27 protein-coding genes and 4 pseudogenes are annotated in these 45,839 nt (G+C 70.5%); 16 read left to right on the top strand and 15 right to left on the bottom strand.

The window, feature by feature from the left end; genetic code table 11:
- The 3 genes and pseudogenes from NQU54_RS40900 to truD all read left to right on the top strand — a co-directional run.
- A partial coding sequence (locus NQU54_RS40900; protein WP_257635413.1) for a 2OG-Fe(II) oxygenase occupies positions 1-421 on the top strand: 421 nt, incomplete at its 5' end.
- Between the two features lie 23 nt (positions 422-444).
- Positions 445-1,428, top strand: coding sequence for an MFS transporter (locus NQU54_RS40905; protein WP_257635414.1), 984 nt, complete (start codon positions 445-447; stop codon positions 1,426-1,428).
- 137 nt (positions 1,429-1,565) lie between these two features.
- Positions 1,566-2,288: pseudogene (gene truD / locus NQU54_RS40910) on the top strand (tRNA pseudouridine(13) synthase TruD); the annotation flags it as partial.
- A gap of 209 nt (positions 2,289-2,497) precedes the next feature.
- On the opposite strand, the pseudogene NQU54_RS50335 reads toward truD, so the two are convergent.
- A pseudogene (locus NQU54_RS50335) lies at positions 2,498-2,879 on the bottom strand (DDE-type integrase/transposase/recombinase).
- Positions 2,880-3,484: 605 nt separating this feature from the next.
- Between NQU54_RS50335 and NQU54_RS40920 the strand changes: the two are divergent.
- The 5 genes from NQU54_RS40920 (at position 3,485) to NQU54_RS40940 (ending at position 7,617) form a co-directional block, all read left to right on the top strand.
- Positions 3,485-4,300, top strand: coding sequence for a 3-hydroxyacyl-CoA dehydrogenase family protein (locus tag NQU54_RS40920; RefSeq protein WP_372506321.1), 816 nt, complete (start codon positions 3,485-3,487; stop codon positions 4,298-4,300).
- 2 nt (positions 4,301-4,302) lie between these two features.
- Positions 4,303-4,575 carry an acyl carrier protein gene (locus NQU54_RS40925; RefSeq protein WP_257635416.1) on the top strand — a complete coding sequence of 91 codons (273 nt, stop codon included), beginning with the start codon at positions 4,303-4,305 and terminating at the stop codon, positions 4,573-4,575.
- On the top strand, positions 4,568-5,683 hold the full coding sequence (locus tag NQU54_RS40930) for an acyl-CoA dehydrogenase family protein (RefSeq protein ID WP_257635417.1): 1,116 nt from the start codon (positions 4,568-4,570) through the stop codon (positions 5,681-5,683). Before NQU54_RS40925 ends, NQU54_RS40930 begins: the two co-directional genes overlap by 8 nt.
- A 68-nt stretch (positions 5,684-5,751) precedes the next feature.
- The gene (locus NQU54_RS40935; RefSeq protein WP_306279594.1) at positions 5,752-6,843 is read left to right on the top strand and encodes an HAD-IIIC family phosphatase; all 1,092 of its coding nucleotides are present in this window, start codon (positions 5,752-5,754) and stop codon (positions 6,841-6,843) included.
- Positions 6,844-6,936: 93 nt separating this feature from the next.
- Positions 6,937-7,617 carry an O-methyltransferase gene (locus NQU54_RS40940; protein ID WP_257635419.1) on the top strand — a complete coding sequence of 227 codons (681 nt, stop codon included), beginning with the start codon at positions 6,937-6,939 and terminating at the stop codon, positions 7,615-7,617.
- A gap of 108 nt (positions 7,618-7,725) precedes the next feature.
- Here NQU54_RS40940 and NQU54_RS40945 read toward each other — a convergent pair whose 3' ends face one another.
- A complete protein-coding gene (locus NQU54_RS40945; protein ID WP_257635420.1) occupies positions 7,726-9,018 on the bottom strand; it encodes a carboxymuconolactone decarboxylase family protein in 1,293 nt (430 codons plus the stop codon).
- 444 nt (positions 9,019-9,462) lie between these two features.
- Here NQU54_RS40945 and NQU54_RS40950 point away from each other — a divergent pair, with 444 nt between their 5' ends.
- Entirely contained in the window at positions 9,463-23,322 is a 13,860-nt protein-coding gene (locus NQU54_RS40950; protein WP_306279595.1) for a type I polyketide synthase, read from the top strand.
- Between the two features lie 263 nt (positions 23,323-23,585).
- On the opposite strand, the gene NQU54_RS40955 is transcribed toward NQU54_RS40950, so the two are convergent.
- The 3 genes from NQU54_RS40955 to NQU54_RS40965 all read right to left on the bottom strand — a co-directional run bounded on the left by NQU54_RS40955 (position 23,586) and on the right by NQU54_RS40965 (position 27,943).
- Positions 23,586-23,831, bottom strand: a complete 246-nt coding sequence (locus NQU54_RS40955) for a protein kinase family protein (RefSeq protein WP_257635422.1) — start codon at positions 23,829-23,831, stop codon at positions 23,586-23,588.
- 114 nt (positions 23,832-23,945) lie between these two features.
- The gene (locus NQU54_RS40960; RefSeq protein ID WP_257635423.1) at positions 23,946-24,416 is read right to left on the bottom strand and encodes an FHA domain-containing protein; all 471 of its coding nucleotides are present in this window, start codon (positions 24,414-24,416) and stop codon (positions 23,946-23,948) included.
- Between the two features lie 101 nt (positions 24,417-24,517).
- Positions 24,518-27,943: a protein kinase domain-containing protein gene (locus tag NQU54_RS40965; protein WP_257635424.1), complete on the bottom strand. Its 3,426-nt coding sequence runs from the start codon at positions 27,941-27,943 to the stop codon at positions 24,518-24,520.
- Between the two features lie 634 nt (positions 27,944-28,577).
- On the opposite strand from NQU54_RS40965, the gene NQU54_RS40970 reads away from it, so the two are divergent.
- From NQU54_RS40970 to NQU54_RS40985, 4 genes and pseudogenes are all read left to right on the top strand, one after another.
- The gene (locus NQU54_RS40970) at positions 28,578-28,817 is read left to right on the top strand and encodes a transposase (RefSeq protein ID WP_257635425.1); all 240 of its coding nucleotides are present in this window, start codon (positions 28,578-28,580) and stop codon (positions 28,815-28,817) included.
- 21 nt (positions 28,818-28,838) lie between these two features.
- Entirely contained in the window at positions 28,839-29,246 is a 408-nt protein-coding gene (locus tag NQU54_RS50680) for a hypothetical protein (RefSeq protein WP_502362214.1), read from the top strand.
- A 21-nt stretch (positions 29,247-29,267) separates the two neighbouring features.
- Positions 29,268-29,636, top strand: a pseudogene (locus NQU54_RS40980) (IS110 family transposase); the annotation flags it as partial.
- Positions 29,637-29,958: 322 nt separating this feature from the next.
- Complete coding sequence (locus NQU54_RS40985; RefSeq protein ID WP_257635426.1) at positions 29,959-32,133, top strand: SpoIIE family protein phosphatase; 2,175 nt, start codon at positions 29,959-29,961, stop codon at positions 32,131-32,133.
- Between the two features lie 121 nt (positions 32,134-32,254).
- Here NQU54_RS40985 and NQU54_RS40990 read toward each other — a convergent pair whose 3' ends face one another.
- From NQU54_RS40990 to NQU54_RS41005, 4 genes are all read right to left on the bottom strand, one after another.
- Complete coding sequence (locus NQU54_RS40990; protein ID WP_257635427.1) at positions 32,255-33,439, bottom strand: type III polyketide synthase; 1,185 nt, start codon at positions 33,437-33,439, stop codon at positions 32,255-32,257.
- A gap of 410 nt (positions 33,440-33,849) precedes the next feature.
- Positions 33,850-34,101 (bottom strand): hypothetical protein, encoded by a 252-nt coding sequence (locus NQU54_RS40995; RefSeq protein ID WP_257635428.1) that lies wholly within the window; start codon positions 34,099-34,101, stop codon positions 33,850-33,852.
- A 313-nt stretch (positions 34,102-34,414) separates the two neighbouring features.
- Complete coding sequence (locus tag NQU54_RS41000; RefSeq protein ID WP_257635429.1) at positions 34,415-35,113, bottom strand: GntR family transcriptional regulator; 699 nt, start codon at positions 35,111-35,113, stop codon at positions 34,415-34,417.
- Positions 35,114-35,186: 73 nt separating this feature from the next.
- Positions 35,187-36,074 carry a dihydrodipicolinate synthase family protein gene (locus tag NQU54_RS41005; RefSeq protein ID WP_257635430.1) on the bottom strand — a complete coding sequence of 296 codons (888 nt, stop codon included), beginning with the start codon at positions 36,072-36,074 and terminating at the stop codon, positions 35,187-35,189.
- Positions 36,075-36,251: 177 nt separating this feature from the next.
- Between NQU54_RS41005 and NQU54_RS41010 the strand changes: the two genes are divergently transcribed.
- Genes NQU54_RS41010 through NQU54_RS41020 form a run of 3 tightly spaced genes read left to right on the top strand, consistent with a single transcriptional unit; the run spans position 36,252 to position 39,255 of the window.
- A complete protein-coding gene (locus NQU54_RS41010; RefSeq protein WP_257635431.1) occupies positions 36,252-37,586 on the top strand; it encodes an MFS transporter in 1,335 nt (444 codons plus the stop codon).
- Between the two features lie 5 nt (positions 37,587-37,591).
- Positions 37,592-38,599, top strand: coding sequence for a dihydroxyacetone kinase subunit DhaK (locus NQU54_RS41015; RefSeq protein WP_257635432.1), 1,008 nt, complete (start codon positions 37,592-37,594; stop codon positions 38,597-38,599).
- A complete protein-coding gene (locus NQU54_RS41020) occupies positions 38,596-39,255 on the top strand; it encodes a DAK2 domain-containing protein (RefSeq protein WP_257635433.1) in 660 nt (219 codons plus the stop codon). The genes NQU54_RS41015 and NQU54_RS41020 overlap by 4 nt, the downstream gene beginning before the upstream one ends.
- A gap of 180 nt (positions 39,256-39,435) precedes the next feature.
- Here the strand turns inward: NQU54_RS41020 and NQU54_RS41025 are convergent, their stop codons facing one another.
- The 6 genes and pseudogenes from NQU54_RS41025 to NQU54_RS41050 form a co-directional block, all read right to left on the bottom strand.
- The gene (locus NQU54_RS41025) at positions 39,436-42,432 is read right to left on the bottom strand and encodes a hypothetical protein (protein WP_257635434.1); all 2,997 of its coding nucleotides are present in this window, start codon (positions 42,430-42,432) and stop codon (positions 39,436-39,438) included.
- Positions 42,433-42,488: 56 nt separating this feature from the next.
- A complete protein-coding gene (locus tag NQU54_RS41030; protein ID WP_173963381.1) occupies positions 42,489-42,851 on the bottom strand; it encodes a hypothetical protein in 363 nt (120 codons plus the stop codon).
- Between the two features lie 414 nt (positions 42,852-43,265).
- A complete protein-coding gene (locus NQU54_RS41035) occupies positions 43,266-43,733 on the bottom strand; it encodes a YkgB family protein (RefSeq protein WP_257635435.1) in 468 nt (155 codons plus the stop codon).
- Positions 43,734-43,914: 181 nt separating this feature from the next.
- Positions 43,915-44,031 (bottom strand): annotated as a pseudogene (locus tag NQU54_RS41040) (IS5/IS1182 family transposase); the annotation flags it as partial.
- A gap of 18 nt (positions 44,032-44,049) precedes the next feature.
- Positions 44,050-45,024, bottom strand: coding sequence for an NADP-dependent oxidoreductase (locus tag NQU54_RS41045; protein WP_257635436.1), 975 nt, complete (start codon positions 45,022-45,024; stop codon positions 44,050-44,052).
- Positions 45,025-45,140: 116 nt separating this feature from the next.
- Positions 45,141-45,704 (bottom strand): hypothetical protein, encoded by a 564-nt coding sequence (locus NQU54_RS41050; protein WP_257635437.1) that lies wholly within the window; start codon positions 45,702-45,704, stop codon positions 45,141-45,143.
- Positions 45,705-45,839 lie beyond the last annotated feature (135 nt).

The following is a 45,839-nucleotide window of genomic DNA, read 5'->3' on the forward strand; positions in this document are numbered from 1 at the left end:
AGCACGATGTCGGCGATCTCAGCGAGGCCGCGCGGCGGTGGCCGAGGCGACCGGCTGCCGGCTGGAGGACTGCCTCATCGAGGCTCGAGCCGTCCGTTACGGCCCCGGCTACTGGATCTCGCCGCACATCGACCGGCCCGACAAGGTGGTCACCCAGCTCTGGTACTTCAACTCCCAGTGGCCGGCGAACTGGCAGGGGACACTGCGTATCCTCGGGTCACCCGCGCCCGACGACGTAAGGGCCGAGGTCATGCCGCATCAGGGCTCCTCGGTCCTGCTGGTCCGCTCCGGCGAGTCCTGGCACTGCGTCACCCCGGTCGCAGCCGACGCCTCACAGGACCGGCGCACCCTCCTGCTGCACTTCGTCGACCCCGCGGCCGACACCACTGCGGGCCGTCTGGCGCCGGGCGCGCACAAGTGACCGCCGGGCAGCCAAGCGCAACAATGCGGCGCGGATGCGGGAAAGCGCGGGGCGGCCTCCCTGGAAGAACCCCGCGCAGGGCGCGGCTGGCGGACGCAGCCAGCGTCTGTTGCGCCCTCGCCCCGGATACCCGGTTCCTGATTCTCGGCCGGATACTTCAGGGAGTGGGGGCGTCGGCCATCGTCGCCAACACCACGGCACTGCTCGCGGACTCCTTCCCGCCCGAGCGACTGCCCAGGGCCCTCGGTGTCAACGCGACGCTCATCTCAGCCACCCAAGCGGCCGGACCCCTGCTGGGCGGGGCCGTGACGAACCTCTGGGGCTGGTCAGGAATCTTCTGGGTCAGCGGAGCGACCGGGCTGGTCGCCCTCGGCTTGGCGGCCCACATTCTCCGTCCGGACCGTAACTCCGGCCTCTCGGAGAGGTTCGACCTAGCGGGCGCCCTGCTGTCGGTCCTGTTCCTGGGAGGCGGAGCACTGGCCCTGACCGAGAGCGGCCCGCGAGGCTGGACCAGTGGCACCGTCGTCCTGAGCGCGACGGTGTCCCTGGCCGCCCTCCTCGTCTTCCCCCTCGTCCAGAGCCGTCGCCGGTACCCCCTGTTGGACTCCTGGCTCTTCCGTGACCGGTGCCGCACGATGGCGCTGCTGGCAGCCTTCATGACGGCGACGTTGTACTTCTCGGTCGTGCTGGTGATGTCCCTGTACCTGCAGACGCTTGAGCATCTGGACGCCCTGTCCGCGGGTTTCCAGGTGATGCTCATGGCCGTCGGTTCCATGCTCACCTCTCCGCCGGCGGGGCACTTATCCACCCGCTCCGGTGCGGATGCCGGCCAGCGCGGGCACAGCGACATCCGCACTGGGCATCGCTCTGCTGGCACTGGCGCTCGGCCCGCCCGCACCAGCCGGACTTACCGGGCCGCACTCCCACCGGAACCCCCGCCGACCCGCACCGCACCCCCGGACGGCCCTGGACCGGGGAAATCCGCCCGAACGGAAGGAACGGAGTGAACGTGGAGTACCCCGTCCTCAAGGCCCACGACACCGACTTCGTGGTCCAGGAAAGTATGGTTCTGCCCGTTCAGGACGATCCAGATGCCCCTTACCAGTACGTGCGGCTACGAAAGCGCTGATACACCACCTTCGAGGCGCTCGAGCGCATAGCCGCCTTCTGCGGCGTTTCCGCCTCCGACCTGTCAACGGCGGGACTGAAGGACGAGGACGCCGTCACCGAGCAGCACATAGCGTGCCGGGGGAGACTGCCCCGTGATGCCATCACCGAGTTCAACGTCCGTCACGCCTCCGGTGAGCGCACGATGACACTCACCACTCACGGATACGGCCATCTGAACCTGCACGCCGGGCAGTTGGAGGGGAACCCTTCAGAATCACCGTGCGGTCTGAGCAGCGGGTTCGCCACCACCCTCGGCGCACTTGGCGAGCGTGCCGAGAACCTGTTCTTCGTCAACTATTACGATGTCCAGCGGTTCGGCGTGGCCGGCGGCCCCCGGACCACCCATCAGATCGGCGGCGCCCTGCTCGAAGAGGACTACGGAACGGCTCTCGCCCTGGTCCGGGAGTTCCAGTCCCCGGAAGCAGACCACGCCCGGCGCTTCACCGGACCGGCCGCGCAGTTCTTCGATCGGATCGACCCCCGGGTCCGGGTCTTGTACGAGGCTCGCGCTACCGCTGGTCGCCCCGTTGACGTTCTTGTCGACCGGACCGCCGAAACCTTCGCCACCTGGCCGCGCGGCCATCCCGAGGTGCGGGTCATCTGCCGCGACTGGGCGGGGCCCTTCCAATCGACCTCGGGGTACGCGACGACGCCGACGGAATCGGCCGCCTCGCCGGTGAGGCCGACCACTACATGACCAACGGTTTCCACGCGGCGGCCTGGTGCCTCATCGAGGCTGTAGCGAGGATCTTGTCAAGTTACTGACGTGGCTGGTGAGTTGGGGCGTGTTGAGGGTGCTTGAGTGCTGTGCCGGGTACTGCGGTCAGGCGTGTGCGAGTGTCCCGGCAATAGTCTTCCAGATGCGGAACCGGTGGTTCATTTTGGTGCGATGGTCACTCTCTGTGATCAGGTTCTGTCGGGGTGGAAGTGGCGGAAGATCCGACCGAAGGCGGCGAGGAGCCTCTGGGCCCCTCCGCTGGAGCGGAAGCCCCTCATGGCGTGCTCGCGCTGTCTCGTGGGCTGATGACTGTCCTCGGCCCTGTTGTTCAGGTATCGAACTGCGGTGCTCGACCGACGGCATGACCTCGCGATGGGCGGCACCGCGAGAGCGGAACTTGTCCGTCAGGATGATCCGCGGCGCGTACTCCGGTCCCTTGAGGAGCTTGCGGAAGAAGCGCCTGGCTGCGGCCGTGTCGCGGCGGTCCTGGACGAGAATGTCGAGGACGTTGCCATCCCGATCGACCGCTCGCCGCAGGTACCGCGTCTTCCCGTTGACCTTGACGAACACTTCGTTTTAGACGCCATTTGTCACCGGGAAGCGGCTGCCGGCGGCGCAACTGTGTGGCGTAGGCGCGGCCGAACGTGGCGCACCAGGCCCGGACCGTCTCGTAGGAGACGCTGATGCCACGTTCACAGGAGGAGCTCCTCAACGCCACCGCCAGCCGGCTTCGGGGCAGCGGGGGTTCGCCGCGATGTGCCGCCGGCGGCGGCCCGTGTCTCACCGCCTGACGGCTGTCCTCAGTGGCGGCCGTGCTGCTGGCGCGCTGCCCGACGCGCCGGGGCGGTCAGGTGGCCCGGGGCGGGGTGCGAAGATCGTTGATCAAGCTCTGACCTGCAAGGGCGATGGAAAGACAGCCGTGGACGTTCCTCGCGAGCTCCACCTTGCGAAGAACACTAGGGATCCCCCTAGGAAGCCCTCGTCGATTTCCACATCGGCCCAGCTCTGGCCTACCGTTTCCCGCGAAATGAGCCATTGCGACGAGGGCCTGTCATCCACATATGGCATTCGCCTGTTGCGCGCCTCACGGAGGGCACGCTCATCTGAATGACGATTGGAGGCGGGTGATGGGGCATACCCCATCGGACACGATCGCGGTTGTCGGTGCGGGAGTCATGGGGCGGAGTATCACCGCACTGGCACTGGGCCGTGGGGTGCACGTCGTGCTGGTCGACGTCTCGGAAGAGGTACTCGGGAACGCCCGGGCGGAAATCGCCCAGCAGCTGCGGCACGGGCAGTTCATGGGCGCCTTCCCCGGCTCCCCGGCCCCCGGAACGCTGACCACGACACAGTCCACCAGCGAAGTCGCGGATGCCGCCGTGGTGATCGAGGCGATCACCGAGGACGCCTCGCTCAAGGCGCGGGTCATGGCGGACATCTCGAGCACGGTCCCCGCCGGGGTCCCGCTCATCACCAACACTTCGGGTATTCCCATCGCCGAACTGGCGAAGTCGGTGCAGCGGCCCGCGGAACTGGCCGGGGTGCACTTCATGAATCCGGCCTATCTCATCGAGATGGTGGAGGTGATTCGCGGCCCGCAGACCGGCGACGATGCCATGGCCGCGATCCTGTCCGTCCTGGAGAGGCTGGGGAAGAAGACGGTCGTCGTGCGCGACGCGCCGGGATTCGTCACCAGCAGGCTGCTGCATCCCATGATCAATGAAGCGGCGAGGGTCGTGGCCGAGGGCACGGCGAGCGTCGAGGCCGTGGACCGGCTGATGCACGGCTGCCTCGGCCATCCGACCGGTCCGCTGCGCACCGCCGATCTGATCGGACTCGACAATCTCGCGGACGCTCTTCGGCTGCTGGCCGAGCGGACCGGGAATCTCACCTTCGAGCCCTGTGAACTGCTCATGGAGAAGGTGCGCCGCGGTGATCTGGGGCGTAAAACGGGGCGCGGGTTCTACGACTATGGAAAGGTGCTTTCGTGAGTATGGACCAGGCGGTCACCGCCGAGGGGATCGAGCAGGCGATCACGGAGTTCGTATCGGGCCGAGTGAAGGCGGAAGTGCCTGCCGATGAGGATCTCTTCGCATCCGGACTGGTGTCGTCGATGTTCGCGATGGAGCTCGTCGTCCATCTGGAACAGGCATTCTCCGTGCAGATCCTGGGAGACGACCTCAAGCGGGACAACTTCCGTACCGTCCAGGCCATGACCGCTTTGGTGGCACGGTTGCGTGGGGTCGAGCAGCCCGCCGATGCCTGAGACCGAGACGCTCACCGGGGCCCGGAAGCTCATCGACGACCTTGTCGGGGACCGGGCCGCGGAATGGGACCGTGCGGGGCTGATCCCCGATGATGTGCTGCGTACGCTGGCCACCCGTGGCCTGCTGTGCGTGGGGGTGCCGGAGACCTTCGGCGGGCCGGGGGCGAGCAGCGCGGCCAACGGCGAGTTCACCGCGTACGTCGGCAGCCGGTGCAGCTCGCTGCGGAGCGTGATGACCTCGCAGGGCATGGCCGCCTGGACCATCCAGCGCCTGGGCAGCCCGCAGCAGCACGCCGAATACCTGCCGAAACTGGCCGGTGGCAAGCTCGCCGCCGTCGCGTTCAGCGAGCCGGAGGCGGGCAGCGATCTGTCGGCGATGACCACGACCATCGAACCGGACGGTGACACCGTCACGGTCCGTGGGCAGAAGGTGTGGACCACCGCGGCTCACTACGCCGACATGATCGTCGTCGTGGGACGATACGGTTCCGGGGCGGCTGCCGTCGTGGTGCCCGCGTCGGCTCCGGGTGTCACCGTCAGCAGGGTCCCGCAGCCGTCCGGCTGCCGGGCGGCGGGCCACGCGGATGTACGACTCGACGATGTGCGGCTGCCCGCCAGTGCGGTACTCGGCGGCGGACAGCCCTTGATGCTCCTGGTGACCACCGCGCTGGCATACGGGCGGATCTCGGTCGCCTGGGGCTGCGTGGGCATCCTCCGGGCCTGTCTGGACGCCGCTCGCGGACACGCCCGCAGCCGACAGCAGTTCGGCAAACCGCTCGCCGGCCACCAGCTCGTGGGCCGCCACCTGGCGAACCTGCTGACCGCCGAGCAGATCGCCACCCGGGTGTGTGAACACGCCAGCCGGTGCTGGGACGACGGCTCACCCGAGATGGTCGTCGCCACCGTTCTCGCCAAGCAGGTGAGCGCTGTCCACGCCGCGCAGGGTGCCGCGGCGGCGGTGCAGGTCCTGGGCTCGGCGGCCGCGCACGAGGGCCATGTGGTCGAGCGTGCCTACCGCGACGCGAAGCTCATGGAACTCATCGAGGGCAGTACGGAGATCTGCCAGCTGATCCTCGCCGACCACGCGGTGTCGATGCCGGGGCGTTGAGACGGCGCTCTGAGACAGCGCCACGAGATCGCGCAATGAAGTATGAAGTGCCGCCACAAGACGGCGACATGAGACAAGGAAGAGCCGTGGCTGAACAGACCTCGATCAAGTGTCTGGTGTGGGACCTCGACAACACCCTGTGGCAGGGCACGTTGCTGGAGGACGGCGTGGTGACGCTCCCCGCCCCGATCCGCGACTTGATCGCCGAACTGGACAGCCGCGGCATCCTACAGTCGGTTGCCAGCAAGAACGACCACGACCAGGCGTGGAAGCAATTGGAGGAGCTGGGCGTCGCCGAGTACTTCATTCTTCCGCGCATCGGCTGGGGACCGAAGTCCGATTCGGTGCGGGAGATCGCGGCCGAGCTCAACTTCGCGCTCTCCACGATTGCCTTCGTCGATGACACGCCGGCGGAGCGGGCGGAAGTCCAGTTCCATCTCCCGGAGGTCCGCTGCTACGCCGCCGAGCGGTTGCCCGAGCTCGCCGCCCTGCCGGAGTTCAGTCCGGCGAGGGTGACAGTGGACGCGCGCCGCCGCCGGGAGATGTACCAGGCCGGATTCCAGCGGAAGGCGGCCGAGGCGGATTTCCAGGGGCCGAGTGATGACTTCCTGCGTTCCCTGGAACTCGTGATGCGCATCGAGCGCGCCACCGAGGAGGACTTGTCCCGGGTGGAGGAACTGACGCTGCGCACCAGCCAGATGAACGCCACGGGGGTGCACTACTCCCTCCCCGATTTGCGTGGACTGCTGGCCGATCCACGCCATGAGGTACTGGTCACCACGCTCAACGACCGGTTCGGGCCCCACGGTGCGATCGGCCTGGAGCTGCTGGAGAAGCACCCGCGCGCCTGGCATCTGAAGCTGCTGGCCACGTCGTGCCGGGTGGTGTCGTTCGGCGCCGGTTCGGCGATCCTGCGCTGGCTCACCGATCAGGCAGCCCACGCGGGCGTCCATCTGGTCGCCGACTTCCGCCGGACCGAGCGCAACCGGATGATGGACATCGCCTACCGTTTCGCCGGTTTCACCGACGAGCCGTGCGACTGCCGGGCCGAACTGCCCGCGCCCGAGCAGGAGGAAATCCACCGGCTGCATCTGACTCCGGAGCCCTCCGCCCCGCCACCCACGATGGAGCTGCACGCCGTGAGCCTGCGAGGGGTTTGAGCGAGGACCGGAGAGAAAGACCGGCCAAGACCAGCCGAGGTCAGAGAAGACCAGAGGCGACGACGAGAGAACACCAGAGAAAATGGATGACGCATGGCGAACCAGGTAGGTCTCCCGGCCGCGCTCTCGGAGTACATCCGGGAGTCTTCCCTGCGCGAGGACGGGATCCTGCGGCAGCTACGGGAGACGACGGCGGAGCTTCCCGCGGGCAGCGCGATGCAGGTCATGCCCGAGGAGGGCCAGCTGCTGACGCTGCTGGCCGGTCTCACCCCGGCTCGCAGGATCCTGGAGGTCGGCACGTTCACCGGGTACAGCACCCTGTGCCTGGCCCGTGCGCTCGCGCCCGGCGGACGGCTGGTCACCTGCGACATCACCCACCGGTGGCCGGGGATCGGCGCGGACTACTGGGCCAGGGCGGGCGTCGAAGACAAGATCGACCTTCGGATCGGTGACGCGACCCAAACCCTCAAGACCCTCCTCGCGGAAGAGGGCCCGGGAGCCTTCGACTTCGTGTTCATCGACGCCGACAAGCAGGGCTACCCGGACTACTACGAGACAGCGCTGGCTCTCCTCGGTGAGCGCGGGCTGATCGTGGTCGACAACACGCTGTTCTTCGGCAAGGTCGTGGACCCCGACGCGCAGGACGCCGACACTGCCGCGATCCGCGCGTTCAACACGCTGGTCCGGGACGATCCGCGGGTGGAGATGTCCCTGGTCCCCATGGCGGACGGCATCACCCTGATCCGTAAGAAGCCGCAGCCGGTGGGGGAGTGAGCGGTTCACCGGGACGGCGGCACCCGCATCACGGCGGCCCCGAGTCGCCACCATGGTCCCCGTGGCCCCCGCCGCACGCGGGGGGCACGGGGACCATGGTGGCGACGCTCAGGTGACCACCCTCGGTATGAACGCCGCGTGGGCCCCGTCGGAGTAGCGGCGCAGTTCGACGCCGTACACCTCGGCGGAGCGGAGTTGTTGGCCGAGAAATCTGAGGACCAGGTTGAATTCGGGCGGGAAATGGCTGGCCACAATGACCATCCGGAGCCTGCCCAGGGCCAGATTCGATTCGAGGGTGCGCAGGAACGAGCCCTCGTCGACCGTATAGCCCATCTCCGCCAGCAAACTCTCCCCGGTGCTGTTCTGCAATTGCGCGGTGTACTCCAGTGATCGCTGGAGGATATGGAGCGGCCAGTGCCGTGCCCCGCTGCCCGCGTAGTCGAGTATTTTCGCCAGGGCGCTGTGCGCGTTCCAGGTGTCGTGTGGTTCCACCACTTCGACGATAATCGGAATGCCCCTGGGATCGGCGAACAGATGGGTGGCGCTGAAGGAGTAGCCGTCCGTGTCCGGCATGATGTCCGTGGAGTTCCTGCGGATGAGCAGGAGCGGCGAGTTGGCCTCGTGGCCGTTTGCCGCCGTGGACAGCAGGTCCGGATAGCGCACGAGGATCTCGTGAAGCGGCGGGTCCTGGTGGGCCGCCGTCGGTGTGAGCTGGGAGAGCCCGGTGTCGGTCTGCAACACGATGCGTCGGTTCCATGTCTCGGCGCCCGGCCCCGCGAGTGCATCGCGTCGGCGCGCATGCCGGCCTGAGGTCGTCCGCCCCGGATCCGCCGGCAGCAGTGCGGGGCGCTCCATCCAGCTGTCGACCGAAACAAGGCAGGAATTCAGTATGAACGCCAGCGTCTTGTAGGTTCCGGTGAGGGCCAGCAGTTCGAGGATCTGCTTCTCGCTGTAGCGATCGGCGAGTTGCTTCCATGTGTCGTCCGAGACGGCCGACTGGGTGTGGAGCTCGTCGACCGCCTGGAGGAGGGCGGCTTCGAAGAGCGACCAGTCGGTGACGTCTTCCGAGGCGACCCGGGCGATCTCCGTCTCGCTCAGCCCGACGAACAGTCCCGCGGCGTGGTGGTGCGCCCAGATGTACGGGGCCTGCGAGCGCCATGCCGTCCGCAGGATCACCATTTCGCGTTCGCGCGGCGGGAGGATGTCACCGGCGACATGCGTCAGCAGCGGCTGCATCGCGGGCAGCAGTGTCGGATGGTTCGCGATGGTCCGGTGGACGTTTGGTGGAGGCCGGTCCGCGAGGATCCCGTTCAGTGACTCCTTGATCTCCTGTGCGTAGACCTGGCCGGCCGGTGTGACGGCGAAGTCGTCCGCGTCCTGCGGATCGATCCTGGGCCGCATTTCCTTCACCCTCAAGCTATGTGTTGTCACGACAGTGTCTCGTCGACGCGCCGTAGGATTCCCCCCGGGCGGCTCTTTTCGGCCGACCGGGCTCTACCATAAGCGATCGTCGGAGTTCTCGAACACCGGGGGTCTAGGGGAGTTCCTAGCAACCGTTTTGGTGGCCTTCCTTCGTGTTTGGCGACGGCACTGGCATGTCATGCGCCGATGACGGTGGAAATGTGCGGCGAACGGCCCCGAATGGAGAGCGGCGACACGCACCTTGATATATGAGGAATGTCAGTTGACCTCCCATGTATCATCTGCGCATTGTTGATCGCGACTCGAACGACAGTCCGGTGTCGACGGATTAATTGGAGATCGGGCGTGCGTCAGCACCTGCTCTCCTGCCAAGCCTGCGAAGACGATGAGTTGGGGAGCGGTGCCGTGAGCGGAGCCGAGTCCATGTCCGTCCAGGGACTCCACGAGACGGACACCGCGATCGCGGTGGTGGGAGTGTCCTGCCGGTTGCCGTCCGCGGCGGACCCCGCGCGGTTCTGGCGGCTGCTGACCGGCGCGGTGAGCGCGGTGTCATCGGTACCACCGAGCCGGTGGAGCGACGAGGACGTGGCAGCGGGCTCCGATGGGGTCGGCTGGGGCGCCTTCGTGGACGAAGTCGACCGTTTCGACGCGGAGTTCTTCGGGATCTCGCCGCGCGAGGCGCGGGCGATGGACCCACAGCAGCGTCTCGCGCTGGAGCTTGGCTGGGAGGTCCTGGAGGACGCGGGCATACTCCCGGACGCGGTACGCGGCGGTGGCACCGGCGTGTTCATCGGTGTGACCGCGGACGACTACGGCGTACTGGACCGGCGCAGGGGACCGGCCGCGATCGGACATCACACGCTGACCGGTCTGAACCGGAGCGTCATCGCGAACCGGGTCTCCTACTTCCTCGGGCTCCGGGGACCGAGTCTGGTGGTGGACACCGGGCAGTCGTCCGCGCTGGTGGCGGTGCACCTGGCGTGCGAGAGCCTGCGGCGCGGGGAGTCGGCCATGGCGCTGGCCGGCGGTGTGCAGCTCAACCTGGCGCCGGACAGCGCGGTGGCGGCCTCCCGGCTCGGCGCCCTGTCACCGGACGGCCGCTGCTTCACCTTCGACGAGCGCGCAGGCGGCTATGTGCGTGGCGAGGGCGCGGGAATGGTGCTGCTCAAGCCCCTGGCGAAGGCGTTGGCCGACGGGGATGAGATCTACTGCGTCATCGAGGGCAGCGCGGTGGGCAACGACGGCCCCAGCGAGGGCCTGACCACCCCCGATCCGGCGGGGCAGGAAACGGTTCTGCGGGCGGCGTGCCGACGCGCCGGGGTCGATCCAACCGCGGTCCAGTACGTGGAACTGCACGGCACCGGTACCCGGGTGGGCGATCCGGTGGAGGCGGCGGCGCTCGGCGCGGTGTACGGGGCGGGTCGTGCCACCGACCACCCGCTGCTGGTCGGTTCGGCGAAGACGAACGTGGGGCATCTGGAGGGTGCCGCGGGCATCGTCGGCCTTCTCAAGGTCGTGCTGTCGCTGCGGAACGGCGAGTTGCCGGCGAGCCTGAACCATGAACTCCCCAACCCCGCCATCCGCTTCGACGAGTGGCGCCTGGAAGTGGCCACCTCGACCCGCCCCTGGCCCTACCGCGACGGCCGGGCCCTGGCCGGAGTGTCGTCCTTCGGCATGGGCGGCACCAACTGCCACGTGATCGTGTCCGCCGCCGAACCGGCCCCCACAGGCGTACCCGCGGGCACGGACGCACCCGCAGGCGCGGACACGGACGGGCGCGCCGGCATGGCGGACAGCGCCCTCATGGCGGGTGGCGCCGTGCCGTGGCCGCTGTCGGGCCGCACTCGGGACGCGCTGCGCACGCAGGCCGTCCGCCTCGCCTCCCAACTGGCGGAGAACCACCGGCTCGACCCGGTGGACGTGGGCTTCTCCCTGGCCACCACCCGGACCGCGTTCCGCCACCGCGCCGTCGTCCTCGCGCCGGACCGGCCGGGTGCCCCGGACGCGCTGGCGGCGCTGGCCGACGGTGAGTCCGCGCCGGGCGTGGTGCGAGGAGTCGCCGATGTCGAGGGCAGGACGGTGTTCGTCTTCCCCGGGCAGGGTTCGCAGTGGGCGGGCATGGGTGTCCGGCTGATGGCGGAGTCCCCGGTGTTCGCCGAGCGGCTGGCCGAGTGCGCCGCCGCGCTCGCGCCCCATGTGGACTGGTCGCTGCCGGAGGTGTTGCGACAGGCCCCGGGCGCGCCCTCGCTGGAACGGGTGGATGTGGTCCAGCCCGCCTCCTGGGCGGTGATGGTCTCCCTCGCGGCGGTATGGCAGGCGCACGGGGTGGTCCCGGACGCGGTGCTGGGGCATTCCCAGGGGGAGATCGCGGCGGCGTGCGTGTCCGGTGCGCTGTCCCTGGAGGACGCGGCCCGCGTGGTGGCGCTGCGCGGCCAGACCATCGCACGCCGTCTGGCGGGGTCGGGCGGCATGCTGTCGGTGTCGCTGCCCTTGGCCGAGGTCGAGGCGTGGCTGCGTCGCTGGGACGGCCGGGTGTCGGTCGCGGCGCTGAACGGGCCCGGCTCGGTGGTGGTCTCCGGTGAACTGGACGCGCTGGACGAGCTGCTCGAGGAGCTGACCGGCACGGATGTGCGGGTGCGGCGGGTCGCGATCGACTACGCCTCGCACTCGGCGCAGGTGGAGCAGGTGCGCGAGGAGATGTCGGCCGCGCTGGAGGGCATCAGCCCGCGCCGGGCCGAGGTGCCGTTCTTCTCCACGGTCACCGGCGAGTGGCTGGACACCACCGGTATGGATGCCGGGTATTGGTACCGCAATCTGCGGCAGACCGTCCGCTTCGAACCGGCCGTCCGGGCGCTGCTCGGGCAGGACCACCGGGTCTTCGTCGAGGTCAGCACCCATCCGGTGCTGACCGCCGGGGTGCAGGATGTCATCGACGAGGCCGATGTCCGGGCGGTCGCCGTCGGCACGCTGCGCCGGGACCTGGGCGGGGCGGACCGGTTCCTGAGCTGTCTGGCGGAGGTGTACGTCCGCGGGGTGCCGGTCGACTGGTCGCAGGCGTTCGCCGGGACCGGCGCCCGGCGGGTGGCCCTGCCGACGTATGGGTTCCAGCGGGAGCGGTACTGGCTCCCGGAGCCCGTCGGTGATGCCACGGCGGGGGACGCCGTCGCGGCCGCTCCGATGGCCGTACGCGGACCCGCCGCCGGCCTGGAGCCGACGTCGGAGGCGGTTTCGGAACGGGCCGTGGAGCGTGCGGGGTCCGACGCGTCGTGGACCCGCGCCGACCTGGGACGGCTGGTCCGGGCGGAGGCGGCGGTGGTGCTGGGCTTCACCTCCGCGGAGCAGGTGAACCCGGCGGTGTCCTTCCGGGAGTTGGGCTTCGACTCGGCGATGACCGTGGAGCTGGTGACCCGGCTGAAGGCGGCCACCGGCCTGCGGATACCCAACACCGTGCTGTTCGACCATCCCACCCCCGACCGGTGCGCCGACCATCTGGCCGCCGAGCTCACCGGCCCGGTCACCGCCGGCACCCCGGCGGCGGCGCCCGCCGCCCCGGCGGACGACCCGGTGGTCATCGTGGGCATGGCCTGCCGCTACCCGGGCGGGGTGAACTCGCCCGCGGAACTGTGGGACTTGGTGTCAGGTGAAGTCGATGCGGTCTCCGACATGCCCACCGGCCGGGGGTGGGCGCCCGAGATCACGGCGACCGGCAGACCGGGCGGGTTTCTGTACGACGCGGACCGGTTCGACGCGGCGCTGTTCGGGATCTCGCCGCGCGAGGCCGAGGCCATGGACCCGCAGCAGCGGCTGGCGCTGGAGGTCAGTTGGGAGGCGGTGGAACGGGCCGAGATCGCCCCGTCGTCCCTGCAGGGCAGCCGGACCGGGGTGTTCATGGGGGCGATGGCCCAGGACTACGGCCCCAGGCTGCAGGACAGCGCCGGCGCCGCGGAGGGATATCTGCTCACCGGCACCTCGCCGAGCGTCCTCTCCGGCCGGATCGCCTACGCCCTGGGGCTGCACGGGCCCACGCTGACCGTGGACACGGCGTGCTCGTCGTCGCTGGTGGCGCTCCACCTGGCGGCGCAGGCGCTGCGCGGTGGCGAGTGCTCCCTGGCGCTGGCCGGCGGGGTCACCGTCATGTCGGAACCGGGCATCTTCGTGGAGTTCGCCCGGCAGGGCGGTCTGTCGCCCGACGGCCGCTGCAAGGCGTACGCGGAGGGAGCGGACGGCACCGGCTGGTCCGAGGGCGTGGGCGTACTGGTCCTGGAACGGCTCTCGGACGCGCTCCGCGGCGGCCACCGGGTGCTGGCGGTACTGCGCGGTTCCGCGGTCAACTCGGACGGGGCGTCGAACGGCCTGACCGCGCCCAGCGGAATCGCGCAACGGCAGGTGATCGGCCAGGCCCTGGCCGGTGCGGGCCTGCTCTCCTCGGACGTGGACGCCGTGGAGGGACACGGCACCGGCACCCGGCTGGGCGACCCCATCGAGGCCCAGGCGCTGCTGGCCACCTACGGGCAGGGCCGCGACTCGGACCGTCCGCTGCTGCTGGGGTCGCTCAAGTCCAACATCGGGCATGCGCAGGCCGCCGCCGGTGTCGCGGGCGTCATCAAGATGGTCCTGGCCATGCACCACGGTGTGCTGCCGCGCACCTTGCACGTGGACGCGCCGTCGTCACAGGTGGACTGGTCGGCCGGGGCGGTGGAACTGCTCACCGGGTCCTTGCCGTGGCCACCGGCCGAACGGCCCCGCCGTGCGGGTGTGTCGTCGTTCGGGATCAGCGGCACCAACGCGCATGTGATCGTCGAACAGCCACCGGCGAACGGGCCCGATGAGTCCGCCGGGCGGGCACCGGCCGCGCCGCAAGCGCAGACCGGGCCCGAGGTGGCGCCGTGGCCGGTGTCGGCCCGTACCGAGGCGGCGCTGGACGCCCAACTGGACCGGCTGGCCGCGTTCGTGGCCGACACCGGCGCGACGGCGCCGGACATCGGCTACTCGCTGGCGACGACACGCTCCGAGCTGGAGCACCGAGCGGTCCTCCTGGCCGCGCCGGACACCATGGCGGACGGCGACCGGCGTCCCGTGACGGTGGCGCGGGGCACGGCGGTGGGCGACCCCGGCCCGGTGGCGCTGCTGTTCGCCGGACAGGGCGCGCAGCGACTGGGCATGGGCCGTGCACTGCACGCCCGTTTCCCGGTGTTCGCAGCGGCATGGAACGAGGTCTGCGCCCTGCTGGACGCCGAGCTGGAGCGGCCGTTGCGCGAAGCGGTATTCGGCGACGAGACGGGATTGCTGGACCGCACCGAGTACGCCCAACCCGCGCTGTTCGCCCTGGAAGTGGCCCTTTACCGGCTGGTGGAGTCGTGGGGCGTGACGCCCGGTCTGCTGGTCGGCCATTCCGTCGGGGAGATCGCCGCGGCACATGTGGCCGGGGTGCTGTCGCTGCCCGACGCGTGCCGGCTCGTCGCGGCACGCGGACGGCTGATGCAGGCGCTGCCGGAGGGCGGCGCCATGGTCGCCCTGCGGGCCACCGAGGACGAGGTGGCGCCACTGCTCGCCGACGCCGGGGACCGGTGGGGACTCGCCGCGGTCAACGGCCCTCAGTCGGTGGTGGTGTCCGGGGAGGCCGACGCGGTCGAGGCGATAGCGGACCGGTTCGCGGCGGACGGCCGCAAGACCACCCGGCTGCGTGTCGGCCACGCGTTCCACTCCCCGTTGATGGCGCCGATGCTGGACGACTTTCGCGCGGTCGTCGAGGGCCTGTCCTTCGGCGAGCCGCGCATTCCGATCGTCTCGACCGTCACCGGTGAACGGATCGAGGCGGAACACATCCGCAGTCACGACTACTGGGTGGAGCACGTCAGCCGGACCGTGCGGTTCGCCGACGCGGTCGGCGCCGCGGCCGCGGCCGGCGCCCGCACCTTCCTCGAACTGGGCCCCGACGCGACGCTGTCCGTGCTCGCCGAGGACGCCCTCACCGACATGGCGCAGGTGGCGGCGGTGCCACTGCTGGACAGGGAGCGTGGCGAGGAGTCCACGGCGCTGACGGCGGCGGCCCGGCTGTATGTGCGGGGCGTACCGGTCCGGTGGGCCGAACTGTTCGCCGGGACCGGCGCCCGCCGTATCGCGCTGCCGACCTACGCGTTCCAGCGGGACCGGTACTGGACCGCGTCCGCCGTGTCCTCTGCGGTTGGCGCGGTCTCGGCCGGGCTCGACCGTATGGCGCACCCGCTGCTCGGCGCGGCCGTGGAACTGCCCGAGAACGGTGGTCAGCTCTGCACCGGAGTGCTGTCGGTGACGGCGCAGCCATGGCTGGCCGACCATGTGGTGGCCGGACATACGACCTTCCCCGGGGCCGGCTTCGTGGAACTGGCCGTACGGGCGGGTGACGAGGTCGGCTGCGGTCTGGTCGAGGAACTCACCCTGGCCGCACCGCTGGTGCTGTCCGGGCCGGGCGACGGCGGTGTGCACGTCCAGGTCGCGCTCGGCGCCCCCGACGACGGCGGCCGACGCACCCTGGGCATCCACGCACGGCCGGCCGCCGGCCCGCCGGACGCGCCGTGGACACGGCACGCCACCGGCGTCCTCGCGCCGGACACGTCCACGGCCGACACCGACACCGGGCGGGTGTGGCCGCCCGCGGACGCCGTACCGGTCGACCTGGACGGCTTCTACGAGCAATGGCGCGATGCCGGACTCGCCCACGGGCCGGCGTTCCGAGGTGTCCGGGCGGTCTGGACGGCCGGTGACGAGGTGCTGGCCGAGGTCGTCCTTCCCGAGCACGCGGCCGACGACGCCGACGCGTACCGTCTGCATCCCGCGCTGCTGGACGCGGCGCTGCACATCGTGCCGCTGGCCGGTCCCGATGGCCCGGACGGCGGATGGCCGGACCCGATCTGGGCCGAGGCGTTTTCCCGGTCCGAGGCGTCGTCCTGGTCGGGGGTGCTGCTGCGCGCCGTGGGCGCGTCGGTGCTGCGAGTGCGGCTGCGCAGGACGGGAGGTGACACGGTCACACTGACCGCGACGGACGTGGCGGGCGATCCGGTGGTGTCGGTGCGCACGCTGACGCTGCGCCCGCGGGCCGTGCCCACCACGGCGGCCACGGCCGATCGGCCGCTGCTGCGCCTGGACTGGCGGCCCGCCCCGGTGCCGGACACCGCTGGTCACGACCGTGTCGCGACCGAGGACGCGGTGCTGGTGCCGGTCCTCGCACCGGTGGGCGTACCGGTGCCGGAGGCGGTCCGTGCCGTCACCGCGTCGGTGCTCGACACGTTGAGGCGACACCTCGACGAGGCGGACGGCGCGTATGGCGGGGACGGCGACGGTCGGCCCTCACGGCTGGTGTTCATGACCCGTGGAGCGGTGGCCACCACCCCCGGCACGGCCCCCGATGTGGTGGCGGCGTCGGTGTGGGGACTGGTGCGTTCGGCTCAGCGGGAGATCCCCGGCCGGTTCGTGCTGCTCGACCTGGAGGCCGTGGAAGACGCGGACGGCGGGCAGCTGGTGTCGCCTGACCCGGCGACGCTCCGCGCGGCGCTGGACTGTGGTGAGCCGGAGTTGGCGTTGCGCGCCGGTGAGCTGCTGATGCCCCGTCTGATCCCGGCCGACGCCCCGGACCCGGCGGCGTCGGGCACCGTGTGGGGCGGCGCGGGCACCGTGCTGGTCACCGGTGGTCTCGGCGGTCTCGGCGCGCTGGTCGCCCGGCACCTGGTGACCGCGCACGGGGTGCGTCATCTGGTGCTGGCCGGGCGTCGGGGCGCCGACACCGAGGGCGCCGATGAACTGGTGGCCGAGCTGACCGGACAGGGCGCGCGGGTGACCGTCGCCGCCTGCGACGTCTCCGACCGTGCGGCCGTGGCGGCCCTACTGGCGACGTTCCCGGCCGAGGATCCGCTGACCGGTGTGGTGCACACCGCCGGTGTGCTCGACGACGGACTGGTCGGGGCGCTCACCCCGGACCGGCTGGACACGGTGTTCCGCCCGAAGCTGGACGGGGCGTGGCATCTGCACGAACTGACGCGGGACCGCGGACTGACCGCGTTCGTGGTGTTCTCGTCGGTGTTCGGTGTGCTTGGCAACGCGGGGCAGGCCAGTTACACCGCGGCGAACGCGTTCCTGGACGCGCTGGCGCGGCGGCGGACCGCGGAGGGGCTGGCGGGACTGTCCATCGGCTGGGGGCCGTGGCGGCAGGACACCGGGGGCATGACCGCTTCGCTGAGCGCCGTGGAGATGCGGCGGATCACCGGGGGCGGGCTGCCGGAACTCGCCGTCGACCAGGGGCTGTCCTGGTTCGACACCGCGGGCGCGCAGGACGAGTCCTTCGTTGTCGCCGCACACATCGACCGGGCCGCCCTGCGGGCGGGTGACACCGTGCCCGCCGTCCTCCACGGCCTGGTCCCCGCCCAACCCACCCGTCGCACCGCCACCGCCGCTGCCGCCATCGCCACCGGCGGCAGCCTCGACCCGCTGGCCGGGCTGACGGCCGACCAGGCCCGTGTCACCCTGCTGCGGTGGGTGCGCGAGCAGGTGATGGCGGTGCTCGGACACACCAACCCGGCGGCGGTCGAGGCCGGGCGGACCTTCAAGGACATGGGCTTCGACTCCCTGACCGCCGGTCAGTTGCGGAACGGCCTGCGGACCCGGACGGGCCTGAGCCTGCCCTCGACGCTGATCTACGACCATCCGACCCCGGAAACCCTGGCCGCCCATCTGTGGACCGAGCTGGGCGGCGCGGCGGACGAGCGGCAGGAGAGCGCCGGGCCGGCCCCGATCACGGCGGGTGGCCCGGCGGCCGGGGCGACCGCTGCCGAGCCGATCGCGATCATCGGCATGAGCTGCCGTTTCCCCGGCGGGGTCCGCTCGCCCGAGGAGCTGTGGGAGCTGCTGGCCGAGGGCACGGACGCCATCCGCCCACTGCCCGCCGACCGCGGCTGGGGCCCGGGTGTGTACCACCCCGACCCGGAGCGCACGGGCACGACCTACTCGGCGGCGGGGGGCTTTCTGGACGGCGTGGCCGAGTTCGACGCGGCGTTCTTCGGCATCTCCCCGCGTGAGGCGGTCTCGATGGACCCGCAGCAGCGGATGCTGCTGGAACTCGCCTGGGAGGCGTTCGAACGCGCCGGGCTCGACCCCACATCCCTGCGGGGCAGTACGACGGGCACCTTCGTCTCGGCTACGGCCCAGCAGTACGGCGCGGGGGCGTCGGCGGACTCCGATGGGTATCAGCTCACCGGCACCCTCCCCAGCGTGCTGTCCGGCCGTCTCTCCTATCTGTTCGACTTCAGCGGTCCGGCCGTGACGGTGGACACGGCCTGCTCGGCCTCCCTGGTCGCGCTGCACCTGGCGTGCCAGTCGCTGCGCTCGGGGGAGAGCACCCTGGCCCTCGCGGGCGGCGCGACGGTGCTGTCCGGCCCGGACGCCCTCGTCTCGCTGAGCAGGCACCGGGTCATGGCAGCGGACGGGCGGTGCAAGGCGTTCGCCGAGTCGGCGGACGGGATGGGCATCGCCGAAGGCGCCGGTCTCCTGGTGCTGGAGCGGCTGTCGGACGCGGTCCGGCACGGCCACCGGGTGCTCGCGGTCGTCCGTGGGTCGGCGGTGAACTCCGACGGCGCCTCCAACGGGCTGACCGCGCCGAGCGGGCCGGCGCAGCAGCGGGTCATCCGGCAGGCCCTCGCCAACAGCGGGCTTTCGGCGTCCGACATCGACGCGGTCGAGGCCCATGGAACCGGCACCGCGCTGGGCGATCCGATCGAAGCACACGCGCTGCTGGCCACCTACGGCCAGGACCGGGGCGGCAATCCGCCGCTGCTGCTCGGCTCCGTCAAGTCCAACATCGGACACACCCAGGTGGCCGCCGGTGTCGCGGGTGTCATCAAGATGGTGATGGCGCTGCGGCACGGCCGGCTGCCGAAGACGCTGCACGCCGCCGAACCGTCCTCCCGGATCGACTGGGACTCGGGCGCGGTCAGGCTGCTGACCGAGGCTGCCCCCTGGCCCGAACTGGGCCGTCCGCGACGGGCCGCGGTGTCGGCGTTCGGCATGAGCGGGACCAACGCCCACGCCGTGCTGGAACAGGCCCCACCGGCCGCCGGCCGGCCCCCGCTCGCGGATGCCGCGCCGGACGGGCCGGTGGCGTGGCCGCTGGCGGCCAAGTCGGCCGGTGCGCTGCGCGCCCAGGCCGCGAAACTGCTCGCACACCTGGACGGCCATCCCGGGCCGCGGCCCGTGGACATCGGGCATTCGCTGGCCATGACCCGCGCCGCGTTCGAGCACCGGGCGGTGCTGGTCGGCGGCGACCGGGCGGCGCTGCGCGGGAGCCTGGCGGCCCTGGCCGAGGGCACCTCGACCGCCGGTGCGGTACGGGGGACGGCGGCCGAACGCGGCACGGTGGTCTTCGTCTTCCCCGGACAGGACGGGGCCTGGCCGGGAATGGCGGCCGAACTGCTCGATGTCTCGCCCGTCTTCGCCGCCCGCGTCGCCGACTGCGAGGCGGCCCTGGCCCCGTATCTCGACTGGTCGCCGTCCGGTGTGCTGCGCGGTGCGCCCGACGCTCCGCCGATCGAGCGGCGGCCTGATGTGCTACAGCCCGTGCTGTGGACGGTCATGGTCTCCCTCGCCGCTCTCTGGCGCTCATTGGGTGTCGAGCCGGCCGCCGTGGTCGGCCACTCGCAGGGCGAGGTGGCCGCCGCCTGTGTCAGTGGCGGTCTGTCGCTGGACGACGGCGCCCGCGTGGTGGCGCTGCGCAGTCGGCTCATCCACGAGCGCCTGTCCGGGCGCGGCGCGATGATGTCGGTGATGGCACCGCCGGAGCGGGTGCGGGAACTGCTGGACGGGACGTCCGACGCGGTGTCCATCGCGGCGGTCAACGGGCCCAAGACGGTGACCCTTTCCGGCGATCCGGCCGCTCTTGACGAGGTCGAGCGCGCCCTGTCCGCCGCCGGGATCATGCGCTGGCGGTTGGCCGGGGTGGACTTCGCCGCCCACTCGGCGCACATCGACGAGATCGAGGCCGAACTGATGGAGTTGCTGGCGCCGGTGCGGCCCCGCCCGTCGACGGTGCCGTTCCACTCCACGGTCACCGGGGGCCGTCTGGACACCGAGGAGTTGGACGCCCGCTACTGGTGCCGGAACCTGCGGCAGACCGTGTCCTTCGCCGAGACGATGACGGGTCTCGTACGCGAGGGACACGGCTTCATGATCGAGGTCGGCCCGCATCCGGTGCTCGCGGTCGGCACCAGCGAGATCATCGAGAACGCGAACAGCCCGGCGGTCACCCTGGGCACTCTGCGCCGGGACGACGGCGGATGGGACCGTGTCCTGCGCTCGCTGGGGGAGGCGTACGCCCATGGCGTGCCCGTCGACTGGAGCACGGTCCTCCCCGGCGGCCACACGGTGGACCTGCCCACCTACGCGTTCCAGCACGAGTCGTACTGGTTCGCCCCGCCCGCCTCGGGGCCCGGCACGGCCGCGGTGGCCGACGAGCCGCTGTGGGACGCCGTGGACCAGGGGGACGCCGCCGCGGTCGCCACGCTGATCGGCCTCGAAGCGGAGAGCAAGGGCGCGCTCGACTCGGTGCTCCCGGCGCTGTCGGCGTGGCACAGGCGGCAGGACGAGTACGCGCTGACCAGTGCGCGGCGCTACCGGACGGTGTGGACACCGCTGCGTGTCCCCGCCGACCCCGCGCTCACCGGAACCTGGCTGGTCCTCACCACGGACGGGGACGGCGACGCGGAGGTGCCGACCGCGCTGACCGCATACGGCGCCCGAGCGCGCCGTGTGGTCCTCGACGAGAGCTGCACCGACCCCGTGGTGTTGGCGGCACGGCTCCGCGACGCCGGCCTCGACCGCGCGGCCGGAGTGCTGTCGCTGCTCGCGACGGCCGAGGAGGCGGCCGGTGGCGAACCCGCGCTGCCCACCGGCGTGGCGCTGACCGTCTCGCTCCTCCAGGCGCTGATGGCGGCCGGGGCCGAGGTGCCGCTGTGGACGGTGACCCGCGGCGCGGTCTCGACCGGCCCCGCCGACCCGGTCCGTAACCCCCGGCAGGCGATGGTCCTCGGACTCGGACGGACCGCGGCGCTGGAGGCACCCTCGCTACGAGGCGGGCTGATCGACCTCCCGGAGCGGCTCGACCCCGAGGCGGCCAGGCGGTTCACCGCACTGCTCTCGGCGGGCCCGGGGGAGGAGCAGGCCGCGGTGCGCACCTCCGGTGTCCTCGTCCGGCGGCTGGTGAGGGCACCGGCACGAGCCGACTCGCCCGGCGCCTGGAGCCCCGGCGGCACGACCCTGGTGACGGGCGGCACCGGGACGCTGGGCAGCCGTGCCGCCCGATGGCTGGCCCAACAGGGCGCCGAACACCTGGTGTTGACGAGCCGGTATGGCCCCGCGGCACCTGGTGCGGCCGAACTGGTGGCGGAGCTGACCGCCCACGGGACGACCGCCGAGGTGGTGCCCTGCGATCTGACCGACCGGGACGCCGTGGCCGCGGTGCTCGACCGGCTCTCGGCGGACGGCCGTCCCGTGCGCGCCGTGGTACACACCGTGGGGACGAGGGACCTGGAGCCGCTCGACACGGTGAGCCTCACCTCCCTCGCCCAGGCGGTGCACGCGAAGGTGGCAGGCGCCGCGCACCTCGACGAACTGCTCGACGACACCGGCCTGAACGCCTTCGTGCTGTTCACCTCGGTGGCCGGAGTCTGGGGCATCGGCCACCACGCGGCACAGGCGGCGGCCGACGCGTATCTGGAAGCGCTGGCGTCACGGCGCCGCGGACGGGGCGCCCGCGCGACGGCGATCTCCTTCGTTCCGTGGGAGGAGGCGCGCGACCGGATGAGCGAGCAGGACCGCGAGTACCTCGCGCGCACCGGGGTGTCCTTCCTCGACAGCGACCTGGCCCTGACCGGGCTCGCCCAGGCGCTGCACGAGGACGAGACCGCGCTGACGGTCGCCGACATCGACTGGGAACGCTACCTCCCCTTCGTCACCCCGGCCGCTCCCATCCCGTTCTTCAGTGAGCTGCCGGAGGCACGGAGCCTCGACGAGTCCGTCACCACGGGCGACGACGGCGAGTTCACCGCACGGCTGCGGGGCCTTCCGGCCGAGGAGCGGCGGCACGTCCTCGTCGAGCTGGTGCGCGCCGAGGCCGCGGCGGCCCTCGGCCACGCGTCCGGGCAGGCGGTCGACGAGCACTCGGCCTTCCGCGACCACGGCATGGACTCGCTCGCCGCCATCGACCTGCGCAACCGGCTTGCCACGGCGATGGGTACGGCACTGCCCAGCACCGTCGTCCTGACCCACCCCACCCCGGCCGAACTGGCCGACCACCTCGTCGACCAGCTCGCCTCGCCGTCGGCGAAGGAGGACAGCGGCACCGGCGGCACTGATGGCGTCGCAACGACCGACCTGGTGGTCCGCCTGCACCGCCACGCCGTGCGGACGGGCCGGATGAACGAGGCCGGAACCCTGCTCCTCGACCTCGCCGCGCTCCGGCCCAAGAACACCGAGCCCCTTCCGCCCACGGTGGACCGGCTCACCGCCGACACCTCGGGCACCCGCCTGATCTGCGTGGCCCCCATCGTGCCGCTGACCGGACCCCACACCTACTTCACACTCGCCGGGGCGCTCCCCGGCGACTGGGCCATCACCTGTCTGACGCCTCCCGGTTTCGGCACCGAGGCGAGCCTGCCCGCCACCCGGGAAACACTCGTCGAAGGGCTCGTCCACGCCGTCGAGACGAGCACCGACGGCGACCCCGCCGACCCGGTGGTCCTCCTGGGCACCTCGTCCGGCGGCATCCTCGCCCACGAGACCGCCCGGCGCCTCGCCGAGCGCGGCACGCCCGTGCGGGCCGTCGTCCTCGTGGACACCTACATCCTGGAAACCCCCGCCGCCCAGGGGCTCCAACCCCACCTGTGGCACGCCCTGTACGAGCGCGAACACCTCGCCGACGGCTACACCGCCACCGACCTGTCCGCCTACGCCTGGATGGAACGGCTCCTGCACACCTGGACCCCCGCACCCACCCCGTTCCCGACCCTGCTCCTCCGCGCCTCGGACCCCCTCCCCGCACCGGACGGGACGGACCCGGTGCCGCACGGCTGGCAGACGGACCTCCCCCACATCACCACCACCGTGACCGTCGTGGGCAACCACTTCACCCTCGTCAACCAGCACGCCGCCACCACGGCCGGCCACATCACCGACTGGCTCACCGAGCGGGGGACAGGCGGGAATACCAGCGGAGACGCCGACGTCCTGGAACAGGCGGCTGGAACAGGGGAACGTACCGTGTGACGAAGTCGTACACCGGTCACCGCCCGGTATCTCCCGGGTAACTGCCGTAGCCAGGGCTTACCGCCGCGCCCGCTCCAGCGCCCCGCGCAGTTCCGCCGCGCTCGCGCAGCCGATCTCGGGGTGCTCCCGCAGCGCCGTGTCGATGATCTCCGCGAGGCGTCGTGGGATGGCCGGGTGGCGGCGGCGGATCGGGATCGCCGGCTCCTGTAGGACGATCTGCCAGGGATGCTTGGCGCGTGGGAACTCGCGCGGGGTCCTTCCCGTCAGCGTGTGGTAGATGCAGGCGGTAAATGCCCAGACGTCCGCGGCGGGGTCAGATAGAAGGTTCCGTTTGCGAAGCCCGTGTCGTGCGGTGCGACGACGTGCGGATGCTTCATTGCCCGGGTGAGCGCCACCTCGCGCAGGAACCGGGCGCGCGCCGTCTCGTTCGCCGTCACCTTCGGCAGCGTCACCTTCAGCGCCACCTCGATGCCGGTGGCCTCGTGCCGGGCCAGGTACACCGCGCCCATGCTGCCAGGGCCGAGCTCCCGGATCACCGTGTAGCCGCGGATGGCCCTGAGGTCGGCGCGGCCGCCGGGCGCCGGCTCGAGCAGCAGCTTGAGCAGGGCGTCGGGCCGGGCCTGTCAGGCGGCGCACAACAACTCGCCGGGGCGGCGGCCCGCCTCGTCGCCCAGCTCGCGCTCGCACTTGGCGCAGCGCGCGAGCCTCGGCGTGGCGACCTGCGGCCGCGTGGTGTCGACGCGGAACACAGTGTCACCGAGGCGGATCCGGTCGCCGTCCTCGAGGTCGTGCTCGGGGTAGGAATCCGCGACGGCCTCCTCGGGGGTGAGGCCCCGGCGCCGCTGGCCGGTCTTCTCGCCGTTGACGTACGTGCCGTTGAGGCTGCCGAAGTCGCGGATGCGGATGTCCGGCGGGTTGATGTCGGGCAGGCAGTGGTGGCGGGAGACGGTCTTGTGGTCGGGGTCGTCGGGTAGTTGTGGCGAACAGTCGGTGGAGCGGCCGAGGACGCGGGTGGTGCGTTCCTCGAAGACGTACGCGCCGGGCTTGACCCGGCCCTCGACGCGGGTGAGCGTGATGGTGGCCGAGGGCGTCACGCAGGATCGTCTCCTTGTGCGCGAGGGGAGGGCTTCGGGGGACGAGACGGTGAACGTGAGCGTGCCGTCCGCGGCGTCGGACAGTACGCATCCCGCTCCGCTCAGTCGGCCACCAGCTCCCAGTCGAGCTCCCAGAGCCGGATGCCGTCGTCTCCCGCCGAGACCAAGTTGCGCAGGTCGGGGGTGAGTTCGAGGTGCCGGATGCGTTGTTGGTGCCCTTCGAGCACGTGCAGGCATCGGCCGGTGGCGACCTCCCACATCCGTACGGATCTGTCATGGCCGGCCGAGAAGGCGAACCGGGCGTCGGGTGTGAATCGCACGGCGGAGACCCAGCCCTCGTGCCCCGCGAACTCGCGTACGGACCGCCCGGCTGCGGCGTCCCACAGCCGGATCGGTTCGTCCTTGGCGCCCGAAGACATGACCTGGTGTGTGGACATGGCCAGGCGGCCGTCGGCGCTCAGGCACGCCGACAGGATCGGTTCCCGGGGGCCGGTCCAGGTCCGCAGGCAGGCTCCGGTGTCGAGATCCCGCAGCCGGACCACGCCGTTGCTGTCGCCGACCGCCGCGAGCCGTCCGTCCGCGGACGTGGAGATCACGTTGACCGGGCCGTTCCGGGTGATCGTCGTGACGCAGCGGTCGTCGTCCAGGTCCCATCGGCGCAGGACACCGTCGCCGCCGCCGAGCCAGGCGTACCTTCCGTCGCCGGTGAACATGATGGTCCGCCTCATGTCCCAGTCCGGAGTCAGCCGACGGCACTCGCCGTCTGCCAGTCGCCGCCGAATGATCGCGAGTGGCTTGGTGCCCTCGCACAGGACGTGCCGGCCGTCGTCGCTCAACGCCACCCCGCCCACCCTGCCCGGGTGATCGTCGAGGACACGCGTGCACGCGCCGCTGTCCAGATCCCAGATCCGTACCGTGCCGCCGCTCTGCCCGCTGGCGGCGAGCCGGACACCCGCGGCGACACCGATCGCCGTGATGGCTCCGTAGGAGAGATGGCCGGCGTCCAGCGGCCGCGACCAGGCGGAGCGCAGCCGTACGTGGCGCGCCGAGCGGCCCAGTTCGTGCCAGGCGGCCAGGACCTGGGGCGCGCGCTCGTATCCCGGTATCTCCCGTGCGCGGGTCAGCAGGGCGAGGGCTGACCGGTGTCGGCCGTTCGACATCGCCTGGCGTGCGTCGGCGAGCAGTTCCTCGGCCAGTCCGCCAAGCCGGCTGACCTCCGCGTACTCGCGCGGCTTGAACACGTGCGGCTCGGCGGTGTATTCGGTATGGGGCAACCGCCAGCGATGCATGGGCAGTTCGGGATGTCCGCCGACGGAGCAGCCGAACCGGTCGTCGCCGTCCTCGAATCCGACGTGGTGCATTCCGTACGCGTGGGCGGTGAAGGTCCGCAGACACCGGCCGCTGCTCAGCTCCCAGATCTGAACGGTGTGGTCGCCGGTCGTTCCCGACAGCAGCAGCCGCCCACTGTCGCCGAAGGCCAGGTGACTGGCCGCGGCGGTCAGTCCCGTCAACGCACGCATCGTACGGACCTGCCGGCCGTCCCCCACATCCCACAACCGGATCACCCGGTCCTCGCAGGCCACCGCGACCATCCGTCCGTCGGGACTGAAGCACAGCGCATGCGCCGCCGAGCCGGCGGCCAGCACCCGGCTCCGGCCATCGGCCACGCTCCACAGCCGCGCCCCGTCCTCCTCGGCGGTGAGCACATGGCGCCCGTCGGCGCTCACCTCGTACTGCGAGCCGTCCAGGTGGTTGCCCTTGAACGCTTCCCCGAGCAACCACCGGCGGGTCCCGGTCCGCGGTTCCCAGACCTGGACGCGCCCGTCCGCACCCTGCCACACACCGATGCGACCGTCGGCGCTCAACCTGACCGGGCACCCCGTGGCGCGTGCGGCGGAGCGGATGACGCGGGTACACCTGCCCGCCCTGAGATCCCAGAACTGCACCGTGCCGTCGCGGCTCGTGGACAGTGCGTACGAGCCGTCAGGGGTGAGGTCGACCCCGAGCACCTGCGTGTGGTGGCCCTTGACCGCCAACCGCTGTGCGCGGGTCGCCGTGTCCCACAGCCGGAGCACGCCGTCCCAGTGGCCGCTCAGCGCGAGGCGTCCGTCGGGAGCGAACCGGATCGGCAGGTAGCCCATCACCTCGTGCCGGGCGAGCAGTTTCACCGGCGCGAACGGCAGCGCGAAAGGCTCGCGGAATTCGCGGGTGCCGGTGTGGCGGGCATCGGCCACGGTTCCGGAGGCCGCCACCCGCAGCGCCGCCCGCACGTCGGTGTCGTCGGGCCGTTCGCGGGCGAGTGCGTCGAGCAGGTCGCGTGCCGCCGCGAGGTCGCCGCGTTCGAGGTGGACTCGGGCCAGAAGCAGTTGCACCTGCCAGGAGGACGCGCCGGAGCCGCGCGGGATCGCCTCCAACCGGGCGACGAGTTCCCCATCGGTGATCGCCCCCCTACGCCACCGGAACAGGCCACCGTTGTACACGGCCCCGACGTGGTGCGGGTCGACCGCGAGCGCCTGGTCGAAGGCATGCTCGGCGTCGGCGGCCCGGTCCAGGTCGAGGAGCGAGAGGCCACGGTTGTTGAACTCGTCGGCACGCAGATCGGCGGCCTGCGAGGTGGGACGCGGATACGCCGAGCCGGTCGCCTGCTCGTAGATCCCGGTCAGTACATCCGCGATGTCCGCCATCGAGGGCGGCCGGTGGGCCGGGTGCTGCCGCAGGCAGCGCCGGAGCAGGTGGGCGACTTCCGGTGGCGCCGCGAGCGGATTCGAGGGATCGGCCAGGTAGTCCTCCAGCGCGAGACCCGCGACCGAACCAGCCGCCCAATGCACACCGCCGGTGAACATCTCCAGGACCGAGACCGCGAAACTGTAGACATCGCTGCGCCGCCCGACGCGCTCGCCCGCGAGCTGCTCCGGGGACGCGTAGCCGACCGTCATGCCCCCGGCCGCCACCAACACGCTGACACCCGGCACCACTTGGAGGTCACCCGGGGCCGTGGTGGCCTTGGACCGGGCGAGACCGAAGTCGGTGATCTTCGCGGCGCCCGTGCCGTCGAGCAGAATGTTTGCCGGCTTCACGTCCAGGTGCACCAGGTCTCTGCGATGGGCGTGCTCGAGCCCACGGGCCGTTTGGATCGCCGTGTCGAGAACACGGGCGAGGGCCTGCCGCGCGTCCCCGGCGTGGAGCCGCCCGTCGCCGATCCACTCGGCCAGGCTGCCGCCGTCGACGTACTCGGCGAACACGCGGGGGACACCGTCGATCACCCGCACGTAATGGCAGGCGCAGACGTTCGGATGGAGCCCGAGGGACACCCACGCCTCGGCCTCCCCGACGAACAGCTCCTGATCGCCGGGGCTCCGGAACAGCTCGGGCCGCGAACTCTTCACCGCCATGTCGATGCCCCAGGCGAGATGCCGTACCCGGTGCACGATGCCCATCCCGCCCCGGCCAAGCTCGCCGATCACCCGGTACCGGCCGTCGACGGTCTCGCCGGTCATCCAAACGGTCGGCGACGTAGATGCGTTCACTGCGATTCCTCATCGTGAGTGCGGCAGAAGTCGCCGTCCTGGAAGGCCCGGACGCGAAAGGCCCCGCTGTCAGATTTCGACGAGGGTCAGTATGTGACGTCGTCGATCCTGGTGTCGATGTCTCAGGCTCACCGCGGGGGTGCGGGAGCGCGCCGTTCAGTCCTTCGCCGAGATGCCCGCCGACGGGGAGGCATGAAGGATGTCCTTTTCCCAATCAGGTTGCTGAGCTGGGCGTTCTCTGTCGTTTGTTTCCGAAGTCTCGGCTCCGCCGCTGACGCGACCGCAGTTGGCCGAGGCCCGACGCATGCGGGCGGTCGAGTTGTTCGAGCAGGGACGCCTCCACGCACGGATCGCGGGAATGCCGGGGCCCGTCCCTGGAGTGTGCGGCGATGGAAGCGCCAGTGGGAACGCGGCGAGGTCCCAGCGCCGCGGCGGTCTCCGGCCAGGGGACGGCCGCCCGTGCTTGATGACGCCCAGGTCGAGGAGGTGCGGGCCGCGTTGGAGCAGGGCGCCCAGACGCACGGGTTCTAGGCCGACTTATGGACCTTGGAGCGGGTCGGGCTGGTGGTTGAGCGCGTGACCGGGGTGAAGTCGGCACGGGCGTCGGTGTGGCGGCCGCTGGCCGGGCGGGATCGTGTTCTTCGACGAGTCGGGCCTGTCGCTGCTCCCACACGTGCGTCACACCTACGCGCCCCGCGGCCGTACCCGCACGCTCCGGCACCGGCTGAGCTGGAAACGCGCCTCGATGGCCGCCGCGCCGGGATACCACGCCGCCGACGCCGAGCGCGGTCCGCGACGGTGCTTCCACCTCAAGCCGGGCACCTACGACACCGCCACGCTGATCGAGGTCCTGGAGCAGGTCCGAACGTTCTAGGTCGGCGAGCCGGTGGTACTGGTGTGGGACGGACCGGCCGCGCACCGGAGCCGGGGCATGCGCGCCTGGATGACCGAGCAGGACCGGCCGACACTGGAGCGGCTACCCGCCTACGCGCCCGAACCCAACCCGGTGGAACTGTCGTGGTCGGCCGTCCGGACGGGTTCGTCGCTCCCGCTCGACACCGATCCAGGCGGAGGGTCCACGGATAGTGCGCGTCCGGCCCGGTCGCCGTCCCGCATCGCGGAGTGGTCGAGCTGGACCGTGGCGGTAGAGGTGGCCCTAGGACGCGGCCGGTGGCGGTCGCCGTCGCGTGACGACGGGAGGAGGGCATGCGAAGGGGCGTGCTCCTTGCGGCTCGGCCGTTCCGGTGAGCGTGGTCCGGAGGTGTCCTGCTGTGCGAGTGGAGCAGCTGTGCTGGGTTCGTGATATCGAACAAGGGTCGAAGTGTCGAGCACCGTCTTCGCGATCAACCCGCTGGCGGTCGCACGCCATCGCGACCGTCACTCTGTCGCTCGGCAGAAGTCCGACGCCGTCGATGCCGCGGTACTGGCGAACATTCCGCGAACCGACATGGCCGCCCACCGGCCCCTGCCCGCGGACTCCGAGCTCGTACCGGCCATCGCCGCGCTCGCCCGGGCCCAGCAGGAAGCCGTCTGGGGCTGAGGCCAGGCCCACAACAGGCTCCGCTCGCAGCTGCGGGAGTTCCACCCGGCGATCCTGGAGGCAGTCGCCCAGCACAAGCACGGCTTGTGCTCACGGGAGGCCCGCACCATCCTGGCCGCCGCCCGGACGCCGGCCAAAGCCGTCAGACTGACAGCCCGACGCCAGTGGTTCGATCCGCGTCCACTGCGCGTCAGCCAACGGCACACCAGCACCAACGAGCCACTGATCCAGACGAAACTGCCTAGCTCGGCCTGGCCGGCGCGCGTGGTTGTGCGCGGCTGCCCGGTCTTGATCGGAGGGTGTGTCCTGCCGGCACGCGCGGCTACCGCTCGCGTTCGCTGTGCGGTCGGCTTTGCAGAAATGAGGGAGGGTGTTATGCAATGAAAGTGCGTGGTCGGATCTCGGAGCTTCATCGCATGGATTCGGGCATGTCTGCGAACGTGTGCCGGGTCGGCCAGTGAGCTGGAAGAACCGAATGGACTCACCGTCATACCCCTCGTCCTCGTCGTCGTTCGACCTGGTCGGTCGCGCCTTGCGGGACTACATCCGGCAGCGCGGATCGAACGCTGCCGACAGGTCCGCGCGATCGGAGAACGACCCGAGCGACATCACGGCCCACCGCCCCGGACGCCCCAGCGACGCCCAGGAGCAGATTCTCGGCGCTGTCAATCTGGACCGGGATCTGCGCATCACTCGCGGCAACCTGGACGTCCCGGCATTCGAGGGACTGCCTGTGGAGCCCGGGACCGCCTTCGTTGATCTGTTGCCTCCCGGGGACGTACCGACGGTGACGCGCCGGCTGCGGCAAGTCATCGAGACGGGTGAGGCGCATGTCGCCCGCGTCCAGCGCCTGCGTCGGGACGACGGCTCGGAGCTCGTCGTTTCCATGAGCATCCTGCCGGCCGCAACACCTCAGGACGGCCTCACCGTCTCCCTGATCGCGATGGCCAAGAGGCTGCACCTGTACGCGTCCGAGACCGCGATCGGGACGTCGCTGGACATCGGCGAGACCGCGCAGTCCCTGGCGCAGTCCCTGTTGGCCTGGGGAGACGTGGTCGCCGTCGACCTCGACTACGCCGTATGGTCCGGCGAGGCCGTCATCGAGCAGGCCCAGGGGCGTATTCGGCTGAGGCGCGCTGCCCTGGTACCGGACCGGGTGTGGCCCGCGGGCTACGTGACGCCCGGCGACGACCTTCCCCGTGGGGCCGCCCGTCTGATGTCCACCGCGGTCAGGCGCGACGACGTCGCGCAGGCCATCGTCATTCCCGACCGCGAGACGATCGAGCGCGCGCTCGACGGTCCACGGCTGGTGAGCGCTCTGGTCCCGACCGACCGGCCGGTGAGTGTGGCGTGCGTACCGCTGCTCCTGGACAGTTCCGAGGACAAGCCGCCCGTCGTACTGGGCGTGGCGGAGGTATGGCGGCGGCCGGACCGCCCCTTCCACGACAGCGAGCTGCTCGACCTTCAGGAATTGGTGGCCAGGACGGCCCACCACGTCGATCTGGCCCGTCAGCATCAGCGCGAGCACGCCCAGGTGCTGGCGTTGCAGCGTCGACTGCTGCCGCGGGGCCGGGATGACACCATTGAGGTCGCCACCGTCTACCAGCCCACCACACCTGACAGCGCGGGCGTTGGCGGGGACTGGGTGAACAGCTTTCCGCTGCCCGGTGGCCGCACCGCACTCGTGGTCGGCGACGTCGTCGGGCACGGCTTGGGCGCGGCCGCGGCGATGGGCCAGGTCAGCATGGAGGCCCGTGCACTGCTCTCGGCGGGGCTGGCGCCCGACGAGGTGCTGGGGCTCCTGGACGAGACCGTCACGATGCTGGACGACGCGGAGGCCGGCCTGGCGACCGGCTACAGCGCGCTGGGCTCGACGTGCTGCATCGCGGTATACGATCCGGTCAACCACCAGGTGGTGGTGTCCAGCGCGGGCCACCTCCCGCCGGTCCTCGTCCTGCCCGACGCGACCGCCGAGACGCTGACGGTGAACCCCCACCCCGGTCTGGGTGCCGAATTCGCCCTGCGGGAACCGTTCGATGTGCACACATTCGATGCGCCCCCGGGCTCGCTGCTCGCCCTCTACACTGACGGCCTGGTGGAGGATCCCGCGGTCGCCATCGACGAGCGCGTCGCCATGCTGCGGCGGGCGGTGAGCCAGGTGCATCCGTGGGACGACCTGCAACGGGCCGCGCGGCGGGTGGTCACCGAGCTGGCTCCGCCGGGCCGCCAGCGCGACGATGTGACGATGCTGCTCGCCCGTATGACAGGCCGCCGCGAGCGGGACACCGCGGCCTGGTTCCTGCCCGCCCGCGACGACGCACCCGCCCGCGCCCGCTCGTCGGCGTCGGCGCTCCTACGGAAGTGGAGCGTCAGGGAGGACACCCGTGGCAGCGCCCTGCTGCTGATCAGCGAGCTGGTCACCAATGCCGTGCGGTTCGCCACCGGGCCCGTCAGCGTGCGGCTGATCAGGACCGGTCAGGGCCTGCTGTGCGAAGTGGGCGACACCGGCAACGGCCGGCCGCGGCTGCGGCGCGGTGGCCCGTTCGACGACAGGGGGCGCGGCTTGCGCGTCGTCCACAAGCTCACCGTGCGTTGGGGGGTGCGGTGGACCGACGCCGGCAAGGTCGTCTGGGCGGAACTGGCGCGGTAGCGGCACGGGCGTTGCCGTGGCGCCAGACTCGGCCCGGTGACCGGCGCGCCCGGCCGGGGCCGGGTCACGCAACGCTACGGCGCGCGCACGAGGCGCTCACCGCAGCCGCTTCCCGCGCGGGCTACAGCCACTCCCCATCCACGGCCGTGGCCGTGAGCCCCGGCGCCGCCGCGTACAGCACCGTGCGGCTTCCTGCCTTCTGGCCGGCGTCGTGCGCGCGCCGCAGGATATCGAAGACGGCGGCTCCGCCGCGGTTTCCGCTGGTGTAGCTGTCCCGGCTGTGAGCCAGGAGCCCAGCCGGCCATGCGTCGGGCATGGTCTGCTCCATGTACTCCAGCACCCGGGTCCCGCCAGGGTGCGCGAGCAGCAGATCGGGATGCCAGGGGTGGTCATCGTCCTGGTGGCGCAGGCGCAGCCACTCCCACATCGCGGTGACCGTGTCCTGCACAGCGCGCGGCCCGCGCCGGTCCATCACGAAGTGCGTGCCGTCGGCGCGCGTCTCCAGCCGGTGCAGGTCCTGGGTGCCGGGCAGGGTGTGGTGCCAGGCCGCGTCCAGTCGCAGTACGGACTCCGGACGACGGCGGCCGGTGACCACGGCTGCGACCGCGGTGTCGGCGAACAGCAGGCGGACGATCAAGGACTCCAGGCTGTCGTCCGCGGGCTGGTAGGTGGTGCTCAGCGCCTCGGATATAACGACCAGGACGACTCGGTCCGGATCGTCGGCCACCAGATCGGCTGCCAGTGCCAGGCCCCGGGTCCCGGCGATGCAGGCCCACTGCGTGGCCGGGAGGAGCAGCGTGTCACTGTGCAGCGGGAGTCGGTTGGCCAGTGCCACGTCCAGGCCCGGCAATGCTGGTGTGGTGGAGTTGCTGGTGATCAGACAGTCGACGTCGGCGGGGTCCAGTCCGGCGATCTGCAAGGCTCCGCGTGCGGCTCGCTCGCCGTACGCCCGCACGGCCGCCCAGGCCGGCGCGGTGCGCTCTTCGATGGTCTGAGGCGCAGGTATCGCTTCCAGCGCGGCGATCACGCGTTCCACGTCCCGCTCGGTGAATCCGTCGAGGGCCAGGGCCTCCCGGGCCAATACGGGGCCGGGGGTGCGCAGACCGCTCCCGCTGGTGGGCGCGACAGCGGTCTCCAACGGCACCATCCACCTGCGGGAGGTGATGCCTGTGCTGGCGGCGATGCTGTCGATCCGCGGCAGCCACGGCGCATCGGGGTGTCGGACACGCACTTCCGCCAGGATCTGGCTGGTCTCGACGGCGTTCTCACCATGTATCACCGCAGGAGGGCACAGGTAAGCGGTCAAAATTCACACCTCTCTACACAGAACTACGAAATGCCATGGGCGCTATGACGTAGGTCACCTCGGCGGTTCGCCCTCAAGTCGGTGCCTTCGCCACCCCGCTTAGGGCGTCACCATCCGCATCGAGAATGCACTTAAACGGATATTTCTCCTGTGATCTACGCAACTCGGGCGAGTTTCTATGTGTATGAGATGAAGCACATCGCGTCGCCGGGAATGGCCTGATGCCCTGTCAGGTGTGACACCTGAGGGGATGGACGAGGTCCGCCCGCGTCCGGAGGCGTTGGCCGCGGAGATGCCCGGCTCGCTCAGTGCCGGTGATCGTGGCCGATGCCGGCTATGGCCGTAGGGGGTGTCTTCGAGTGCCACGTCCATATCAGGAGCGATGCGAGGGTGACAGCTGTTTGGTAGGACTAGTGCAGTCGCAGGTGTCGTCCGCGCTGCGTGGAGCCGGTGAAAGCCGCGGCCTTGACGCGGGGGTCGCGCAGGGCATCGGCGCCGGTCAAGGCCCACCCCGGACACCCGGAACTCTCGCGGCTGACCGCAATCGCTGCCACACATGCCCTGATGGCGGCGGGAGCGGCGCCCGCGTACTCCAGATCATCGAGGGCGAAGACGACCACGGGGCAGCCTGCGGCCAACGCGCTGACGCTGTCACCGCCCATGACGCTGAAGGCGAGGGGGAGTTGCCGCCGGCGAAGACCAGGACCGGTCCCAGGGGAACAGTGGTGCGCCGGATGTCGGGTCGGGGCCCGTGGGCCAGTTGTCGTCCGCGGGATCGATCTGTATGTCGGCGAAGGCGCCGGAGGCAGCCGCTGGGCGAACAGGCGGCACTGGAACGTGGTACGGGCGAGTTCGCTGTTCAGACGGTCCTCGGTGAGGTGGCGGCGGCCTTGGCTGCGTGGTGCAGCACGGTACCGAGGGTGCTCGGGTTGCTGTGGGGTGATGCTGCCGTGTTCAACTGGGGCCTCGGAGGGGTCAGGTGACGATGTCGTGGGAGGCCATGTCGGCCAAGGTCCATTCCTCGACTTCGGTGAGGTGGATCGCCGCTGCCTCTTGCGCGGCGGCGGAGTTCCGGGCGGCCATCGCGTCCAGGATTTCGAGGTGGCGGTGGGTGGAGCCGGCCAGGCGATGGGGACCGGTGGCCCCCAGGACTCGGAGCCAGTAGACGAACGGCTCGACGGATTCCCGGGCGGTGATGAGCCGACTATTGCCGGTGGTGGCCACGATGTCGTGGTGAATGCGCGTGTCGGATGCGAAGAAGGGCTCGTAGTCGCCCTGCTCCGCGGCGCGTAGTGCGTTGACCGCTTCGTTGCGCAGATTGGCGATCTGCTCGAGCGGCATGGTCTCGGCCGCGACTCCGGTGGCGAGCCACTCCAGTCCCTTGCGTAGCTGGCACACCTCATGGACGTCCTGACGCGTGGGGCGTGTGACGAACGTCCCCGAGCGGGGCCGGGTCTCGACCAGTCGGTCGTGTTCCAGCCGTGCCAGCGTGTCACGCACGGGCGTACGTGACACGCCGAACTCACTCGCGATGGCCTGGGGGTCCAGCCGGGATCCGGGAGCGTACTCGCCTGAGGTGATCCGCTCGCACAGGATCGAGTAGAGCTGCTCGGAGATCCGCTCCACGACCAGCGTGGTCCTGCCGCGACGGTGATGGACGGACGGTGTGGTCATGGAAAGTGTGCCCTTCTGTCCAACAGACGCTGAAAGCTGCGGCCCGCGCCGACCGGCACGTTGGATGCAGCATCTAATCGATCAGATTAGCCCTCTTGAGTGCCGTCCTGATGCGCTCCTTCTCGTCAGTAGTGGCGGGGTGGAAGGGGCGGCGCGGCAGACCGGGGCGGCGGCCCTGGAGCTCGAGAGCCGCTTTGAGAGTGGCCGGCAGGTTGGGGGCGTCGATGGCCCGCCACACGGTGAGAATCCGCTCGTGCAGCTCGAGCGCCTTCGTGTGGTCGCCCGCCTGGACGGCTTCCCACAGTTCGACGCTGAGGCGCGGCGTCACGGTCGGGATGGCGGCCAGGGCGCCGTGTGCGCCCATGGCGAAGGCCGGGTAGTGCAGGTCGTCGAGTGCGGCGAGCACGGTGAACCGGTCCCGCATCCGGTGCAACAGGTCGGCCAGCAGGTGGATGTCTCCGCCGGACTGCTTGACGGCGACGACCTGGGGGACGTCGCGCAGGAGCTCGATGGTGTCGACGGGGACCAGCGCCCAGGGGACGACGTTGTAGAGGATGATCGGCAGATCGGTGGCCTCGCCGATCTCGCGGTAGTGAACGACGGTCTCCTCGGGGGAGGGGGCGAAGACGTAGTGGACAGGCGTGACCTGGAGGGCATCGACGCCCGCGTTCTTGAGCGCGAGAGAGTAGCGCTTGGCCTGGGCGGTGGAGTTCTGGATGACACCACCGATCACGGGGACACGGCCGGCGACCTCGTCAACGACCGTCGCGCAGATCGCGGCACTCTCCTCCAGTGACAGGGTCTGGCCTTCGCCGGTGCTGCCGCAGGCGCAGATGGCCGTTACGCCCTGGTCGAGGAGGTACTTGACCTCGCCGCGCAGGAGGTCGAGGTCGACTTCGTCCTGTGCGTCGAAGGGGGTGACGACGGTGGAGATCATCCCTTCGAGCCGGATGTCCTTCACGTTGCCTCCTGGGGTATTGCCGCACCAACTCTGCGGATGTAATGTCTGATGCATCAGATGTTAGCACGGGTTCCCATGGTGGAGAACTTCACTTTCCGGACACGGTCACCGCCTCGTAGCCTGAAGCCGGGGCAAGGCTCACCGTGTCGTCCGAGCCGCAATCGCAATGGAGCGAGCATGCCCGCACCAGCCGTGTCCCCCGACTCCGGGGCCCTGCGCAAGGTCGTCACCGCCAGCGCCCTGGGCACCACGGTCGAGTACTACGACTTCACGTTGTACGCCACCACCGCCGCGCTCGTCTTCGACAAGATCTTCTTCCCCGATGCCTCACCCCTGATCGGCACCCTTGCCGCCTTCGCCACGTACTTCGTCGGCTACGCGGCCCGTCCGCTCGGCGGCGTCCTGTTCGGGCACTTCGGTGACCGCCTCGGCCGCAAGAACGTTCTGATCATCACCATGCTCATGATGGGACTCGGCACCTTCGCCATCGGCCTCATCCCCTCTTACGACAGCATCGGCATCGCCGCCCCGCTCCTGCTCGTGCTCATCCGTCTCGTGCAGGGCCTGGGAATGGGCGGCGAATACGGCGGCGGAGTACTCATGGCACTGGAGTACAGCCCCTCCTCGCGTCAGGGCTTCTTCACCTCACTGGTCCACATCGGAACCCCGGCCGGCGTCCTGATCCCCGTCGGCCTCGTCGCCGCCCTCGATGCGACGCTGCCGGCCGGTACCTATGACTCCTGGGCCTGGCGCCTGCCGTTCCTGGCCAGCATCCTCCTCATCGGAGTCGGCATCTGGATGCGCCTGCACGTCACCGAAAGTCCCCAGTTCGTCAAGATGCGCGAGGACCGGGAAGTGCAGAGCCTGCCGGTGAAGGAGGTCCTGACCCGGCGCCCCGCAACGGTCCTCTTCTCCATCCTCGCCAAGATCGCGGAAAGCGGCCTGTTCAACATCTACTACGTGGTGGCCATCACCTACGTCACCACCGAACTCGACCTCGCCAAGGGCCCCGTCCTCCTGGCCGTCCTCATTGCCTGCGCCGTCGAGTGCTGCACCCTGCCCTTCTTCGGAGCCCTCTCCGACCGCATCGGCCGGCGCAAGGTCTACATCGCCGGAGCCCTCTTCCAGGCCGCCCTCGCGGTCCCGTTCTTCCTCCTCATGGAAACGGGCCAGTTCTGGGGCTACGCCGTGGGTATGACCCTCGGACTCGGCGTCGGCCACGGCGCCATGTACGGCGCCCAGGGCGCTCTGTTCTCCAACCTCTACCCCGTCAACGTCCGCTACACCGGACTGTCCGTCACCCAGCAGTTCGGCGCCACCTTCGGCGGCGGACTCTCCCCGCTCATCGGGACCGCACTGCTGTCCGTCGGCGGCGGCCACTGGTCCTGGCTTATCGCCTACTGCGTCGGCGTCGCCGTCCTCTCCAGCCTCGCTACCACCCGCCTGGGTGCGGGCGAAGCCAACGTCTACAGCCCCGGGCCCGCCGCGCCGGCCGCCCTCGAAAGGACCTGAGCTCCGTGAACCGCCTGTTCCTGCCCGAACACGCCGCAGTGGAACAGTCTCTGCGGGGCCTGGCCCTGGCCCACCCTCACCTGATCCGCCTCCACCAACAACCGCTCTACATCACAGCCCGCCACCGGCACGCAGCCCGGCGCGTCGGCCTCGTCTCGGGGGGCGGCTCCGGCCACGAACCCCTGCACTGCGGATTCGTCGGACAAGGCATGCTCGATGCCGCCGTCCCCGGCCGCGTCTTCGCCTCTCCCCACAACCGGCAGGTCTACGAAGCGTCCCGGGCCGCTGCCGGCCCCGACGGCGTCCTGCATATCGTCAAAAACTACACCGGGGACCGCATCAACTTCCGCATAGCAGCCGAACGGCTGCGAGCCGACGGGATAGCCGTGCGCCGCGTCCTCGTGGACGACGACATCGCCACCGACAGCGCAGAGACCGCCACTGGACGCCGCGGCACCGCCGCCACCGTCACGGTGGAGAAGCTCCTCGGGGCCGCGGCCGATCAGGGAACCCGACTGGACGATCTCGCCGCGCTCGGCACCCACATCGCCTCCGCCTCACGCAGCATCGCTGTAGCAGCACGCGCCCAGACCGCCCCCTTCCGTGGCGGCGAAGCATTCCAGCTCACCGACGGAACACTTGAATACGGGGTCGGCATACACGGGGAACGTGCCGCCTCCACCGAGGCCGACACCGGCTTCGAGCCGCTCGTCGACCGCATGACCCAACAGGTGCTGGCGGCCCTGCCCCCCGACACGGCGCGCGTCCTGGTACTGGTGGGTGGGCTGGGCGCGACAACCCTCCTGGAGCTGTACGCGGTGTACACACAGGTATGCGCACGGCTGGCCGAGGATGGCGTGGACGTGGCCGGCCGACTCGTCGGAACCTTCGCCCCGGCGCTCGACATGAGTGGCTTCTCCCTCTCTCTCACCGCAATGCACGACACGTGGATCGACCTCTGGAACAGCCCCACCCGCACACCCGCCTTCCCCGTGACGGAGTTCCCACGATGAGCATCGACCAGCGGCGACTCATGCGGACGTATGCGCACAGCGTGCATATGGCGCATAACACCCTCACTGCTCTCGACCAGCTATCCGGAGACGGAGACTTCGGCGACAACCTCTGCGAAGGCCTCGACCAGGTCACCACAGCCCTGGACGCGGCCCCCACCGAGCCGGCCTTCACCATCGCCGCACGGGTCTTCCTCGACGAGGTCGGAGGAACAAGCGGTCCCCTCATCGGGCTTCTGTTCCAGGAAATCGCCCACGCCCTCGCCGATCACAACAGCGAGGCGGGATGGGCCGCCGGTGTCCGCGAAGGCCTGGCAGCAATCCAGCGAGTCGGTGAAGCCCAAGCGGGGGACCGCACCATGGTCGATGCGCTCCTGCCCGCCTCCGATGCCCTGGCCGCCGGCGGAGACGCGCACGCATCTGCCCTGGCAGCCCTCAACGGTGCGAAAGCCACGGCTTCACTGCGCGCACGCCGAGGACGAGCCTCCTACGTCGGAGAACGCGTCCTGGGAGCGCCCGACCCCGGAGCGGTCGGTGTCGCCCTGCTCTTCTGGTCCCGAGCCAAAGTGATGGAACAGGAACCCGGCGTACTGGCTGACATTCTGTCCGCCGGGCAGGGACTCATCCCCGCTGACCTCGACATGCAGGGTGGGTAGGAAACCTGGGATGGCGGTCCGCCCTGTCCATCGAGTTCTCGCGGTGGACCGTCAGCCCAGGGGAATCTCCATGAGCGTGTCAGGCTGCCTGCGTGTTCGGCGGCACCTCGGACAAGCGGCTTGACAAGACATAGCAGCCTCGGGGAGCCGCGACCGGTCCGCTGGGCTGCCGAAGCGGGGTCACCGCACGTCCGGAGGTCGGGGCCGGTCCGCGAGGTGCTCCTGGAGCTCGCGGTGCCGGAACTGGTACGCGTCGCCGGACATGCGGAGGAGGCCCAGTGCCGTGCACTCCTCGAGGAACGGCCGCAGCTGGCTCAGGCTGGGGGTGAGCGCCAGGAACACGCCATAGCGCAGCCGTACGGCATTGAGAATGGACGCCAGCGCCACGGCGACCAGCACCACGGCGAGCCTCGCGAAGGGAGCGATGAAGGCGGCGAAGCTGTCGGGGGGCTCTGCCGCGAAGCCGTTCAACGCCCAGCAGCAGAGCGCCAGGACCGGGATCCCGCTGACGCACAGCGCAAGCATGGTGTTGGCCGCATCGTCGAGCAGCGGACGCGGACCAGGCCGCCCCGGCACCGGTCTGCCCAGCTCCTCCAACCACTCCCTCTGCGCTTCCCGCGCTTCGCGCTCTCCGATGTCCTCGGGCCTCTCACGGGCCAATTCCCCCAGCGCCCGGACAGCCGCGCACGCGCCTCCGACCGACAGGCCCAGAAGGAGAGGCCGTTCCAAGCCGAGGATCCCGTGGGTCACGAGTGCCGCGGTGACGGCCGCGGGAGCTCCGTACACGGCTCCGGCGCAGAACGCATCGCGGAGTGGAGGGCGCGCGTGGGCGGGCCGGAGTCGCGTCCAGCCCGCGGCGAATATGACGCCCACCACGCCCATGAACAACCCCGTGGCGCCGGTGAGGAGCCAACCGTCGCTGCCCAGCTGGGTGATGTGCCAGATCGCGAAGACCGGCATCCACACGATCCCATGCGTGATCGCTGTCGCCAGGAGCCAGAAGACGGGAGGCTCCTCCATGGCCTCGGTACTCGTGGCGAACCCCGCGCCGATGCCCACCCCGAGACCTGCCGAGGCACTGAGGATGCAGAGGAACAGCGCCCACCTCCCCACCCCGCCCGTCAGCGGTATGACCAGCGCTACCAGAGGAACCAGCAGCCCGGCGAACCAGCGGAGCCCGGTCAGCAGACCCCGCACTCCAGGGCGGGGCAGGGAGGCTGTGTCCAGGACTGCCACTGCCCTGGCTTCCAGCCCGGCCACCACCCCCAGCCCGAGGGAGAACACCGCTGCGGTGCCGGTTGCCGCAGCCGGTCCATCCGCCGCCGAGACCCCGACACCCACGACGATCAGGGCCGTCAGGCCGACCGCTGTCCCCTTCAGCAGCGCCGTCGGCCACGGTCGCCTCAGCGGTGTGCGCACCGTGCGGATCCGCGCCAACGCGGTGCGCTCGGCCCAGCTGACGGCACCGGACAGGACCGCACCGGCCGCCGCGGCGACGGCACCTCGCAGCGTCCCCGCGCCGAACGCGACCGCCACCGCCCCGGTCATCGTTCCGAACGCGAGGCCGTCGCAGGCGGCACCAGCCGGATGGGAGCGGTTCTCCAGGCGCCGGAGAGCCGGGGCGAAGTACCACACCGCCACGGTCACGACGCCGGCCAGCGTGATGGCCAGGGCGACATGGCTGACCAGGACCAGCACCGTTGACCACAGCCCCAGGCACAGGGCAGCCAGGACGGCCTCGGTCCTCCGCACCCGGCGGACCCCGGCCAGCGGCCACAGCTCGTTCGGGACCATGTCGGTGCCGCTCAGGCGCGTCCCCGAGACGATCCGCGGGGCCCGGTTGTTGTCCTGGAGGTAGCGCGCGAGGACGGCGAGCTTCTCCCAGGTGCTGCCCGCGTGCAGGCGGAGGCGACGCGCCAGATCGGGCTCATCGCCCGACGCGCCCCGGTACGGGAGCCGCACCGCCGCCGCGACGTAGCGGTCGAGCAGATACTCGTGCAGCTCGCCGTCGGCCGCGAGGCGCAGCAACTCGTCCGGGCTGCGGACGTACTCACCTGCTCTGTTGCGCTCGTCGAAGACGATGGCGGACAGCGTCAGGTGCCAGGGGCTGTCCAGTTCGGCGGCCAGCGCGGCGGCCTCCCGTGACCCGCCGGGCCTTTCCGCGTCCTCCAGCGTGTCCAGGACGCGGCGCCAACGGTCCAGCCCCACGCGGCTCGTGGCAACCCGTTCCAGGAGGAACGCGCGCGCACGTTCCGCGTCGACGCGCGCGATACGGAGATGCGTGACGTTGGGGGGCAGGTCGTCCGTGTCGAGAAGGTCCTCGTACTCGGCCCGCCTGCACGTGAGCACCACGGGGCACGCCCGCCCTCCGCGCTTGTACCGGGCGATGGCCCCCATGAGGGACCGAGGTGCGGAGATTTCGTCCAGACCGTCGATCAGGGGGAGGACCAGGTCGTGGTCGACGACCGCCGATGCGTCCCGCGGCTTGAGCCGGTAGACCGAGGCGAGGTGCCTGCGCAGCCACCCCCTGATCTCGTCGTGGTTCCATGACGCTGCGGACAACCGCACCGGAACCGGATCCTCCGGGCCGCGGCGCTCCAGGAGCCCGAGAACGAGGCGGAGTTGGAAGACCGTTTTCCCCGCCCCGGCGTCGGCGCGGCCCGCCGCGGCGGGGGTTCCGGTGATCACCAAGCAGTCGGGCCGCTGCCACCGGTACCACGCGGCGACCTCGCCCATCGATCCGCTGACGGGCGGTTCCTGAAGGCGGGTGACCGCGGTGAACGGCAGATCGATGAATCCCGCCGGGGCCTGTCTGCCGGCACCCAGCAGCAGGTCGTGCTGCCGCCCCTCGCGCTCCTTGACCGCTCGGGCGAGGCGTGCGGCGGTCCTGACCGGCGTGGGGGGCTCCATGCTCGCGTAGATGACGCCGGTGTTTGCCACACCGCCCTTTGAAGCCACCGCGTCCCCGGTCCGGCTCACACACACGGGACCGGCCGGGCCCGGGCCATGGACCAGATGGCCGGAGACCGCGGTGCCACCGTCGACGGCCGAGGCGTCGCCGGTCCCGGTGACGCTCACCTCCGCCCCCTCGGACGCCGACGCGGCTCCCCGCTCCGAGTCCCGCACTGGTGTGCCGTCACCATCGTGCCCGCTGTCGCGCTTGCGCCAAGGGTGCATCGTGCTCGTCCTTTCCCCCATGCGGGTCCGTGTATGGAAGGGCGGTCTCGGAGCAGTCAGCGGCGCTCCACCCCGGTGTTCGCTCGGCTGCCCGGGCCGTCCGCGGTGGCGTCTCCGGTGCGCTCGGCCCGCAGCCGCCGACCTCCTGCCTCACGCGGACCCCGGACGCCCGTGGAGGCGTGCCCTCCCGCGGTGGCTCTGGCAGCTCCGGTGTCGACCGCCACATCGTCCGCCTCGGGGCCCGTCCTGGTGGGGGAGGACACCAGGGCCCAGATCAGGGAGGCCACTCCGGTGACGCCCTGAACCGAACCGCCGACCATCTGAGCGGTGTCCGGGCCGTTCATCCACCAGACGAAGGGGGTGGAGGCGGCCAGGACGGCCCCGACCGCGATGAGCGTGACTTTCCACTTGTGCGCCATGTCCTCCGTTGCCCTCCTCCTCGGAGCCGGCCCCGTGGAAGGCCGGGAGTCCCACCGGTGAACGCGCTCTCCTCCCGGACTCAGACGCTCATTGCAGAACGCCGGTTCCGGAGGGGTATGGGCACCATGGCACAGCTCCGCGGCCGTCGGGAACCACTCCACATACGCTTGCGGACAGCCTGGTGACCTGTACCGCGCGGGCCCCGGGCATCAGCGGGGCGATCGTCCGAACGGGCGCCTGCTCGCTCCAGCCGTTCCCGATCTCGTCGCCGCTGAGGTCCTGCGGGTCGGGGCGTGGGGTGACGGCTGGTGCTTCCGGCTGGTGGAGGACCGTAGGCGGCCCGCACGGTGGGGCCCCGTAGTACCCGGAGAGGGCGATCTCCTGCGACGAGTTGCACGTCCTGGGATTCTTCGCTATCGCGTTGTGGACTGCGTGCGTCGGCTGGCCTGTAGAGATTCGGCCGCCGTGAGCAGGGAAGCCCCGAGCAACACGATGTCCTTCACCAGGAATTGGCCGGCGAGGGAGAGCTTTGGTTCTCTGCGCCTCTCCTGCCATGCCTCGGGTGTTGTGGCCAGGAAACTGAGAGTTGTGGCGAATATCCCAGCAGCCCCCAGGCTTCCTAGCGCCGAGGCTCTCGGCGCGAACGGTCTCGCCGCAATCAATGATCCCGTAATCATCTCTGTTGCACCGATGACCCTGGCCAGTTTTTGTTCGCCGAGTTCGGTGAGGAGCCGTGAGAATAGAGGGCTCGCGGTGACCAAGGGTCGAATGTTCTCGACCTCATAACTTTCGAACTTGAGCCGCCCAATCGACAGGAGATTCAGCGCCAGTCCATAGCGGATTGTTGAGAATCCTGTGTTCTGAAGACCCTGGCCGACCATGGAACGCATTCTCATACGGGTGTCCCTCCACATGTGCACCGCGGAACTCCCTGCGTCTGCTCAGCGTACGCCAGGTCCTACTTCATGGCACGCCGACCCCGGGGCCTTTTCCGTATTTGCTGAGGAGAAGTATTATCTGGCGAGCGGAGCTGAAAAGGTTGAGCTTGCCGTACTTCTACCCGAACCGTTTGCGGGGCCGCAGCGTCAGCAGCGGCCCGAGGTGGATGATGATCCGGTCGGCTGCGGACTTCGAGACCCTGGGCAAAGGAGTCAGCTGGCGCAGAGTCAGGTTCGTCCGCGCAACGGAGTCGCTGGGCTACGCTGGCATGGTGTCCGAGGAGGCCGGGCCGGTGACGCGGAGCACGAGTTTGGTTCCGCCGGTGAGGCCCCTTGAGGACCGGTCGAAGGCGCCGGGGCCTTCATCAAGGGGAAGCACCTCTGTGGGCAGGTCGAGTACGCCGTCGCGGAGCTGGTCGGCGAGGACAGCGAGAGTCTCTGCGTCCGGACGGACGTAGAGATCGGTCGAAGCGAGTTCGGCGCTCGCGGCCGGGGCGTCCGAGGTGATGGAGCACAGTCGGCCACCCGGGCGGACGATTTCCGCGGCGGTGGCGGCCGTTCCGGGGGCTGCGGTGAGCGCCGCGTCGAAGACGCGCCCGACCTCGCGCGGCCAGGCGGGGCGGTGGTAGTCGATGACGTCTGTCGCGCCCAGGCGACGCAGCCGGTCAAAGGAGCGGGGAGACGCTGTCGCCGTCACCTGGACTCCGCCCGCGACCGCGAGTTGCAGGACGAGGGCTCCGGTCACTCCCGCTCCGTTCGTCACCAGCAGGTGCATGCCGCTGGACAGGTTCAACCAGTCCAAAGCCTGACAGGCGGTCAGACCGTTGACGGGAAGGGCCGCCGCCCGCGCCGGGTCCAGGCCCTCGGGCAGAGGTGCCGCGTCCGCGGCTCGCAGCAGCACCTGCTCGGCCCACAAACCGCTGTGGCCGGGCAGCGGAGCACTGTGGGCCAGCACCAGGTCACCCACGGCAGGGGCCGTGACATCCGGCCCCACGGCGACGACACGACCTGCGCCCTCCACCCCGAGGGCCGCCGGAAGGCGCAGATCCACGTCCCATTTACCGGAGGCGACCAGTTGGTCCCAGGCCCCGACGCCGGCGGCCATGACGTCGAGCAAGATCTCGCCCGGCCCGGGTGACCGGGGCCTGGGCAGCCATAACGACTGGACCGCACCGGACTTCTCGGCGACCCCGCAGGCCCGCATCCGTGCATCAACTGGCTCCGACTGCGGCATGACGCCTCCCGGGAGAATGGGGCTCGACGCGAGTATGCATCGCTGTGTTGACGCGGCGCCGGTCGCCACGCGTATCAGCTGTGAGGCGTCTCACCCCGAACGCTTTAGCTTGTGATCTAACGTCTGCTTCGATGCTCGGCCATCTGGGTGGGGAGACCTATCTGCTCGTCGTCACTCTTGGGGGCCACCCCAAGGTTATGCCGCATCACGGTCCTCATGGCCCGAAGCATGTTCCAGATCTCTGCTTGGGTTTGGACCGCAGTGGCCATCGTCTCCCCAGGTTCGGGCTCTTCGCGCTCAAGGCGTTTGACCTGGCCATAGGCCTTGTTGAGGGCTTGGTTGACCTCACTCGCGCGTACGAGTACCTCGTCAGGGGCGATCATCTGCGCTTCGGAGTATCTGTCGCGGTGGGCTCTCTTGGCGTCATCGAGTGCCTCCCTGTCGGTCTCCTCGACGCTGCGTTCTCGCATGACATGCAAATGGTGGTTGAGCGCCGTAGTGAACTGACGTGCATCCCGATTGAGCTCCACGTAACAGGTGCGTCGGAGGAGCAGGTTCTCGCGGGCCTCCTCGTGATCCCGAAGCAGTTCTATCTCCCGACGTTTTGCCCGTTCGGAGGCGCGCTGAGTGAGGAGCGATCCCCCCAGTGTTCCAGCCACACCTGCCACCGCGATGATCACAGAACCAAGATCCACAGAACCCCCTCGAAGTCGTCTGCGATCACATCACCCCTGCTCGCTGCCCTCCGGTCGGCCGCCTCCGGGCTGCGAAGCCGGGGCTTGGTCCAGCCGAGTGTCTGCTTGAACAGGCGAAAT

This window comes from Streptomyces malaysiensis subsp. samsunensis, from assembly GCF_024519315.1.
Lineage (GTDB): Bacteria > Actinomycetota > Actinomycetes > Streptomycetales > Streptomycetaceae > Streptomyces > Streptomyces malaysiensis.

What these genes read in the sequence shown, in the direction of transcription:
- NQU54_RS40905 (WP_257635414.1), top strand. Translation starts at nt 445, where the DNA reads ATGCGGCGCGGATGCGGGAAAGCGCGGGGCGGCCTCCCTGGAAGAACC.
- NQU54_RS40920 (WP_372506321.1), top strand. Translation starts at nt 3,485, where the DNA reads ATGGGGCGGAGTATCACCGCACTGGCACTGGGCCGTGGGGTGCACGTC.
- NQU54_RS40925 (WP_257635416.1), top strand. Translation starts at nt 4,303, where the DNA reads ATGGACCAGGCGGTCACCGCCGAGGGGATCGAGCAGGCGATCACGGAG.
- NQU54_RS40930 (WP_257635417.1), top strand. Translation starts at nt 4,568, where the DNA reads ATGCCTGAGACCGAGACGCTCACCGGGGCCCGGAAGCTCATCGACGAC.
- NQU54_RS40935 (WP_306279594.1), top strand. Translation starts at nt 5,752, where the DNA reads ATGAGACAAGGAAGAGCCGTGGCTGAACAGACCTCGATCAAGTGTCTG.
- NQU54_RS40940 (WP_257635419.1), top strand. Translation starts at nt 6,937, where the DNA reads ATGGCGAACCAGGTAGGTCTCCCGGCCGCGCTCTCGGAGTACATCCGG.
- NQU54_RS40945 (WP_257635420.1), bottom strand. Translation starts at nt 9,018, where the DNA reads ATGCGGCCCAGGATCGATCCGCAGGACGCGGACGACTTCGCCGTCACA.
- NQU54_RS40950 (WP_306279595.1), top strand. Translation starts at nt 9,463, where the DNA reads ATGTCCGTCCAGGGACTCCACGAGACGGACACCGCGATCGCGGTGGTG.
- NQU54_RS40955 (WP_257635422.1), bottom strand. Translation starts at nt 23,831, where the DNA reads ATGGGCGCGGTGTACCTGGCCCGGCACGAGGCCACCGGCATCGAGGTG.
- NQU54_RS40985 (WP_257635426.1), top strand. Translation starts at nt 29,959, where the DNA reads ATGGACTCACCGTCATACCCCTCGTCCTCGTCGTCGTTCGACCTGGTC.
- NQU54_RS40995 (WP_257635428.1), bottom strand. Translation starts at nt 34,101, where the DNA reads ATGGGCGGTGACAGCGTCAGCGCGTTGGCCGCAGGCTGCCCCGTGGTC.
- NQU54_RS41000 (WP_257635429.1), bottom strand. Translation starts at nt 35,113, where the DNA reads ATGACCACACCGTCCGTCCATCACCGTCGCGGCAGGACCACGCTGGTC.
- NQU54_RS41010 (WP_257635431.1), top strand. Translation starts at nt 36,252, where the DNA reads ATGCCCGCACCAGCCGTGTCCCCCGACTCCGGGGCCCTGCGCAAGGTC.
- NQU54_RS41020 (WP_257635433.1), top strand. Translation starts at nt 38,596, where the DNA reads ATGAGCATCGACCAGCGGCGACTCATGCGGACGTATGCGCACAGCGTG.
- NQU54_RS41025 (WP_257635434.1), bottom strand. Translation starts at nt 42,432, where the DNA reads ATGCACCCTTGGCGCAAGCGCGACAGCGGGCACGATGGTGACGGCACA.
- NQU54_RS41030 (WP_173963381.1), bottom strand. Translation starts at nt 42,851, where the DNA reads ATGGCGCACAAGTGGAAAGTCACGCTCATCGCGGTCGGGGCCGTCCTG.
- NQU54_RS41035 (WP_257635435.1), bottom strand. Translation starts at nt 43,733, where the DNA reads ATGGTCGGCCAGGGTCTTCAGAACACAGGATTCTCAACAATCCGCTAT.
- NQU54_RS41045 (WP_257635436.1), bottom strand. Translation starts at nt 45,024, where the DNA reads ATGCCGCAGTCGGAGCCAGTTGATGCACGGATGCGGGCCTGCGGGGTC.